This is a genomic window from Gimesia sp. (assembly GCF_048260065.1).
Lineage (GTDB): Bacteria > Planctomycetota > Planctomycetia > Planctomycetales > Planctomycetaceae > Gimesia.
On the sequence record NZ_JBLXHC010000001.1, the window covers coordinates 818,489 to 876,159 of the forward strand.

Annotated in this window: 40 protein-coding genes and 1 pseudogene (2 of these 41 running past the window's edge); 21 read left to right on the forward strand and 20 right to left on the reverse strand. The window is 49.4% G+C overall.

All coding sequences use genetic code 11. From position 1 onward, the window contains the following. Positions 1-3,600 carry the beginning of a LamG-like jellyroll fold domain-containing protein gene (locus tag ACN0YN_RS02820; protein ID WP_417383461.1) on the reverse strand. The gene continues 12,945 nt to the left of window position 1, outside the view, so 3,600 of the gene's 16,545 nt are visible here — the first part of the coding sequence; its start codon is at positions 3,598-3,600; its stop codon lies beyond the left edge, outside the window. Positions 3,601-4,516: 916 nt separating this feature from the next. Here ACN0YN_RS02820 and ACN0YN_RS02825 point away from each other — a divergent pair. Further along, a complete protein-coding gene (locus ACN0YN_RS02825; protein WP_417383462.1) occupies positions 4,517-5,380 on the forward strand; it encodes a hypothetical protein in 864 nt (287 codons plus the stop codon). A 7-nt stretch (positions 5,381-5,387) separates the two neighbouring features. Here ACN0YN_RS02825 and ACN0YN_RS02830 read toward each other — a convergent pair whose 3' ends face one another. After that, entirely contained in the window at positions 5,388-6,578 is a 1,191-nt protein-coding gene (locus ACN0YN_RS02830) for a mandelate racemase/muconate lactonizing enzyme family protein (protein WP_417383463.1), read from the reverse strand. Positions 6,579-6,716: 138 nt separating this feature from the next. On the opposite strand from ACN0YN_RS02830, the gene hpnH reads away from it, so the two are divergent. The 4 genes from hpnH to ACN0YN_RS02850 all read left to right on the forward strand — a co-directional run bounded on the left by hpnH (position 6,717) and on the right by ACN0YN_RS02850 (position 13,206). Then, positions 6,717-7,874 carry an adenosyl-hopene transferase HpnH gene (gene hpnH / locus ACN0YN_RS02835; RefSeq protein WP_417383464.1) on the forward strand — a complete coding sequence of 386 codons (1,158 nt, stop codon included), beginning with the start codon at positions 6,717-6,719 and terminating at the stop codon, positions 7,872-7,874. Between the two features lie 208 nt (positions 7,875-8,082). After that, positions 8,083-8,481, forward strand: coding sequence for a BlaI/MecI/CopY family transcriptional regulator (locus tag ACN0YN_RS02840; RefSeq protein WP_417383465.1), 399 nt, complete (start codon positions 8,083-8,085; stop codon positions 8,479-8,481). Then, positions 8,481-11,267 carry a M56 family metallopeptidase gene (locus ACN0YN_RS02845; protein WP_417383466.1) on the forward strand — a complete coding sequence of 929 codons (2,787 nt, stop codon included), beginning with the start codon at positions 8,481-8,483 and terminating at the stop codon, positions 11,265-11,267. The genes ACN0YN_RS02840 and ACN0YN_RS02845 overlap by 1 nt, the downstream gene beginning before the upstream one ends. Before the next feature lie 565 nt (positions 11,268-11,832). Next, positions 11,833-13,206: a DUF1501 domain-containing protein gene (locus tag ACN0YN_RS02850; RefSeq protein WP_417383467.1), complete on the forward strand. Its 1,374-nt coding sequence runs from the start codon at positions 11,833-11,835 to the stop codon at positions 13,204-13,206. 141 nt (positions 13,207-13,347) lie between these two features. On the opposite strand, the gene ACN0YN_RS02855 is transcribed toward ACN0YN_RS02850, so the two are convergent. The 13 genes and pseudogenes from ACN0YN_RS02855 to ACN0YN_RS02915 all read right to left on the reverse strand — a co-directional run bounded on the left by ACN0YN_RS02855 (position 13,348) and on the right by ACN0YN_RS02915 (position 23,457). After that, entirely contained in the window at positions 13,348-14,505 is a 1,158-nt protein-coding gene (locus tag ACN0YN_RS02855; protein WP_417383468.1) for a hypothetical protein, read from the reverse strand. A gap of 29 nt (positions 14,506-14,534) precedes the next feature. After that, a complete protein-coding gene (locus tag ACN0YN_RS02860; RefSeq protein WP_417383469.1) occupies positions 14,535-15,023 on the reverse strand; it encodes a hypothetical protein in 489 nt (162 codons plus the stop codon). A 180-nt stretch (positions 15,024-15,203) separates the two neighbouring features. Next, on the reverse strand, positions 15,204-15,404 hold the full coding sequence (locus ACN0YN_RS02865) for a hypothetical protein (RefSeq protein ID WP_417383470.1): 201 nt from the start codon (positions 15,402-15,404) through the stop codon (positions 15,204-15,206). A 108-nt stretch (positions 15,405-15,512) separates the two neighbouring features. Continuing rightward, the gene (locus tag ACN0YN_RS02870; protein WP_417383471.1) at positions 15,513-15,914 is read right to left on the reverse strand and encodes a FoF1 ATP synthase subunit delta/epsilon; all 402 of its coding nucleotides are present in this window, start codon (positions 15,912-15,914) and stop codon (positions 15,513-15,515) included. A 100-nt stretch (positions 15,915-16,014) separates the two neighbouring features. Continuing rightward, complete coding sequence (gene atpD / locus ACN0YN_RS02875) at positions 16,015-17,466, reverse strand: F0F1 ATP synthase subunit beta (protein WP_417383472.1); 1,452 nt, start codon at positions 17,464-17,466, stop codon at positions 16,015-16,017. Between the two features lie 75 nt (positions 17,467-17,541). Next, complete coding sequence (gene atpG / locus ACN0YN_RS02880) at positions 17,542-18,417, reverse strand: ATP synthase F1 subunit gamma (RefSeq protein ID WP_417383473.1); 876 nt, start codon at positions 18,415-18,417, stop codon at positions 17,542-17,544. A 54-nt stretch (positions 18,418-18,471) separates the two neighbouring features. Beyond that, positions 18,472-19,989: a F0F1 ATP synthase subunit alpha gene (atpA, locus tag ACN0YN_RS02885; protein WP_417383474.1), complete on the reverse strand. Its 1,518-nt coding sequence runs from the start codon at positions 19,987-19,989 to the stop codon at positions 18,472-18,474. Continuing rightward, a complete protein-coding gene (gene atpH, locus ACN0YN_RS02890) occupies positions 19,940-20,584 on the reverse strand; it encodes an ATP synthase F1 subunit delta (protein WP_417383475.1) in 645 nt (214 codons plus the stop codon). Before atpH ends, atpA begins: the two co-directional genes overlap by 50 nt. 79 nt (positions 20,585-20,663) lie before the next feature. Further along, on the reverse strand, positions 20,664-21,254 hold the full coding sequence (atpF, locus tag ACN0YN_RS02895; RefSeq protein ID WP_417383476.1) for a F0F1 ATP synthase subunit B: 591 nt from the start codon (positions 21,252-21,254) through the stop codon (positions 20,664-20,666). Positions 21,255-21,405: 151 nt separating this feature from the next. Beyond that, positions 21,406-21,612: pseudogene (locus tag ACN0YN_RS02900) on the reverse strand (ATP synthase F0 subunit C); the annotation flags it as partial. Positions 21,613-21,761: 149 nt separating this feature from the next. Next, a complete protein-coding gene (gene atpB / locus ACN0YN_RS02905; RefSeq protein ID WP_417383477.1) occupies positions 21,762-22,643 on the reverse strand; it encodes a F0F1 ATP synthase subunit A in 882 nt (293 codons plus the stop codon). A gap of 48 nt (positions 22,644-22,691) precedes the next feature. Continuing rightward, positions 22,692-23,087 (reverse strand): hypothetical protein, encoded by a 396-nt coding sequence (locus ACN0YN_RS02910; protein WP_417383478.1) that lies wholly within the window; start codon positions 23,085-23,087, stop codon positions 22,692-22,694. Positions 23,088-23,178: 91 nt separating this feature from the next. Continuing rightward, positions 23,179-23,457: an AtpZ/AtpI family protein gene (locus ACN0YN_RS02915; RefSeq protein WP_417383479.1), complete on the reverse strand. Its 279-nt coding sequence runs from the start codon at positions 23,455-23,457 to the stop codon at positions 23,179-23,181. A gap of 930 nt (positions 23,458-24,387) precedes the next feature. On the opposite strand from ACN0YN_RS02915, the gene ACN0YN_RS02920 reads away from it, so the two are divergent. Continuing rightward, entirely contained in the window at positions 24,388-25,497 is a 1,110-nt protein-coding gene (locus ACN0YN_RS02920; protein WP_417383480.1) for a DUF4912 domain-containing protein, read from the forward strand. Between the two features lie 48 nt (positions 25,498-25,545). Here the strand turns inward: ACN0YN_RS02920 and ACN0YN_RS02925 are convergent, their stop codons facing one another. The 3 genes from ACN0YN_RS02925 to ilvN form a co-directional block, all read right to left on the reverse strand. Then, complete coding sequence (locus ACN0YN_RS02925) at positions 25,546-26,415, reverse strand: radical SAM protein (protein WP_417383481.1); 870 nt, start codon at positions 26,413-26,415, stop codon at positions 25,546-25,548. 180 nt (positions 26,416-26,595) lie between these two features. After that, entirely contained in the window at positions 26,596-27,600 is a 1,005-nt protein-coding gene (ilvC, locus tag ACN0YN_RS02930; RefSeq protein WP_417383482.1) for a ketol-acid reductoisomerase, read from the reverse strand. Between the two features lie 176 nt (positions 27,601-27,776). Continuing rightward, positions 27,777-28,292, reverse strand: coding sequence for an acetolactate synthase small subunit (gene ilvN / locus ACN0YN_RS02935; protein ID WP_417383483.1), 516 nt, complete (start codon positions 28,290-28,292; stop codon positions 27,777-27,779). 341 nt (positions 28,293-28,633) lie between these two features. Between ilvN and recJ the strand changes: the two genes are divergently transcribed. Then, positions 28,634-30,397 carry a single-stranded-DNA-specific exonuclease RecJ gene (gene recJ, locus ACN0YN_RS02940; RefSeq protein WP_417383484.1) on the forward strand — a complete coding sequence of 588 codons (1,764 nt, stop codon included), beginning with the start codon at positions 28,634-28,636 and terminating at the stop codon, positions 30,395-30,397. A 14-nt stretch (positions 30,398-30,411) separates the two neighbouring features. On the opposite strand, the gene ACN0YN_RS02945 is transcribed toward recJ, so the two are convergent. Further along, positions 30,412-34,752 carry a PQQ-binding-like beta-propeller repeat protein gene (locus tag ACN0YN_RS02945; RefSeq protein ID WP_417383485.1) on the reverse strand — a complete coding sequence of 1,447 codons (4,341 nt, stop codon included), beginning with the start codon at positions 34,750-34,752 and terminating at the stop codon, positions 30,412-30,414. 73 nt (positions 34,753-34,825) lie between these two features. After that, positions 34,826-35,047 carry a hypothetical protein gene (locus ACN0YN_RS02950; protein WP_417383486.1) on the reverse strand — a complete coding sequence of 74 codons (222 nt, stop codon included), beginning with the start codon at positions 35,045-35,047 and terminating at the stop codon, positions 34,826-34,828. A gap of 398 nt (positions 35,048-35,445) precedes the next feature. Between ACN0YN_RS02950 and ACN0YN_RS02955 the strand changes: the two genes are divergently transcribed. The 14 genes in view from ACN0YN_RS02955 to ACN0YN_RS03020 are tightly spaced (at most 56 nt apart) and all read left to right on the forward strand, a layout consistent with a single transcriptional unit that may run on beyond the window. Continuing rightward, a complete protein-coding gene (locus tag ACN0YN_RS02955; protein ID WP_417383487.1) occupies positions 35,446-37,014 on the forward strand; it encodes a DUF1549 and DUF1553 domain-containing protein in 1,569 nt (522 codons plus the stop codon). 2 nt (positions 37,015-37,016) lie between these two features. Further along, positions 37,017-38,705: an EF-hand domain-containing protein gene (locus ACN0YN_RS02960; RefSeq protein WP_417383488.1), complete on the forward strand. Its 1,689-nt coding sequence runs from the start codon at positions 37,017-37,019 to the stop codon at positions 38,703-38,705. Between the two features lie 36 nt (positions 38,706-38,741). Beyond that, complete coding sequence (locus tag ACN0YN_RS02965; protein WP_417383489.1) at positions 38,742-40,364, forward strand: hypothetical protein; 1,623 nt, start codon at positions 38,742-38,744, stop codon at positions 40,362-40,364. Further along, positions 40,361-41,404 (forward strand): extracellular solute-binding protein, encoded by a 1,044-nt coding sequence (locus ACN0YN_RS02970; RefSeq protein ID WP_417383490.1) that lies wholly within the window; start codon positions 40,361-40,363, stop codon positions 41,402-41,404. Before ACN0YN_RS02965 ends, ACN0YN_RS02970 begins: the two co-directional genes overlap by 4 nt. Next, the gene (locus ACN0YN_RS02975; RefSeq protein WP_417383491.1) at positions 41,401-42,870 is read left to right on the forward strand and encodes a hypothetical protein; all 1,470 of its coding nucleotides are present in this window, start codon (positions 41,401-41,403) and stop codon (positions 42,868-42,870) included. Before ACN0YN_RS02970 ends, ACN0YN_RS02975 begins: the two co-directional genes overlap by 4 nt. 2 nt (positions 42,871-42,872) lie before the next feature. Beyond that, the gene (locus ACN0YN_RS02980; RefSeq protein ID WP_417383492.1) at positions 42,873-44,723 is read left to right on the forward strand and encodes an ATP-binding cassette domain-containing protein; all 1,851 of its coding nucleotides are present in this window, start codon (positions 42,873-42,875) and stop codon (positions 44,721-44,723) included. Then, a complete protein-coding gene (locus tag ACN0YN_RS02985; protein WP_417383493.1) occupies positions 44,720-47,770 on the forward strand; it encodes a VWA domain-containing protein in 3,051 nt (1,016 codons plus the stop codon). Before ACN0YN_RS02980 ends, ACN0YN_RS02985 begins: the two co-directional genes overlap by 4 nt. A 28-nt stretch (positions 47,771-47,798) precedes the next feature. Continuing rightward, positions 47,799-48,815: an AAA family ATPase gene (locus tag ACN0YN_RS02990; protein ID WP_417383494.1), complete on the forward strand. Its 1,017-nt coding sequence runs from the start codon at positions 47,799-47,801 to the stop codon at positions 48,813-48,815. 6 nt (positions 48,816-48,821) lie between these two features. Beyond that, a complete protein-coding gene (locus tag ACN0YN_RS02995) occupies positions 48,822-49,727 on the forward strand; it encodes a DUF58 domain-containing protein (RefSeq protein WP_417383495.1) in 906 nt (301 codons plus the stop codon). Beyond that, on the forward strand, positions 49,724-51,607 hold the full coding sequence (locus ACN0YN_RS03000; protein WP_417383496.1) for a vWA domain-containing protein: 1,884 nt from the start codon (positions 49,724-49,726) through the stop codon (positions 51,605-51,607). Before ACN0YN_RS02995 ends, ACN0YN_RS03000 begins: the two co-directional genes overlap by 4 nt. 30 nt (positions 51,608-51,637) lie before the next feature. Then, positions 51,638-53,815: a hypothetical protein gene (locus ACN0YN_RS03005; RefSeq protein ID WP_417383497.1), complete on the forward strand. Its 2,178-nt coding sequence runs from the start codon at positions 51,638-51,640 to the stop codon at positions 53,813-53,815. A gap of 39 nt (positions 53,816-53,854) precedes the next feature. After that, positions 53,855-54,802 (forward strand): ABC transporter ATP-binding protein, encoded by a 948-nt coding sequence (locus tag ACN0YN_RS03010; RefSeq protein WP_417383498.1) that lies wholly within the window; start codon positions 53,855-53,857, stop codon positions 54,800-54,802. After that, positions 54,799-56,688 (forward strand): ABC transporter permease, encoded by a 1,890-nt coding sequence (locus tag ACN0YN_RS03015; protein ID WP_417383499.1) that lies wholly within the window; start codon positions 54,799-54,801, stop codon positions 56,686-56,688. The genes ACN0YN_RS03010 and ACN0YN_RS03015 overlap by 4 nt, the downstream gene beginning before the upstream one ends. A gap of 56 nt (positions 56,689-56,744) precedes the next feature. Next, a protein-coding gene (locus tag ACN0YN_RS03020) for a hypothetical protein (protein WP_417383500.1) crosses the window boundary here: on the forward strand, positions 56,745-57,671 show its 5' portion. Its footprint extends 942 nt past the window's final position; 927 of the gene's 1,869 nt are visible here — the first part of the coding sequence; its start codon is at positions 56,745-56,747; its stop codon lies off the right edge, out of view.

A 57,671-nucleotide genomic window follows, 5' to 3' on the forward strand; every position in this document is an offset into this window, starting at 1 on the left:
TGAACCGGAGAACCCGTTAGAGGAACCCAATGCAGACAGAACCAGATCTAATGAGAACGAGGAACTCGAATAGTCGAGGATGTCATTTCCTGCCAGACCATCGATACTGCCGGTAATCTGTCCTGCTCCACTGAACTGGAACGTATCGACTCCGGCAGATCCCACCAGTTGACTGAACGCTTCAAACGCGATGCTCCCAACGCTCCCCTGGTTGACGCCATCAATCAGGAAGGTCGTTCCGGCGCTATAGCCGATAATTTTGTCGAGTGAACCATCGCCGATGCCTTTTTCGATTCCGGCCGCATGATTAATTCCGGTGGTGCTGCCATCAGTGAGGTTGACCGTCACCGCTGCTGTCACCGCTGAAAAATCGATGGTGTCAAAACCAATGCCACCAGCAATGGTTCCGTCGATCTGCCCGCCATCCAGCATGACGAACGTATCCGCGGCATTATTTCCCGTCAAGTTTTCCACATTAGAGAAGACAACGGATCCGGAAAGCAGACTGCCGGAATTTGTGCCGTCAATGACCCAGTCGTTATCCTGATTGGGGGCCACGATGGTATTCGTACCTGTGCCTCCATCAAAGATGATGCCACCAATGGAGGCGATATCGGCAGCACTCAATTCGATACGCAGAATGTTGTCATTACTGTTTCCGATAATCTGTATGTCGGTGATTTTATCGAAAGCGTGGGAGGGTACAATTTCGTTCGAAGTCCCGGTTTCCAGAATGCGAATCTGACTGCCATCTCTGACGATTGTGATATCATCGGCAGACCAGTCACCCGGATTAACGACCAGCGTTTCCGCCACATCGTTCAGGTTGATTGTAATCGTGGCTGTTGCCGTAGAGCCGGAATCACTAACGATCACATCCATTGTATAGGTGGGGTTGGTTTCGAAGTTCAACAGGCTCTGGTCTGCGACGATAATTTGACCGCTGGAAGTGATGTCAAATGCAGCTGATCCATTTAAACCGGATTCCGTAAATGTGAGTGTGTCACCGGGCAGGTCGTCGTCTGTCGCTACGATTACAGCGCCGACACTGGTGCCGTTGGCAGAATTTTCATCAATGCTGCGAGTCTGGTTGGCAATCACAGGAGTATTGTCGTTCAGCGGATTCAGATTGATGGTGATGGTTGCAGTATCGGTGGCACCCGCGCTGTCGGTGACCAGAATTTCTAGGTCGTATGAGGTCGCAGATTCGTAGTCAAGTTGTGTCTGATCCAGGACTGTGATCTCACCAGTAGCACTGACGTCAAAAGCGGTCAGGCCGCTTCCCCCCGTGAGAGTGAAAGTCAGACTGTCTGGTGGCAGATTCACATCGGAAGCGACAATCGTTCCGACGGATGTGGTATAACTGGTGTTTTCATCAACGGAGAATGACTGATCGTCGGCAACGGGTGGGCTGTTCACAATCAGAACCACGTCGTTTCCACCCCCCCCCTGGTAGGAGATATAGACCTGATTGCCGTTGAAAGTAAACAGGGTTCCTTCTGCACGATCGACAAACTCACCGACAACCGGATCGACGTCATCGTTTTCAATCAGCAGAAATTCGGTTCCGGCTGCAGCGGTGTATGCACTGGAGATATTAAGCTTCGCGCCGGTGAGGTTGACTTCGCCCGTAACCTGTACCTGATCGTATTCTGAACCGGCGGTGTCTCCATTGATTTCCACATTCAATGAAGCCCCTGGTTCCAGTGTCAGATAATTGGTACTGATGACACCAGGGCTCGATCCCGGGGTAAAACTTCCATCACTGTAAACAGTCACATCGGCGTTGATAACGCCAGAACCACCAAGGACTGCACCTGAATCCACAGTCACTTCCGAAGTGGTGAGGGAGCCATCAATGATTAAAGTTCCGCTTTGTACGTAAGTAGAACCCGTGTACGAATTGGTTCCGGACAGAATCAACTCACCGTCTTCCAGTTTGATCAGACTGCCGTCACCTGAAATATCTCCTGCATAGGTTGCAGAAGTGGATGTGGGTATGAAAATGTTGAGTAATCCTGCCGCTCCTCCCAGCAAAACCCTGCCAGTCCCCTCCAAAGAAATGATTGACAGTTGGACGCCATTCACATCAAGCACACTGGAAGCCGAGGTAAGGCTCACACTTGAAGTTTCGGGAATAACAAAAGACTGTGCCAGTTGCAGTGTCCCATCATTGATAATGGTCTGGCCTGTGTAAGTATTCACATAATCCAGAATCACAGTTCCGGGACCATTCTTAACCAGGTCTGTTCCATTCAACTGTGCGCTGACTGTGCCTGAGCGGAGATCGAGGTTTGACTGTGCCGTCAGGACACCACCGGAGGCGATGACTGTTCCTTCTTCGAGAATAAAGTTATTGACCGTTTCATCATAGTCGTCCAGATCCAGAGTCGCTCCACCAGCGAGTGTCAGGGAAACGGTATCGGCCAGCAGGTCACTGGCAGTCAACTGGAACGTATCGCCAGTGTTGCCGGAGAGAATCAGATTAGCAGGGGCAAAGTTTGTGTCAAAGGAATCCAGGGTGACGATTGAATTGCCACCGGATGTATTGATTGTCAGTGAACCAGAAGGGACTGCAAACGTAGTCAGTTCAAACTCAGACGATAAACTGCGGATCTGCATATGACCCGGAATGACTGAGTTTTCTAGAACAGCCTCAAATGTGCCGGCGGGGAGATTGATGACAATGTTGTCGGCGGTACTGTCTCCGCCAAAAACGGGTTCCAGTCCAGAGTAAGTGATTTCGGTAACCCCGTTCCCGCTGATATCAATGCTGCCGGAACCGACGCCGGTCAGATTGTGGGTCACTGTTTCAAAGGTTCCACCAATGAATTCCAGGGCGTCATTACCGCCTGATCCCCCTTCGAACATGATGGCGATATCGGTCAGTTCCTGGTTGCTGTAATCCAGTGTCAGCAGATCCGTTTCACCGTCAGCGCCAAAGAGATGGATGGAAGTGACTCCTGCTGCTGATGTCGAGAAGAGCAGGGGAGTTGTCTGGTCAGGATCGAGGATTTCCAGGTTCGAGCCATTAATCTGAACCACGAAAGCATCGACGGAATTCAACTGGTTCGGCAGGATCACATTTAACTGATCTCCGATCAGTTCAAATTGCCCCAGGTATGTTACCGTGGATTCCGTGCTGAACTGGGGTGGCGTACCGGGATCGACCTGCAGTTGGATCCCAATATTCACATCGCCGGTAAATCCGGTGAGATCGACCGAACCCGATAAGACCAGTGGCTCATCTCCCAGAAACTGAACCGTCTGGGATGAGTCTATCCCTGTCACCAGGATCGATGAGATCTGTGTCAGGTCAAACTGCAGAATACTGTCCGGCATTCCCTGGCCATCGTCGACCTGAAGAGTATCGCCCCCATTGACCACAGAGACGGTTGCCTCATCGTCTGTCTCTGTCAGATTCAGCTCAAGCACACCGGTAGAAACGTCAACTCCTGCAGTGACATTGAGCACAATTCGATCTTCAAGCCGGACCAGTTCCAGGTCCGCATTACGGTCCTGCCTTAGACTGTTAAACTCAAGGTTGGGAGTAGGGTGAGATTTGCCCAGGCATCGATTCAGCCATTTTAAAAATCGCACGTTTAAGATGCTCCTTTGAGTTTTTTGCCTGTGTCCAGGTTCGCTTCGTGTTTTCGGAAAAATGACCCTGCCGAGGGGCGATATGAAAACACGCTGGCTGTATGGATCGCGCTCTAAAATATTTTTATATAAAAAACATGGCAGCCTTTCAGAAAGGTACCATTTGAGTCTCTCAATTTAGAGGGGGATCAATATCACAGGGATGGAAATTGCAGGACCGGCCCTGATAATCCTGGCTTAACAGTGATCCCGCAGCGATCCTGGTGCACTCAGGAAGTTGCGGATGTCGTGGCAGAATATCTCCCCTATATTATCTTTACCCACTAAATGTTATGTCAACGATTTTTAACGGAGCAGATTCTTATGCTAAAAATCGAAAGCAGATGTCTGCACAAACGTTATATATAGTTTAATCAGTTTTGATGGAGTGGTAGCTCATCCTGCTATTATGCTTGTCTTCATAACCAGCCTAAGTGTTGTACGTATTGTAACTGATAAAGTACGAAACCTGTTCGCTGAGATTTCATGAATGCCACACAATTCTCTACAGAAATGGTCAAACACAGTGCGTGTGTGGAATTGTGTATACTTTTTATTGCTGAATTTACTACAAAAACGAGGGTGTATGGGTGGTTTGTGAAGACCTTGCCGCCCTCAGGTTTGGTGATGCTCCCGCCTAATACCCCAAGCCGATAATTGAAATGAGTACTCCCAGATTTCGAAATCAAGTTATTTACTGTTGTTTTCTGCCGAAAACAGCATTCTTTCATGTGGAGCGCCTGATTCAATGAGGTTGCTATCTATTCATCCAATTGCTTTGACATGCTTAAGCTGCCTGTTAATCAGTGGCTGTGCAATGAATCAGGGTGCTCATTTTTCGGTGGCACCGGAGTTTGATCACAGCAAGTACACTGCTATGGCTAAAGCATTGGAAGCCAGAAGTCAGGACTCACCACAAAAGACGATCAGCGACGTAAAATCTGACAGTTTCAGGGTTACGGGATTCAATAAATACACTCATTCACCGAACTGGACGATCAAAAATGCTTCAACGGAAGCGGTTCAGGCAGATAAACCAGTGATTCAGGATCTGGAATTTGACGAAACGTCTCAATTTCGTTCAATCGAGTTGGTTGATGCCCGGTTCGAAACGATAGAGGAACCCGTTGAAGCTCAGAAACCCGATCTGGAAGAACCGGAAATCCAGTTTGTTCTGGATCCCAAGCCAATGGCTTTACCTTCCGTCCCCCCCGCTCCCGAATCCGGGGCCACGTTGCCTGGAGCGAAACAAGAGAATCAGAAATCCGGGAAACCACACCTGGTTGAACTGGGTTTGAAACCCTTAACAGAGTTGACGTTAAATACGAAACCACCCACAGGTGATCTGCCGTCGAATATTGCAGGCGAGCAACTCGAGAAAATGCCCGTGGAGCAGGTTGTCATGGGAACAACGCGCGACTGGACGCTGACAACAAAAGAATGGGAAGCTCCAGCGATTCCTTATAACCCCCTGTATTTTGAAGAACCATATCTGGAACGCTACGGATACAATTACGGTCCCGCCATTCAGCCATTTATCTCGGCAGGCCGTTTCTTTGGTCGTGTCCCGGCTCTTCCATACATGATTGGCGCATATCCCATTCATGAATGCCAGTATAATCTCGGCTACGATCGACCCGGTAATTGTCCCCCCTATCAGGTGGAACGATTGCCCGTCAGTGCACGTGGTGCCGTGTTTGAGAGTCTGACTGTGACAGGTTTGATTTTCCTGATTCCCTGATCAAAACTCAGACCAGAATCAGCTCCCGCTCTTTCATCGCCAGTATGCGTTTCTCATCGACCGTGATCCCCAGTCCCGGTCCCGCTAATGCTGGGGCACGTCCTCCCCACTGAAACGAAATATTTTCCTGAATCAGACTCTGCTGCAGCAGAAAACGATCAAAACTCCCCTCCAGAAATTCGATTCCCTGCACGGAAGTCGCAAAATGTCGACCTGCTGCGGACAGGATACCTGTCTCACCGACCTGGCATCCCAGTTGATAACTGATCCCGGACTGCCGGGCCATTTGAGCCAGTTTTACTGTCGGAATTACCCCCCCCAGCTTCGAGATGCGAAGATTGAATGCATCACAATAGCCCTCTGAAATAGCCAGTTCAGCGTCCTGAATAGAACACAGCGATTCATCGAGCATGATCTGTGCTGTTAGATGTCCGCGTATTTGACGGAGCGTGTTGAGCTCCTTATGGGATACAGGCTGTTCAATGGATTGAATCGCCAAACTGGTGAATTCAGAAGCATGTTCTTCCAGAAACTCGCGTGTCCAGGCTTCATTGGCATCAATCCGCAGCCTCATCTTTGGGCCCGTAAGTCTTCTGATTTTTCGCAGCAGAGAGAAATCATCGATACCCGGCATTCCTACTTTGACCTTACAGTTTTGAAAACCGGTCAGGCGGTAGATTATGGCTAAGAGGGACTGTTTTACCGGTTTCATCGATGTCAGGACGGCACTGTATTGAACACTGTTTCTGTTTTCAAACAGATCCGTGGCTACCGGAATTGAGCGAATCAGCTTTGAAAGCGGAATATTCCAGCTCCGTGCTGTTGCATCCAGCAGGCTGAGTTCAATCGCACAACGGGCTGCGTTGCCGAAACAGCCTCGTTCCCAATACTCAGCTGGTGATTCAGGAAGTTCGGTTAATCTCAGCTCAGAACAGATCTGGAGAACTTCTTCGATCGTATCCAGGTTGCTCTCATTGAGAAAACGGAAATCAGTAGCAGTATAATGGTCAAAGACCGATTCGACGGATTCACCGGTGACATAAGGACGGGGAACCGACTCGCCCCAGCCGGTAGTTCCATCTTCCAGCACGCATTTCACGATGATCGAAGCCGATTCCGAGCGACTGAATGAAGCATGTTTGATTTTTCGGCGCAGGGGGACAGCAACCTGATATGCGGAAAGTCGGGCGATTCTCATGAGGTCAGCGTTAAACCTTCATTAACTCTATACTCTATTGAGACATAGGTGAAAATTGGGGGTGACAGGATTTTTAGAAAGTACTAGGATTGTCGTATTCTGAATGGATTTCGAATTATTCGCAACATGGAGGCGACCGTGGGTGTTCCCCTTTCTCAAATGTGGACTGTAGCTAAGTATGTACTGACACAGCGTATAAAAGGTGTCGAACGCTATCCTCTGGTCCTGATGCTGGAGCCTTTATTCCGTTGCAATCTGGCTTGTGCCGGCTGTGGAAAGATCCAGTTTCCTTCCCACATTCTGAAACAGAATCTGAGCCCCGAACAGTGTTTCAAAGCGGTTGACGAGTGTGGTGCCCCCATTGTTTCGATCCCCGGCGGAGAACCTCTGTTACACCCCCAGATGCCCGAAATCGTGGCGGGACTGGTTCAGCGGAAAAAATTCATTTATCTCTGTACCAACGCGATCTTACTGGAAAAACATTTAGAGAACTATCCCCCCTCAAAATATCTGACGTTTTCGATTCACCTGGATGGTATCCGCGAAGATCATGATGCCGCCGTCTGCCGGGAAGGGATCTATGATAAAGCGATCAGCGCGATCAAAGCCGCCGTCAAAGCCGGGCACCGTGTGACGACAAACTCAACGTTGTTCGAGCATGTGGAACCTGAGCGGGTCCGTCAGATGTTCGACGAACTCGCCGAACTGGGGATTGAGAGTATGATGCTCTCACCCGGGTATCAGTATGAAAAAGCCCCCGATCAGGAGCATTTCCTGAAGCGGAACCAGACCATTCAGAAGTTTCGCGAAATCCTATCTGCCCCGAAAAAAGCCTGGAAATTCAATCATTCTCCGCTGTTTCTGGAATTCCTGAAAGGGAACTGGGACCTGGAATGTACTCCCTGGGGCAATCCCACCTATAACATCTTCGGCTGGCAGAAACCCTGCTATCTGCTCGAAGAAGGTTATGCCGAAACCTTTGCAGAACTGATGTCATCCACCCGCTGGGAGCAGTATGGCAGAAAGAGTGGCAACCCGAAGTGCCGGGATTGTATGGTCCATTGTGGCCACGAACCAACGGCCGTCGACCAGACATTCTCATCCTGGAAAGGCTTCCTGAAAGTGGCTGCATTAACCCTGTTTGGCGCAAAAGAGACCAATCGGCCACTGGCTGCTCCTGCAACTCATGGCGTCGGTGCACCTCACTACACCGTCAGCGACAGAGAACTGTTTCAGTTGCCAATGCTTTCTGATGAAGAAGCTGAGGAAGAGGTAGAAGCGCTCATGGAACGTTAATTCCGGCTGAGATCACGCCAAAAAACTAAACAAACCAAATGTTAAAAGGTGTCCTCTAAAATAACTTAGGGGGACACCTTTTTGTCATTCTGTCGTTGTTCCCGATATTGCTCAGATTTTCTTTGACTCATAACACAGAGACGAATACTATAAAACCAAATCTAAATAACCAAATAATGATGGACTGCGATCGTTGAAGGAGCGGGGGATGGCCAGACCGAAAGCGAAAGAGCTCACGGCACGTGAATTAGAAATCATGCACGTCTTCTGGGAACGTAGTGGTACTGAAGCAACGACAGAATTAACTGTGGCGGAAGTGCGTGATGCTTTGGAACAGGCAGGCAGAGAATTGGCTTATACCACAGTCGCGACTCTGGTCCGTATTCTGGTCGAAAAGTCATTTCTGAAACAGACGAACGATGGACGGCCTTTTTTGTATTGCTCAATCCGCACCTTTGATGAGGTCTCCGGCAGCATGCTGGGGGACATGATCCAGAAAGTATTTGGGGGTTCACGCGAAAAACTGCTGTTACGTCTGTTGGAAGAACGTCAGCTGAGTCCCCGTGAACTGGAGAAAATCAAGGAAATTCTGAAGGAGAAATCCTGATGCATGCACTCGGAATCAGTCTGCTCTGGCTGGGACTGCAGGTGACAATCGTGGCATTGTCAGCATTGACTGTCTACTGGAGCACAAGACGTCTCGGTCCTCGCGCGCGATCCTTCATTCTCTCCTGTTCGCTAGGCATGACACTGTTGCTGGCCCTGCTCGCATTCAGCCCCTGGCCACGCTGGCAGACAAACTGGAATGCAAATCATGCCGCAGTAGACACGAAACAAGCAGAACAGAATTCGCCACTCCTTGCGAAAGCGACTCAGGAATTAAAAACACCACTTTTGGAAAAATCACCTCAGGAATCGGAGTGGGGCACCATCTGGGACGGTTTTCAGAAAGGATTACAGCAGGCACCTGCCCGCGAACAACCATATTTCGTTCCCACCCCGGCTGGTTTATTGGGTTGGGTATTCGCAGGTGGATTTCTGATGGCGATAGTCCGGCTCTTGATCGGTTTTGTGTCAGTAACTCGCCTGGTTCGTCAGGGGAATTCTCTGAATGGTTCCGCTGCTGAAGAAACTCTGGATATTCTGGCAGCGGAACAGCAGATATCTCGCCCCTTGAGATTACTGCAACATGATCGACTGACAACGGCAGCAGTCATTGGCTGGTGGCGACCGAAAATCCTGTTACCAACAGCGTGGCATCAATGGAGTCAGAAACAACTTCGCGCGGTGCTGGCGCATGAACTGGCCCATATTCAACAACACGATTATCTGACGATACTGGGAGCAGAACTCAGTCGGTCACTCTATTTCTATCACCCGCTGGTTCACTGGCTCGCCTCGCGCTTGCGCCTGGAACAGGAATTGACGGCTGATGAGGCTGCAGCGGATATCAGCGGTGGTGCCGACTCCTATATGACTGTCCTGGCAGAAATGGCTGTTTCGCAGACACCCCACCGGCTCAGAGGTCCGGCGCGTGCCTTTTTTCCCACACATTCCACATTTCTGAGGAGGATTGAGATGCTTAAACAGAAGCGATCGCTCAAAACAGTCATCTCTCGGCCTGTGCGTGCGGTCATAATTTGTTTCCTGCTGGCTGTCAGTCTCCTGGCGGCAGGATTTCGAGGGCATCAGACCAGCCTGGCACAGCAGTCTGCAGAAACGTCAAATCCACAACCAGCCGAAGGCCCCATCGACACCAATAAAAGTGTACGAGATCAGCATGAAGCCTTCAAAATCAATTCCGTTCCTGCTGATGCGTTAGGTATTCTGTCGCTCCGGCCTGCCGAACTGTTGAAACAGAATTCACTGTTATATGCAAAGATGTTGATGGAGCAGGCAGAAAATAAACATGCTCGGCTCTATCCACTGGGCATCCCCTTCACGGAAATCAAAACATTGACACTCATCTTTCTGGCCCCGAAGCCAGGAGATCCATGCAGTCAGCTTTTGAATTATGCGACTGTCATAGAGACAACAAAGGATATTGACCTGAAACAGATGGCCGTCACTTTCAATGGCGGAAAGCTGTTTACTCGTGATGGGATCCTTCACCTGCAAGATAAAAAGCACACCGGGGTTCCACTGGCAATCGCAGGTAGCCGCGAGATGATCTATGCTCGAGACCCTGGATCACTTCGCCAGATTCTGGAAGTGCGCAAAACTGATCAACCGGGACGCTGGGCTGAACACTGGAAGCTGGTCGAGAAAGATTCGATTGCAGCACTGTTTAACTTGCGACACTTGCGCGAAATGGTCTGGAAGAACCAGTGTAAACTCGACATTGATGATTCAGTCTGGAAAGCTTCGCTTTCCCCCGTCTGGGAACATACCGATCTGATCACTCTGGGCGTCAATCTCAGCAACAAGGCTACACTGCAAGCGACTCTTTATCAGCAGCAGAATAACGAACAGATCTACAAAACTCTGACCGCCTCACAAATCCTCTGTAACAATATGCTGCAACAGTATGAACAGCAGATCTTGATCGATAAACAGAGAGAGCAGCTTATTAAGCTCCCGCTGTATAAACTGGCTCATCAACTGGTCAATGCACTCCAGTTCGAGCAGCAGGGTAGCAATGTCTGCCTGACAGCTTCCCTGTCTGACTTGACTGAGATGATCGACAGTACGGCAGTGTTGGTGCCCGCCCTGGTCGAAGCGCGTCTGGTTTCCTTACGAATGGAATCTTTTAGCAATATCAAACATCTGGTTTATGCAATGCATCTTTATTTAGGGGAGCATAAACACTTTCCCCCCGCTGTCGTGATGGGGCCGGATGGTAAAACTCCTCATAGCTGGCGTGTGGCGCTGCTGCCGTTCCTGGATGAGATTGAACTTTATAAGGAATACCGACTCAACGAGCCCTGGGACAGCGAACACAACAAAAAGGTGTTAGAGAAAATGCCGGCGGTGTTTCATAACATACAGGACAACCGCTCCGGTTTTTACACTTCCTATCTGGCTGTCGTGGGCCCTGATACTGCCTTCGGTAAATCGACCCGTCCCGCTGGTTTAATGGCTGGAGCAGGCGGAGCTGACAGCACTCCTCCAGCGAAACAGGAACCACCTGCAGGTATCAGGTTAATGGATATCACCGATGGTACATCGAATACCATCGCAATCGTCGAAGCCAGACGCGAAATCCCCTGGACGAAGCCAGAAGACATCCCCTTCGATGGAGAAAAACTACCTGATCTTGGTGGGTTTGTTGAAGGGGGCTTCAATGTTGGATTCTGTGACGGTGCAGCACGGTATTTTACCGATCAGCTCGACCCGAAGACATTGAAAAACCTACTGCTGATCAATGACGGTAATGTCATTGTATTTCCCTGACTTCGACTGAGTTACTACTGAAGAGAATGGACTATCGTTTCAGACTGATCCGAATAAGCTGTCAAATTCCCACTGTCTGCTTTTCATGTGAGTTGATATTGAGACAGAAATACAATGGCTTCTCCCGCTCTATGGTATGCCAGTATTGGTCCAAATTTGTCGCGATCTTGCGCACTGAGAGCAAAAAAACGACGGTTTTGTTAACCCATAAGTGTCTGAAAAGCCCTGTTACGCATAGGAAAGTGGTGAACGAAAAGCAGTTGATGACGTGTAGCAGAAAGCATTTACTTGAAATTCAAGGGACATTTATGGGGTTTCAATCAGCAGTAATGACGATTTGACAGTAGCGGGAAAAATCAGTCACGCGCGCGACGCGTAAGCGGCAGGATAAGTAATGGCTTCAACGCGACAAGCTGAAAATCGGGAACCGGGTGTGGTAAATAGCCAAGTGGCTGAAAAGGCAGGTTTTCGGTTTGCTTCGCTCGGATAAACTCGCTATCATATCAACGATAGTTTATGTTGATTCGATGGTGCTGCGGATCAGAGTTCCCAGGGAAGTGATTCTATGCTGACGATTCTTGGCAAACCGACCCGTAAAAACGGACAATTTTGTGATGGTGTCTCCCGCCGCAGCTTCTTGAAAATTGGTGGTATGGCGTTGGGCGGAATTTCGCTGCCCGATGTGCTCAGAGCGGAGACCGAGAGCCAGTCGGGCAGTAACCACAAAGCCATCATCAATATTTATCTGCCCGGCGGTCCCTCGCATATCGACTTGTGGGATCCTAAACCGGATGCTCCCAGGGAAATTCGAGGCGAGTTCAGCCCGATCAAAACCAATGTTCCCGGCATTGAAATCTGTGAGCTGTTCCCGCGAATGGCTCAGATGATGGATAAGTTCATCCCCGTCCGGACGATTTCTGATGCGGACGGCAGGCATGATGCTTATCAGTGTATGACGGGACGCAAATTTGGCAGTCGTCAGCCCCCTGGCGGCTGGCCCGCGGCTGGTGCTTTTGTTTCCAAACTGCAGGGACCTGTCAATTCCGCTGTCCCGGCTAATGTCGCTTTGATGTATAAGACGGGAAACGGGACTTGGGGTGAACCGGGTACCGGAGGCTTTCTGGGAGTTCAGTATTCGCCATTCAATCTGGTGGGGCGTAAGGCCCGCAGTTCACCAGAGAATATGATTCTGCAGGGGATCACTCTGGAGCGTCTCCGTGACCGCGTCAAATTGCAACAGGCGTTTGATACGTTTCGACGCGAAGCCGATTCATCAGGTCTGATGGAGAGTATGGACGTCTATTCTGAACAGGCCATGAATATTCTGACCACCTCAAAACTGGCCGATGCTCTGGATCTTTCCAAAGAAGATCCTCAGATCCTGGCCCGCTATGGCAAGAGTGTCGAGACATTTCAGCGTGATGGTGCGCCTCCCATGATTGAAAACTTCTGCCTGGCCCGCCGTCTGGTCGAAGCGGGAGCACGATTTGTCTCGCTGAATTACAGTCGCTGGGACTGGCATGGTCCGGATGGAATGAACTTTCCCAAATCGCGCGAGGAGTTTCCCCTGCTTGACCAGGGGCTTTCTGCTCTGGTTACCGACCTGCACGAACGGGGACTCGATAAAGACGTCTCTGTGGTGGTCTGGGGCGAGTTCGGACGTACCCCCAAGATCAATCAGAATAACAGCCGAGACCATTGGCCCAAAGTCTCCTGTGCCATGCTGGCGGGCGGAGGAATGCAGTCCGGTCAGGTCATTGGTAAAACCAATTGTAAAGGTGAATACGCCAGCGATCGCCCCGTCAAATTTCAGGAAGTCTTCGCCACGCTATACCAGAAGGCAGGCCTGGACCTGAATGGAACGCGAATCTTCGACACCAGTGGTACGCCCCAATATCTGGTGGACCAGGGAATCGAACCGATGCGGGAACTGCTTTAATCTTAGACGTTTTCTATTATTGTAACGTCACCAGGTTCCTCTGCACCGAGTGTTCCAGTACGAGAAATACTCGATTGAAAATGGTGGGCTCACTTCGAAACGAACGACGCTCCTGTCTGAAACAGGCTTTTATCGTTTAGATCAAAGCTTCACACGCCCTGGTGCTTCCTCTGGTTCTTCATCAAAAGAACTGGGTGGGCGGAAGGGATTCTGATCGGGCAGGGGAGTCGAGTCGTTTGCAGGAAATGTTTCTGCATCTTCGAATCCGATATTTGCCGGCTTCCATTGCGGCACCGATTCTTCTGGCATAGACCAGTTGGGTTCGGCCCGTTCTGCAACGCGTGATTCAATTCGCATGGGACGGATCTGCTGAGTTGATGCCTGCTGCGATGGCAGATGTGCTCCCAGATCGAGAACCGGGTAGCCTGGATATTGTGGCACTTCCCAGACTTCACCTGGGACATTGGCAGGATTAACTTCGATATTGCCCATCGTCATTGTCAGTACGATTCCGGTTTGAGGCCAGTCGAGTTTGATGACGTGAGGGAGGACGGCTGTTGTATTGCTGCAATTGCGGTATTCGCCGAAGGTGGCAGTGGCAATACGCTGTCCCTGACTGTCATACAGGGACTGTTCGATGATGAAACCAGTACAGAGATTGACGACGAGGATCTTTTGAACCAGTTTTCCGTTGGGTAACAGACGATCCGAAATCAGTTTGACATTCGGTGAATTCTGCCCCTCTTTCTGGATAGAAAGTTCTTTTTCATTCAGTGGCACGACACGTAATGCTTCCATCAGCCAGTCGGGCTCGAAGGGAATGTTCAACTGAGATCCCATGGACTCATAGTGATCGTGCCTGAGGGTGAAGACCTGCTTTGGTTCATTGCGTTTCACCCAGAACCAGAAACGGTCATTGTTTGAACCAAAATCGACCTCCGCCCCGAGGGGAGAACTGGCACGTAACCGGAAGCGTTTCGGCTGCTCGACGATCAGCATGGCATTTAATGCCGGCATCGGCAAGCCGCCTTTTTGACGCGCTTTGATTTTGACAGTGGAAGACTGCCAGCCATAAACGCCAGCTGTCTGTGAGTTCAAATGATTGACGATTTGAGTATAAGTTGCATTGGGAGGCAGCACACAAACGGGAGCCTGTTGAGGCAGGAAGGTTCGCACGGAGGCACAAGAGGAAACGAGCAGAAATGTGCAAAGCAGCAGCGATAACTTTGCGGTCTGCAGGAGCGTACGCATCGGTTGCGACGATCTGCCGATTTCTGTTCTTCCTTGAACATGTGACATATGCTTAATCCATCAGGGGGCTGTCCCCCTTATTCCCACTCTTCGAGAAATTGTGTATTCAGTTGCTGCTGTAATGCTTCGATCTCAGCCTCTTCGAGGTTTTGATCCCGGATATCAAAGTTTCCTTCCCCATGGGTCCCGGAGAGCTGCAGATACGATGTCTGATCTTCAGTTCGGGAGCCTTCCAGTTTTAATCGTCGTTTCTGTACTAGAAATAGAGCGAGTACGTAAAGAAATTTTTCCTGTACCTGATTCGGAGTTTCATAAAGTTGCTCGAAATACTGCATTAAAGCATCCGGGTCAATCTTTTTGGGGCCGGTCGCTACCGCTTCGGGTACCTGAAGCTTCCATTCACCGACCGCTCCCTCTGGTGGACCCGTCCAGGCTTCTTCAGAAAAATCCATTCTGATCAATTGTCCATTTTTTTCAATAATCACAGAGTGGACCAGTTCACCAGGAACAAAGTCTTTGCCTGTTGAAGAGCAGGATTTTCCTAATGGTTTTAAATGATAGTCCATTTAAAATGCTTATCTTGTAGATTCAGAACATGTTCGATATTCAAGCCGAATGATTTTGTACACACGGCGAATCCTAGAGCAATCGCGAAATTACCTCAAGACGATTCTGAGGTGTTTGGCAGTTTTCAAGCTGTGATTTTTAAAATAATATTGAATGATAAAGGTATGAGAGATAGAGGTTTAGGAATCAGTGAAGAATCTGCTTGAAGAGCCCCCTTTTTCGACAATGGGGATTTCAATGGGAGTCGCACAACGGGGGCAATGGCCCGTATAAGCCGTCCCCGCCTGGTTCTGATAAATATTGATGTAGACATTACAGCATTTGAAGTGGACCCCGACAGAAGGGCGAGGCTGATGAGGCGTGGGGCTTTGATCCGTCATCCCGTGACTCCAGATACAAAAAAGAAGCTGAAACGCGCGAGGCAGTTTCAGCTTCTTTATGAGATTCAATGATGTAGATCAAGGTGAGTTTTTAAGATCTCAAATCGATTACTTCTGATGTGCCAGAGCCAGCATGGCGCGAGCCCGGGACTGATCTTTTTCACGTGCATTACATTGATCGTCGCCCACAGCGGTGCGGTTCAATGCTTCATCGAGCAGTTTTTGGGCCGCGGCAACATCCAACTGACTGACGGGAACGGCCTGTTCTGTCAGTACCGAGATGACAGTACCTTGTACTTGCAGGAAGCCGCCATCGACAAAGTATCTGCTTTCAGAACCATCAATGGATTCAAAGGAAAGTTCACCATAACCCAACCGGCCCACCATAGGCATGCGACCGGGAAGAATTCCGATTTGTCCGTCGAACAGGGTACAGCGCAAGCTCTTGATCGGCTGATCCAGCAGTGTCGTTTCCGGAGTGACTAACAACAGTCGAAAATCTTGAGCCATTGGTGCTCTAACCACATTAAAAACAGGATTTCAGATGAAATCTGTGACTGGAAGAAGTCTTCTCAGTCACAGAGAAGTCGAATAACTATATGGTCGAAAACTATTCAGCCATTTTCTTGGCTTGTTCTTCGGCTTCTTCCACAGAACCGACATACATGAATGCCGATTCAGGAAGATGGTCCCATTTACCAGCACAGATTTCTTCAAAGCTGCGAATGGTGTCTTCCAGCGGTGTAATTTTACCCGCTTTACCAGTGAAGACTTCCGCAACGAGGAACGGCTGTGACAGGAAGCGTTCAATACGACGGGCACGATGCACGATCAGTTTGTCTTCTTCGCTCAATTCATCAACACCGAGAATCGCGATGATGTCCTGCAGTTCGCGGTATCGCTGTAATGTCTGCTGAACTTCGCGAGCCACCCGGTAGTGACGCTCACCCACATACTGCGGGTCGAGAATACGACTGGAAGATGCCAGTGGATCGATAGCCGGATAAATCCCTTTTTCTGAAATCTTTCGTTCCAGATAAATGAACGCGTCCAGGTGGGAGAATGCGGTAGCTGGAGCAGGGTCGGTCGGGTCGTCTGCAGGTACATAAACAGCCTGCACACTGGTGATCGCCCCGTTCTTGGTTGAAGTAATACGTTCCTGCAATTCACCCAGTTCGGTACCCAGTGTAGGCTGATAACCCACAGCGGAAGGCATACGACCCAGCAGAGCGGATACCTCAGAACCAGCCTGTGAGAACCGGAAGATGTTGTCTACGAAGAGCAGGGTGTCAGTACCGGTGGTGTCACGGAACCATTCCGCCATTGTCAGAGCGGACAGAGCGACACGCAGACGAGCTCCAGGTGGCTCGTTCATCTGACCGAACACCATACAGGTCTGCTCAATCACGGAGCGGTCAGTCTGACCAATCTTGGTTTCCTGCATTTCGAGCCAGAGGTCGTTTCCTTCACGGGTTCGCTCACCCACACCAGCGAATACCGAATAACCACCGTGGGCACTGGCGATACGGGCGATCAACTCAGTCAGAATCACGGTCTTACCCAGACCGGCTCCACCGAACAGACCAGCTTTACCACCACGAACGAAGGGGGTCAACAGGTCGACCACTTTGATCCCGGTTTCGAAGAGCTCGGTTTTGGCACTCAGGTTTTCCAGAGCAGGGGCTTTACGGTGAATCGGCCAGCGTTCTTCAGTCGCAACTTCACCGCGACCATCGACGGGATCACCCAGCAGATTGAAAACGCGGCCCAGAGTACCTTTTCCCACGGGAACCGATACAGGAGCTCCGGTATCCGTAACATCCATGCCTCGCACCATGCCGTCCGTAGAACCCAGAGCGACGCAGCGGACGCGTCCTCCACCCAGGTGCTGCTGAACTTCCCCGGTAACATTGATCTCAACACCTTTGTTGTTTTCTTTCACAGTCAAAGCATTGTAGATTTCCGGCATCTGAGTCTCAGGAAATTCAGCATCAAATGTAGAGCCAATAATCTGAGTAATTTTACCAACTGCTTTTGTTGTGCTGGCTTCGGTTGTCGCCATTGATATGTCTCTGCTTTCTGATATTGATCAATCTGTAAAAAAACAATAAGTGCCCGGGTAAGGCATTGACGGAAATTACTCCAGGGCAGCGGCACCACCGATGATTTCGAGGATTTCCGAGGTGATCTGTGTCTGTCTTGCCCGGTTGTATTGAGCGGAGAGTGTACCAACCATTTCGTTGGCGTTCTCTGTTGCTCCTTTCATCGCCACCATTCGGGCAATCTGTTCGCTGACAGCTGCATCCAGAAAACACTTAAATAAACGGGCTTTAAATGCTGTCGGGACAATCTCTTCCAGGATTTCCTGGGCAGACGGCAGAAATTCATAGTCATATTTATTAGCTGCGGGAGCCTCTTCCGCAGTATCCAGCCCCCCAATTGGAAGCAGAGAATGTACTGCAGGAATCTGCCGTGAAGACGAAATGAATTCCGTATAAGCAACATCCAGGCGGTCAATTTTGCCTGCGATATATTCAGTAATATAGCGGCTGGCAAGTTCATCCACTTCTTCGAATGTAGGACGATCTTCAAAATGGGTATAAGAGTGGGAAGACTCAATCCCCTGGAATTTCAGGAAGCTGATTCCACGTTTACCGGAAATTTCCAGTCTCACGTTCTGATCGCTGGCAGTCAGTTCTTTATGACGCTTTAAAGCGGCCTTCAAAACGCCTGAGTTATAACCGCCACACAAACCACGATTGGAAGTTAAAACAAGCAGGACAGAGTTTTTCTCTGTCTCATGTTTCTCCAGCAGTGGATGGTGGAATTCCAGGTTTGCCTGTGACAGATCCGAAACAAGTTCAGAAATCTTTTTGGTGTAAGCAGCAGCCTCCGATGCACGGTCCATGGCTTTCTTGAATCGCGCGGTGGCGATCAATTCCATGGTCCGTGTGATTTTACGGATGTTTTTTACCGCTTTTAATCGTTTAACGATGGCACGTGCTTTGGCCATTAGATCCTGAACCCGTTTTAGATTATCTGTTCAAACAATGAATTCAAAAGTTGATTACGCATTCTTTCGCAGATACTGATCTACGAATGTTTTCAATACCGTTTTCAACTGTTCGATTGTGTCATCTTCCAGTTTACCCGTTTCAGTAATCTTGTCGGTAATTTCCGGATACTGATCGTGGATAAACTGCAGCATTTCTGATTCTGCATCCTGAACCTGATTGATCGGAACAGAATCGAAGAATCCTTTGGTTCCAGCATACAGACTGACAACCTGATCGGCCATCGGCATGGGATTGAACTGTGGCTGTTTCAGCAGTTCTACCATACGATAACCACGATCCAGCTGTGCCTGAGTCGCTTTATCCAGTTCGGTTCCCATCTGGGCGAAGGCTTCCAGTTCGCGGAATGCAGCCAGGTCCAGACGAAGACTACCGGAGACGCTCTTGGTCGCTTTGGTCTGAGCGTTACCACCTACACGGGAAACACTGATACCCACGTTAATCGCGGGACGAATCCCGGCGAAGAACAGGTCTGGTTCCAGGTAAATCTGACCATCGGTAATTGAAATCACGTTGGTGGGGATGTAAGCCGAAACTTCCCCTTCCAGTGTTTCAATGATGGGCAGGGCAGTCATGGAACCGCCACCCAGTTCATCACTGAGGCGGGCAGATCGTTCCAGCAGACGGCTGTGGCAGTAGAACACGTCACCAGGATATGCTTCACGTCCGGGAGGACGACGCATCAACAGTGACAGCTGACGATATGCCTGAGCCTGCTTGGAAAGGTCATCGTAAACGACCAGAGTGTGTTTACCCTGATACATATAGTGTTCTGCAATCGCGGCACCAGCATAGGGAGCGATATACTGCAACGGAGCGGGGTCACTGGCAGAGGCACTCACGACAACGGTGTAATCCATTGCGCCGTGTTCTTCAAGCTGATTGACGATACCGGCGATTGTTGCTGCACGCTGACCACAGCCGACGTAAACGCAGATCACATCTTTACCCTTCTGGTTCAGAATGGTATCGATGGCAATCGCTGTTTTACCGGTCTTACGGTCACCAATAATTAACTCACGTTGACCACGACCGACGGGGGTCATGGCGTCAATCGCCTTGATTCCGGTTGCCAGTGGCTGTTTCACGGGCTGTCTGGCAGCTACACCGGGTGCAGCAACTTCCAGAGGCCTTGATTCGGTTGCCACAATCGGGCCTTTCCCGTCCAGGGGAACCCCCAGAGGGTCAACAACCCGGCCCAGCAGTTCATCACCAACGGGGATGGAAAGCAGGGTGCCTGTACTACGAACCTCATCTCCTTCAGCGATGGAAAGATAATCGCCGAAGATGATGATACCGACAGAATTTTCTTCGAGGTTGAAGACCTGTCCACGCACCCCGTTTGAAAACTCCACCATTTCACCAGACATCGCAGAAGAAAGTCCGTAAACGCGGGCGATACCATCACCCACTTCCAGGACCCGTCCTACTTCACTGGTCTCAATTTCGCCGCGAAAGTCTTCAATTTCCTTCTGGATAACTGAAGCGATCTCGTCCGCTTTGAATTTCATGAATGCTCCTATTGCTCAACCGCCCGCGTAACTGTTTGAGACGCGTACGAAGAGAACCATCATATACTGTGTCATCAACCTGAATAACCAGACCGCCAATCACTGACTGGTCTATGGATGTTTGTAGTACTGGAGAAAAGCCCAGTGTTTCACTCAAACGTTGTTTAATGCTTGCCAGTGTTTCATCCGAGAGTTCAAAAGCAGAGCGTACAAGCACTGATTTTTTACCGGATTCGATGTCGCGTAATTTGATTACCTGAGACAGAATCTGTTCCAGTAAATCAAGCCGGTCATGCCGGGCCAGGACTCTGATAAAGTTTGTCAGCAGTTCTGAAGCATGTGGGGCGATCACGCGATCAATCAGACTGAGCCGTTCATCTCGATTCAGCGAATGAGATGTCAGAATCTGTCCGAAGTCCGGAAACTGAGTGGTCACCGCGTTCAGAAATTCAGAAACCTCTTCGATCGCTGAATCTTTATCAGACTCCTGAATCGTTCCCAGAAATGCTTTGGCATACACCTTGGCAATTGAAATTGCACTGGGGTCTTCCATTACACTGGGAATATGAGCTTTTACTTTTTCCTGATCGTTCACGCGGATCATAACTCACAACTAAAGGATAAATTAATTCAAACAATACAACCGCGTTTGAATAAGTCGTTTCTACTGCAAATCAGTTTGAACTGCCTGAAATCTGAGACAGAGCCTCGTTAATCAGCCGGTCACGATCTGATTCATTCAGAGCACGTCCGAGGACATGCTCCGTGGCATCAATCACGCGTCCATTCATCTGGTCGAACAGATCTTTCAGAGCCAGTTCACGTGCCCGTTCAATTTCGCCAACAGCATGAGCCTTAATGGACTCCGCTTCCTGACGAGCCTGTTCGAGGATGTCCTGTCTGATGCGATCTGCGTCTGATCGAGCTTCGACCATCATTGCCTGGATCTCATCCTGAGCTGCTTCGATTTTACGTGCATGCTCTTTAACTAATTCTTCCGACTCTTTCTGTTTGGATTCTGCCGTATTGATGGCAGTAATCACTCGTAATTCGCGTTCATCAAGTGCCTGAATCAGAGGTCCCCAGGCAAATGCCCTGAGAACAACAATAAAGACGACAAATACGACGAGTGACCACAGTGCCAAGTCTGTTTTCCAGTGCAGTGGTGGTCCTGATGGATGTTCAGCCCCGTCAGCAGCATACAATGCTGCATCGAAGCCAAGCAGTCCACTGCCCAGGATCACGCCACTGACAATCATCAGCATGATAAGACACCGGCTTGTAAAAAGACTTTTTAACATGATCAGAATTTCTCACATGGAAGTCGAAAGTGACAGTTGGGAACTCGCACTTTTACGATGAGTGCAGCCTGCCCTGTCAGTTTGTAATACTGTTTTAGTACAATTAAGACATGCAGATGATCAGCGCGAAGAATGTAGCACCTTCGATCAACGCTGCAGCGATAATCATTGCGGTCTGGATTTTACCACCAGCTTCAGGCTGACGGGCAATCGCTTCAACAGCAGAAGCACCAATTTTACCAATACCTAAGGCGGCACCGATAATTGTGATTCCTGCTCCGACAGCTCCCAGTGAAATTCCGCCACCAGCTTCTTGTGCCATTGCAGGAACAGCTGTGGCCAATACAACAACGCATGTCATGTACATAATCCGTAAAGCCTGGATCATTGTTTTTATCCCCTGACCTTTCTCAACGAGGAACACTCAAACGAAATATACTAAGCAAGTCTGCGGACCGGACTGCAAATTCTCTAGTGAGGATTAACAGCAGCACCAATAAACAGAGTTGCAAGAAACGCAAAAACATATGCCTGCAGGAACGCTACAAACAGCTCCAGCAGACCAACTAGAATCTGGGCAATAATACTGGAAGGCATGACAATCGCCCACATTCCAGAATCTGCAGTCATGGCAATAAAGCCCAGAAAGACGGCAATCACAGTGTGACCGGCCATGATATTTGCAAAAAGTCGAATTGCCAGAACGGCATGTTTGATCAAAAACCCGCCCAGTTCAATCACCCAGATCATCGGCACTAAAATCACTTTTAAGCCGATCGGTAATTCCATGGAAGGAGCCAGAGACAACCAGAACCGAACCGGCCCCTGTTCTCGAGACCCATAAAAGATAACCGCACAGAACGTGGTGAATGCCAATGCCATTGTCACGTTCAATTCTCCGGTTGCTGATCCCATCCAGGGGAATACCCCGAGCAGGTTACAGATCAGCACATAAAAGAAACAGGAGAGAACGAAAGGCAGATATTTATCGGCGGGATGTCCGACCTTGGGACCATGGTGATGACCATGTCCGTGATCATCATCGTGATGGTGTCCTTCACCGATGGTGGGACGAACGACTTCATCCCGCATGTAGATAACGATTGATTCCCAGAAGTTCCACCAGCGTCCCGTAACAACCTGTCCCCCTGCAGCCCGTTTTGCCAGACCACGAAATACGAAGAACAGAAAGGCTACAGCCACCAGCTGCAGAAGCATGAATTTTGTGAGCTGCAATCCAAAAATCTGGGGCAAATCAATATGCATGTCCCAGGGGAGTTCGAAGTGCGATATGTCGCGAACGTGATGGAATTTGTCATCGTGACCGGCGGCCATTGTATGAGCTCGATTCAAAATTATTTTTTGATCATAACATCGTTAATCATATACAGCTTCGGCAGATTACCGAATGATCAACAAGGTTTCAACCAATAGAGAAGCAAAGTAACAAATCAATAACCAAATCAGAAAATTCATAAATTGGGCGGAACCAAAATCAGTTCGCAGTTTGATGATTACCAGCGTACCGATCCCGACAAACATCAATCGGACCAGAGTGGAAACCCCCATAACAGCAACTGGTGCAGCATCGCGATAGAGAAAACCGGAGACGAGAAATACCACGATTCCGGGAACCAGACACAATACTACTGCGTAAGTCAGGCCTTCAACAGCACGTGTTCCCACAAGCGTATAAGCGGGCACACTCAGAAGAGCGTATAAACCCAGCAGGCTGACAGCGAGTATGCTGCACTGCTTGAGCGGGTTCTTCGTTGATGTGTCTGGCGGTGATTGCATTGGACGAAATAAATATCGTTGCGATTTAGTGATGATCAATAAGAACTGTGATATGGTGGAGTTGGTCGTTCACAGTTATCGACATCAGTTATTATTTGACCGATTCATCGGACTCACCGTTTGATCGATCTTTAATCTTTCGTTCTTTACGCTCTGCTTCTTTAGCCATATGCAGTAAATGTGTCATGCCGGTAATAAAACCGAGCAGGGCACCCACTGCTGTCAGCCATGGGGAAGTATCCCATTTACTGTCGAGCCAATGTCCCAGGAAAGCAGGTAAAGCCATCTCCAGACTCACTGATGTCAATTTACTCACCCACTGATGGGCTTCCGCTAATGACGAGCGAGTCTGCCGATCTGGTCGCGGCATGGTAGCTGCTTTCGGAATGGAAGCATTAACGCGAAAAACGTTTGAGAGCAGTCTGTCAGCACAAATCAAATTAAGTAGACAGATTTAGAACAGACTCTAAAGTCAATCAACCGGATAGTCAAAGAACTCACCAGTGGAAATATTCGAAAACCATTATTCTCAATATTGAAATTGCCGCCGGGCAGAGCCTATTAGTCGTAAGAATCAAAATCAGACTTAAAGGTCAAAGTCTGTATTTCAGTTTGAGGCTTCTGCCTCAATACTCGCTTCCAGGGATGAACGGTCCCCGCCGTTTATGGTTTTTGCACATTATGCATGATGGTGTGTCAGCGTGAGAGGTGAGACGTTGATTAGAAGTGAAGTTGATGAAATTTTGATGAGACTAAATTTATAACTGCAATGATAGCAGTGTGATACAGTGCCTGCCTGGAGTAATCTTAATAAATCAGAATACTCCGATAGTTGCTTTTTATGCGGTCTCGTGTTAAAAGTAGACCCATGTTTCAATAATGATTCATACGCCAGCCTGTCGTAGTTGGCGGTGAATTTGTGACAGACATTCATCTGATAAATTGGTTTGCAGATTGTTTAAACTGAATTATCAACCTGTTTAGACGTCCATTGTTGTGGCTCCAGGATTTCTTTAACAGCTATTGTATAACTGGTTACAGTTCCTGAAATTGAGAATAACTACCTAGTGGCTTTCTGTTCTGAGGAGAGTAGCGTCCTGGTCGAAATTTAGATTTGACGTTTACATATTGTTCATCGCATTACGGTCGTTAGAAATAAAGGATTTTTCATCTCAGACGGCTTGCTGAATGTGCTGAAACGGGGCAGATGGGCTAAAACTTGAACCTGAGTGTCATGGAAGACTGAAGCAAAATTAAGGCACCGACCAGTGTTTTGATTGATATTTGGGAGTCATTCCTAATGTCCCCAACGATTCTAAAGTCCCTCGAGAGTCAAACTCGTCGTGATTTAGCTGCCACTGCAAAGTCTCATGGTATCGCCGGTTGGCATGGCATGCGAAAGCAGGAACTAGTCAAGGCCATCGCCAAGATTAAGACAGCAAAATCGAAACCGAAGCCCAAATCAACAACCACAACACAAAAGTCCCCTCCTTCAGAGGTTCAAAGCCCCGCTGCTGTACCTGCTTTCCCTTCTCAAAGTTCATCGAGCCAGACTCCTACAGAGCATCAGGCCCGCATTCAAAAACTGCTCAAATCCAACGGGCACACCTCTCATAGCGAAAAAATGCATCCGACTTCTGAGTCGGTTGAAACCAAGCTCAACGCTCAGGTAAAAGATTCACACTGGTTACTGGCCAACTGGACGATTACCCAGGGAAGTCTGGACCGGGCAAAAGCAGCTTTGGGAGCCTACTGGTATCAGGCAGTTCCTGTGATTCGGGTTTACGATATCACTACGAATGAAAACAGCCGCACCAGCAAAGCGTATGTCAAAGATGTCGAGATTAAAATCGATTCTGGTTTGTGGTATGTGCAGATCGACCAGCCGGCTCGTTCTTACAAACTGCAACTGGGTTTCGTGACTCCTCAGAATAAATTCTTCGGGCTGGTTTACTCACATAAACTGACTCCACCCATGCCTGAAGTCTGCGAGAAAGGCAGTAAAACCAAGCGGGCGCTCGACAGTAATTATTCTGCGACTCGTTCCCGCCGGTATACTTCCCGTAACGAGAATAACGGGACTCCGATTTCCAGACTGTCTCTGCCGTTATCACTGGATTCCAACGGCGATTCAAATGGATCAAAAAGTAAGAAGGCCAAAAAAGAGTTCCATGTTGAAACGGAACTTTTGATTCATGGTACTTCGGACCCACAGGCAGAAGTTACTTTGCTGGGCGAAAAGATCCCGGTCAGCAAAGAAGGTCGCTTCGCACTGCGGTTGAGCCTGCCTAACGGCAGACAAGTGATTCCGGCAGTGAATACTTCGTCCAATAAGCGTCGTCAGCAGACGATTGTGCTGGCAATTGAACGGAACACGAAAGATCTCGAGCCAGTTCAACTGGACGAGTAACGAATTTGCGCTCGCATCGCCAGATGACTGACAGAGGGCGCTTCTCTGTCAGTCGGCGTTTCCGTAGTAGACTTCTACCGGCAGCTTCGTCTGCGCAGTGACTTTGCGGGCGATTTCATCTACTTGCGCGGTGCTGAGTGAGGCAACATATTCTTCCGCCGTACGCCTTGCGATTGTATAGACCTGTACCAGCTTGATTTGCCCACCGGCTGCTACGATCTCATTTAGACGTGAACAATAGGCGTCAATTTCTTTGTCCGAGGGGGGCTGCTGATCGACGAGCATAAACAGGCTCTGAATGACAATGGGCCGCTGTTCTGCTGCCAGTAAGAGGTTGTCCAGCACCTGGGAGAAGCGGATTTTCGTTCGATCGATGGTTTTGAAATAATCTTCCGTACCCGCATCCAGTTTGGCCCAGATCTCTCCCTGATTGACATCGAAAACAGCCAGCGCCGCCTGGGTACTCGCGCGATGAAACATACTGGCGTTGCTGATCAGCACCATTTTGACATCAGATGCGGAATGTTTGCGTTTCAGCGCGGCAACATCTTTGACGATCTGATCAAAATTACGATACGTTGTCGGTTCTCCATCTCCGGAAAATGCAATGTCATTCAATCGTCGCAATTCCGCCGGGACTTCTGAAAATTTGGGGTCCTGATAGATCTCACCACTGAGCACAAATTTCAGCATGTGATCCAGTTCCTGTATCAGCTGTTCGGTGCCGACAAAGCGGGTTTCTGATTCTTCGCGGCGATCCACCTGGCAATAGATACAGTCAAAGTTGCAGATTTTATCGGGATTCAGATTGATTCCGATTGAAATCCCCTTACTTCGACGGGAAAGCACCGGGTACACAAACTTATTGTCATGATAAGTTCGTTGATGCTGCGAGTGCAGAGGCAAAGATGAAGACATGTTCTGTTTCCCAGTGATTGAAAAGACAACTCTCTTTTTTATATGACCGATCATCTCTAAAGACAAGTCGCGCTGGAAATGTTATCACACTCGAATGCATGAATCAGTTCATAAAAAAACGTGGTAGAAACTTCATAAGCTTCTACCACGTTTCCGGTTATGAGTTATCCGCGAAGTGGATTAAACTTCTTTGGAATCTATCCAGCTCATCATGCGACGGAGTTCTTTTCCGACGGCTTCAATGGGATGCTGGCGATTCAGGCGGCGAATGGCTTTGAAGGAAGCCTGGTTCGCTTTGTTTTCCAGCAACCAGTTTCTCGCGAATTCACCAGTCTGAATTTCCGACAGAATTTTCTTCATTTCCTGGCGGGTTTCGTCAGTGATGATCCGGGGACCACTGGAGTAATCGCCGTACTCTGCTGTGTTGGAAACGCTGTATCGCATGTAGTTCAAACCGCCTTCGTAGAACAGGTCCACGATCAGTTTCAGCTCATGCATACATTCGAAGTAAGCCATTTCAGGCTGATATCCTGCTTCTACCAGGGTATCAAAACCGGCTTTCACCAGTTCACTGACACCGCCACAGAGTACAACCTGCTCACCAAAGAGGTCGGTTTCTGTTTCTTCAGCGAAGGAAGTTTCAATCACGCCACCTCGTGTACCACCAATCCCTTTCGCATAAGCTAAAGCAAGTTGACGTGTGCTTTCAGCAGCACCGTCAACCAGAGCGATCAGAGAAGGAACACCGCCCCCTTTGACGTATTCGCTACGGACGAGATGTCCGGGGCCTTTCGGAGCGACCAGAGCTGCATCAACACCAGCGGGTGGAACAACCTGGTTAAAGTGGATGTTGAATCCATGAGAGCAGAGCAGCAGGTTTCCTTTGCTGAGGTTCGGCAGGATCTCTGTTTTGTAGAGATCGCCTTGAACTTCGTCTGGCAGCAGAATGTTAACCAGATCACCCTGTTTGGTTGCTTCTGCGATGGAAACCGGTTCAAAACCATGGCTGACGGCCAGATCGTAGTTTTCGCTTCCTTTGCGCTGTCCAATAATGACATTGCAGCCGCTGTCGCGAAGGTTTTGTGCCTGTGCATGTCCCTGGCTTCCGTAGCCAAGAATGGCAATGGTCTTGTCTTTCAACAAAGACAAATCTGCATCGTCATCGTAATAAATTGTTACTGCCATAATCCTGATCTCTTGTATGTTTCATGTAAGACTGAGAGAAGCAGAACCGGATCTACTTCTATGGGAATTTGGACAGTCAGTCGTTGTCAAATCGGTGAGGATAAGAAACAACATTCTGCCCGGAGAGAACAAAGCAACCGTGATTTACAGCTTGCGATGTTAATTCTGGTGGATCTTTAAACCGTTTCCACGGCCTCTGAATCCACATCTGCTTTCACTGTTTCTGAACGTAACAGGGCAATTCTTCCTGTACGGACGATCTCCAGTATTCCAAATGGACGCATTACATCGATGAATGCGTTGATTTTAGATTCCTGACCGGAGATTTCGATCATCACGTTTTCAGTGCTCACGTCAACGATTTTCGCACGGAAAATTTCGACTAATTCACGAATTTCTGAACGTGTTTTACCAGGCGCTGAGACTTTCATCAGCATCAGGTCGCGTTCTACAAAATCCTGACCGGAAAAGTCGACCACTTTTACGACGGTTACCAGTTTTTCCAGCTGTTTTCTGACCTGATCGAGTTTGTTGTAATCGCCTACGACGAAAGTGATTCGGGAAAATTCAGGTTCTTCAGTCTCACCGACGGCCAGGCTCTCGATATTGAAGGCGCGCGAGGCGAGCATCCCTGAAATATGGGCCAGTACACCCGGTTGGTTCATCACAAGAGCAGAAAGAACGTGTTTCATCCCAAAACCTTAATTCGTAATTCAATCATTTACAGAAGTATCGTGAAATCGATAGCAGCCCACAGTTTAGTCAGGAAGCAGGGCGCCGACAAGTCAGGTCGCAGTTATCTCCCATTTCTACCTTAATGATCAGTTCGATTGGGCCGATTATGCTGCTATCCTGCTTTCTGCACAGACAAAGTCCAGGTACATCAGGTTCGATCTCTCAGAATTCAGCCGACAGTCTCACTTTTTGTACATTTAGAGAAACCAGCTGTTTTGACAGCCGGACACGACTCTGTTTTAATTGATAAGCGCCGTACTTCTGATTTTGAACTTTAAGCAGGGAATCGAGAGCAGGGATGACTCAAAACTGGCGTTTTGCCCCCCACGATGAATCACAAGTGCGTCGTCTCAGTTCCGAAATGCGAATTTCACCTCTGCTGGCACAGGTGCTTATTGCCCGGGGACTTCAGGACGCTGCCGCCGCTCGAAGCTTTATCGATGCCCGCATGACGGAACTGCTGGAACCCTGTTCCATGCCCGGCGTTGAATCCGCCTCCGATCGGATTGTTGCCGCTCTGAATGAGAAACGGCGTATCACTATTTACGGTGACTACGATGTGGACGGAATGACGGCCACCAGCATTCTGTTGCAATGCATTACGCTGGCCAACGGGCAGTGTGACTATTTCATTCCCAATCGTCTGGATGATGGGTACGGATTAAACTGCGATGCCATTCGGCAGTTGCACGAAGAAGACCCGCAGCGCTTGCTCATTACGGTCGACTGCGGAATCACCAGTGTCAACGAAGCGGCCCTGGCCCGAGAACTGGGGCTGGAATTAATTATCACCGATCATCACCAGATGGCCGAGGAACTACCGGATGCCGACTGTCTGGTGCATCCGCGTCTGCCGGACAGTGAGTATGAATTTCCCCATCTCTGTGGAGCGGGTGTTGCCTTGAAGCTGGCCTGGGCGGTCTGTCAGAAACTGGGAGACGGTCAGAAGGCATCGCCACAGATGCGCGAATATCTCAAGTGTGCCGTGGGACTGGCGGCGATCGGGACGATCGCAGATGTCGTTCCGCTGGTGGGCGAGAACCGGATTCTGGTTCGTTACGGCTTGAGCGCACTGGCTGAGCGGGCACCACTGGGATTGCAGGAACTGATGAAGGTCGCTGAGATCAAAGCCGGTCAGATGCTGGATACCGAGGACATTGGCTTTGCCATCGCCCCCCGTCTGAATGCGGCTGGTCGACTGGGACAGGCCCGCCTGGCTGTCGAACTGCTGACAACCGGGAATCAAGATCGTGCTTCGCAGTTGGCAGCCTATCTGGACGAGCTCAATAAAAATCGCCGAACGGTCGAACGCCGCATTTTCAAGCAAGCCAAAGAAATGGTTGAAGAACACGCGGCGTGGGACGAGCATCAGACTCTGGTACTGGCGCATGCAGACTGGCATCCCGGAGTAATCGGGATTGTTGCCAATCGTGTTTCGGAACATTTTGAAAAGCCGACAGTGCTGATCGCGCTGGATGCCACCACGCGTACCGGGCAGGGGTCTGCACGATCCTTTGCCGGATTCGACCTTCACGCCGGTTTTTCAGCCTGTGCCTCTCATCTGGTGCGGTTCGGAGGGCATCAGGCCGCAGCCGGACTCAAAATTGAAGAAGACAATATCGAATCCTTTCGGCAGGCGTTTGCAGAGTATGCTGCCGAAGCGCCCAGGCCTTCGGATGACGAACTGCTCGTCCGCATTGATGCTGAAGTCTGTCTGAATGAGATCACCAAGCAGTCTGTAAAAGAACTGGATTGTCTGGGCCCCTTTGGTCAGGAAAATCCACGACCTCAGTTTGTGGCAACACGCGTGCAACTGGCTGAACCCCCTCGCACGATGGGGGAAGGGGGACGTCACCTGTCACTGGTTTTCCAGCAGCATAATACAAAAATACGCGCCATCGCATTTGGGAAAGGAGAATGGGCCACTCAAATGGATGAAGATGGCGGCCCGTTTTCGATCAGTTTCGCCCCCGGGATCAATCGTTTTCGCGGGTTTGAAAGTGTGCAGCTGCATTTGAAAGACTGGGTTTCGGAAAAATCAGAAGCTCCGGTCACTTCGTGAGCTATTGTCTGGTTTCATTTTTCGCTGATCAGCTCGATTCCGGAGATTACCGGTAAATATTTTGAGTTTTCAGCCGGCAGCAGTTCCAGTTCGATCCGATCCTGGACCGGAACATGTTCGAACTGCAAAACCAGGCTCTGCATGGCCTGACTTGTTTGTTTTCTGAGATCCAGAGACTGCTGGACCAGTTCCCCCTGCAGTTTGATGTCGAACAATCTCTGGCCGACTTCGACTTTTTCATCTGGCTCGGTGAAAGTCAGTTTGACCGTGTAAAGATTTGTGTCAGCTGTCGGGGACTGGTTTGTTGCCTGATCAGTTTTCCCGGATGAATCCGTTTTCATCTTTAACACAAGACGTGCAGAACCTGATGAAGCCCCTTTATAGGACCGGGCAATGCGAGTCCCCGTTCCTGTGATCAGAAAACAGAGGGAGCTCCCCCTGGACCAGCCCGGCTGAGCCAGCACTTCCTGAAGCAGCCCCTTCAGATCGGGTGTTGCCTGGTCTGCTGCATGGGCATCCACTTTCGTCCAGGCAGGGGGAGTCCATGTGACATTTGCTTTAGTGCGCTTGCGGGATGAGAGATTCTGTTTCGATTCGACAAACGGTTCTGGGTTCGCGGACGCTTCGGCTTCGATTTTCAATTTTGACGGTGATTTTCCCGTCTCATCCACCGTAAACTGAATCCATACGGACTCAAGTTGATCGCTCGTGGCGAGGGGGATGTTCGAGAAACGCAGCCCGACAACTTGTGGATCGCCTGCATCCAGCCCCAGTTCCAGATCGCTACTGTGAAGCTTGACTTCCCCCCTGGAATCTTCTTCTGCATCATCTTCCACGCCGGCAATCGGAATTCCGGGAAGTGGGGTGGCGTTAGTCTGCTGTTGAATTGCGATCGTGATTTTCTGTGGATCGATCATGCCTGACGCAGCGACCCAGTTCATCCCCTCGTTTTTCGATGAATTCCGGACCTTCAAAGCGTGATGACGGAACAGTTCATATTTTTTATTGGAAACAGAGACTTTCAAGTCTGGTGACCGCCCTCCGACACTGGGATAGTCCAGCCAGAGAGTACCGTTTTCTGAACTTCGATCACCAGGAGCGCCAAAGTTAATGCCTGCCTGTTTTACGGTTCCTGCAGACTTTGCATCACTGCCTAACTCGCTGTTCGTCCAGAATTCAATTTCCGGCATGTGAATCAAAGCCAGCGAGGTCTGGTTCTGATAGGAGCAACTGCAGGTACGCGTGTAGTCTGGTGCATTCAGCACGCCGTTCGCCACAACCAGGTTTGAAGTACAGCTTGATTTAAAGCCACCAAAGTTTCCGGTGCCACTCTGAGATTGCAGGTCATAAAAGCCGGCAGCGCCAGAGCGAAATGTCAGCAGGTTTTCACTGGCAATGACATAGTTGCAGCCATACGTGCGTGAGAATTTCAGAGGCTCCTGCTGCTGCGTGATTGGATTGGTAATCGTATAAGGAGTGCCATCCAGGAGATTGAATGCGCCTCCAGAGACTTCATAGGAGTTGGCTGAAGTGATGATGAGATCGTTATGCAGAACACAGGGGCCTGTATATTTCCGCTTCTGATTCTGCCAGCGGATCGAGCCATCCTCCGCGTTGTAGGCGATCATTCCCTGGCCGATCTCATCGCTGAGCCGGTCTTTTGCCCGTGCGCCTGCCTGCAACAGGAGATCGTATTCTTCAGAATAACCCAGCCACGATCCAAAAATATGGTCCCGGGTCGACCAGAGTTCTTTACCAGTCAGAATATCGAAACAGACGATGCGATATTTTGAAGGGTCAACGAGGCCACGCCGGGAGAGTTTTTTCTCGGCACTGGCAGGCAGTTTATCCAGACAATAGATCCGGTTTTTGCCCGCAACAATCGCGTTGTGCAGGAAAGAATGAATCGCGTCGACCTGCCAGAGAATCTCACCCGAATGCCGGTCATAAGCAATTAAGCCCTGGCTAGCAGAAAGATCGGTTGCAGCCGGACCATCTTTACCCGGCTGTTCATCCACCTGTTTTCCGAAATGACCAAACCCGTTTCCAGCCAGCAGAATATCATTGTAAACTGCAATGAAGGCCCATTCTTTCCTTGAATCGGGCAGCTTGATGATGCGTTTTGTGGCGCCGTCTTTCACGTCTAATACATGACATTCGTGCTGCATGGCCAGGTAGACTTCATCGGCTGTCGCGATGTAATTGGTGCCACGCGCATTTGCTCCCGGAATATGTCGCTGGTTGTATTGTGTGCTGAGGGGGGTGTCTTCGTACGTTGAGTTGAAGTAAATTCCGAAGGTTCCGAGATCCTCGAATTCTCTACGCCAGAGAACCTGCCCGGTGTAGACATCGCGGGCGCTGAGGCTGTTCATTCCTTCCAGAAAGGTACGTCCGCCAATCACCTGTTCTGGGGGACCGTGACCGTGGCGGGGCAGAATGTCTTCGTGCGTGTTTCCGCCAAACCAGAGAACTCCCAATGGCAGTTTTACCCGTTTATCGTTCGATTTGACGGTGTTGGCGATATCACCATATTGATGAGTCCAGTCTGCGGAATCGGGCAGCGCCCCTTCACGGGAAATCAGATGACCATTTGACGTTGTTTTCAATTGTGCCTGGGCCAGATCGGATTCCTGCACAAGGCGATTTAGCTTTTCAGACAGACTCTGACCGACTGCGGGAATCCAGATCGCACCGCCATAAGGGCGGACTGAACGATAAATCTGCTCTAACTGTTTTGCATTCAGTGATTGCGCAAACGCGTTACTGAGCAGAGTCAAACGTGCGATATGTTGCGGAGCCTGGTAGGAATCGGGAGTTCCCTGATGGGCTGAGATTCGGGAGCCGTACAAACCCAGTGCATCATAGCGGGCTCTCAAACGGGCAATCTTGTCGCGGCTCTCTTCGATCACAATCAGTTGTAATTTTGAATTCAACAGCAGTGCATCAAACAACGCTTCATTTTCGGCTCCATAACAGATCACGTATCCTCGATCCGATTGCGCTTCAGCGAGCAGTGCATTAGCCAGCTTCACCGTCTGTGAATCCGGAGCAGACAGAACCTGGGATTCGGATGGTTCTGGCTTGATGGTCTTGCCAGCAGCGCCCAACGCCAGAATGTCTCCCGTCAGAGTGACAGCAAACAATTTGTTATCAGCCGCCAGCAAACGCTGAATTCCCTGTGGCGCCGGTTGCTCCCAGGCAACCTTTGGTTTTTGGTCAGAAGCAGCAGGTAACTGGATGGCAGATAATTGCGTTTCACCGGCAGCATAAAGGCGTTGACCGGCTCGGATGAGATCGCCGCGACCATCGGCGGCGATGGTCCACTGCGGCTGGTGTGTGGTTCGACTGGCCTGAATCAGAGTCTGCTTGTCTTTTTCTATCGCAGAGTAGATCTGACCTTCATGGAGTACCGGTTCATTGTAGACAAACAGGTTGGGCAACCCCGTTTCCAAATTATACGCGCGCACGCCCCGATAGCGGGTATGCACAAAGAACTCTTTCTCACCGGCGATGACAAAGGAACCACCATTGCCTTTCCCTCCCAGATGAAAATATTTGAGTTTCCCCGTTTTGCGGTCCAGCGCAGCGGGCACGGATCGACCGCCGGGGACCAGCAGCAGATCCTCTGTCGCGACCAGCGTTCCCTGCGGAGCGACACCAGCAAATGACGGCGCACTGTGAGGCTGTTTGATATAATCAGCGCTGGTCGAATCATTAACCCAGTTTACGTTTCCGGTTTCTGCATCCAGCGCGTAGATAAATGTGCCCATGAAAGGCCAGATACTCGCCGCAAAATAAACCGTGTTATCATAGAGCACAGGACCGCCCCGCGCGGGCCAGGCTGAAATGACTCGTTTGTTGCCAAGTGTTTTCTGTGCGCCCGGAGCACCGCGGAATTTCCAGACCAGTTCACCGTTCGTAGAATCCAGGCAGTATAAAAAGCCATCATCACTGACCAGGTAGACACGCAACTCTGTTGCCACCGGACTAAAGCGGACGGGGCCATCCGCGTAGAACGTCCAGAGCGTCTTGCCGGTCTCAGTATCCAACGCTAGCAGTTTGTCCGCGTCATTAAAACCGACATACATCCGTTTGCCGAATACCACCGGCTCCAGAATCTTATCATACGTCATCAGGTCGTTATTGAGCGTATCATCCCAGACCTGTTCGCGTGCACCAAAAGATCTGGTCCAGAGGGGAGCCAGTTGCGCGGGGAGGTCATCAGGTGAGGATGCGGTGTGGCCGGCATCATAGCGCCACATCGGCCAGTCGCCCGCGATGAGAGCCCCCGGGAAGAAAGCGAGTAGACAGAGCAGACACAACAGGTATCGAATGAACAATTGATTTAAAGACATAAGCGTTTCTATGAGTCGGCGGGCTGGAAGGCTAACAGGGGATTGTGCAAACTTCGCAGCTGATTTTAGTGTATTACGTGTCCGCGTTGCTACCATTTTGTTTCCGGTTTTCTCCGGAACGTAAATTCACAAATAAGGTTGCGATTCCCCAGATCAGAATAACAAAACCGGCGGAATTCCAGAACCAGCCCAGTTCCCGATCAAGTGTCGCGAAGTAAAGCATGCCTGCTCCGGCGGCGATGACAAAGAGATCATCCTTATACCTTTTGATGAACAGTTTCAGATAAGTCAGCATTCCAGGATTTGATTTCTTTTAGAAATGAGGCGGCAATGGAGAATTAGTTACGCAAAAAACAGAATTGAAACCGTCTTACTGGTGAATCAGACCGTCAAAATGGCCGTTGAACATCATGTAAGTTGAAAATAACAAGTTCCAGTCGATTTTAACGGCCTTTTATAGCAATCGGACAGGGCAAATCGACCTTGTATTCAAGTTCTGGCATTGTACAATTGACTATATAATACAGTGGTTCCATTTCAAAGGCCCGTCTGGGATAAAGCATACCTGAATCAGGTAAAATCAACGCGATTGAGGACAGTCGAGCAGTGTTGAGAAAACTCATAATACGATTCAATCCCTTGCATAAGACAGCAGGTCTGTCTGGGGTACTCGTTTTACTGCTTACCCAGACTATGATCTCACTTTATCCTGAAGTAGCACGCTCAGAAGATTCGCAAAAAGCCGCGCCCTTATCCACTCAAATTGATCAATTGATTCAGGCAGCACAAAAACGAGAAGGGGTCATTTCTGCGCCTCGCTCGACCGATGCTGAATTCATGCGTCGTGTTTCCCTCGATTTGACCGGGAAAATTCCTCCCGTCTCGGAACTGCGAACTTTTATTGCGGACCCGTCTCCGCAAAAACGGGAACAGCTGGTAGATCGTCTGCTGGCGAGCCCTGGTTTTGTGGTGCATTTCACGAATGTCTGGCGCGACATGTTGTTGCCCGAACTGACGACCAGTCTTCAAGCCAGAGGGCAGATTCCGGAATTTGAAGCCTGGCTGCGATTACAATTCCAGGCAAATGTTCCCTATGATGAATTGGCGCGCCAGGTCATCAGCACATCACAGGGTGCCAACTCACAAAGACAACCTGGTGAAGTCGCGCAAGAACTGACTCCCCGTGCCTATTATCTGGTCAAGCAGTTAAAACCGGAGAGTCTGGCAGCAGGAACCTCGCGGGCTTTTCTGGGGGTCCGAATTGAATGTGCTCAATGTCATGATCATCCCTTTGACAGTTGGAAACAGCAGCAGTTCTGGGAATACGCCGCTTTCTTTTCGAACATCGTTCAGGCCGGTTCAAATCAGGTTGCCGCTGAATTACCCCTGATGGATCTGGGGCGTCATCCCCAGATCAAAATTCCCGATACAAATCGGCTGGTGGATGCCACATTTCTGGATGGAAAGAAACCGGACTGGGAACCGGGAGCTACCAGTCCCCGGATCAGGCTGGCGGAATGGATCACAGCGAAGGACAATCCCTATTTTGCTAAAGCTACCGCAAATCGTGTCTGGAGTCTCTTCTTCGGACGGGGAATCGTTGATCCGGTTGATGATTTTTCGTCTACAAATCCAGCCACGCATCCGCAATCGCTGGAGCTGATGGCAAATTCACTCAGTGCGCATGATTACGACCTGAAATACCTGATTCGCGAAATCGTAAACAGCCAGACTTACCAGCTCACCAGCCGTCAGACCGACCCCAGTCAATCCCGGGTGGAGTGGTATGGAAAAATGCCAACACGGGGACTGACGGCGGAACAGATTTTTGCCAATCTGGTACAGGCAACGGGATTTTTCCGGCAAACAACAGACGCCGATCCCTTTTTATTCTCACAGACGACGAACAGCCCCGAAGCAGAAATCGGAGACCTGTTTCAGAAAGATGCCGAGAACCAACTGGATCCACGAGCGACGATTTTGCAGGCATTGGCTCTGATGAACGGCGAATTTATGGTAAATGCCACCAGCCTTGAACAGTCGGATGTCTTTACGGCAATCGTTGAATTTCCCCAACTGACGATCGCAGACAAAATTGAGGCGTTTTATCTGTGTACTTTATCCCGATTCCCTGTGGAATCTGAAACAAAGAGACTTTCAGAGTATATTTCCTCAGCCGAGTCGGAGGAGGAGAGAACTCATGCGTATTCCAATCTGTTCTGGGCTCTGCTGAATAGCAGCGAATTTTTATTGAATCATTAGTGATGTCACCTGTACTCAAAGTGGTCATATTGTTTCTGGTAACGGGAATGGGGGGCAGTTATTTGACGTCTCCTGTTCAGGCGGGAGAGGTACCGCCTGTTACTGCGAAACAGCCGACCGGCCAGCGTATCATCCTGCTGGCGCCTTCGGCACCGATCATTCTGGAAATCAATCTGCTGGTGGATCAGTCAGATTTCCGATCGATCAGCAACGATTACATCGACAGAATGTTTGCCTCTCTCGACCGTGACGAAGATGGTTTCCTCGATCTGAAAGAATTGAAATATCTGCCTGCCTTTGGCATTCAGCGTTATGATAAAGGAAACCTGCAGGCACGCCTCAAACAGCTTGATACAGATCTCGATCAGCGACTCAGTCTGAAGGAATTTGCGGTCTATCTTCACAGCGGACAGGGTTCCGCATTTCGGGTTGCCGGCGTTCCATCAAGAAGCTCTCAGGTGATTGAACTGTTTCGTAAACTGGATCAGAATCAGAATGGAACACTCAGCGATTCGGAGCTGGAAGCCAGCCCGCAGACACTGTTTCAGTTTGACCGGGATGAAGATGACGTGCTGAATCTGACAGAATTACGTCCGTTCAATTCAAGTCAGACTAACAACGCGGCTCAAAGCCCCTTCCGCCAGACAGAAATAGAAACGGCTTTTCTCCGGCTGGACCACGATCGTTCGGTCAACAAAGCCATTGATGAAATCCTGAAGAAGTACGTTGAATATACCAATCCTGAAAAAGATGCGATCTCTGTTGGTTGCTTTCAGCAGGATCGACAGGATTCCGAGCAAGTCCACGATTCCGATCAGAACGCGGATGGATTCTTAAATCGGGAAGAACTGTTTGCGTACCTGCAAAATCCTCTGGTGGATGTGCAGTTACAGGTCAGCATTCCGCGTGAGGAAACATTTCGGCCACACCTTAAATTTCTCAATAAAACCACAAACCGGGTCACTGAAGTCCAGGTTGTTTCGAGTTCGAAAATCGAATTTCACATCGATGGTCTCCTGCTGGAACTGCGGGTTAAAAGTAGCCGGCATCTGCTGGCGAATAATGTGCGATTTTACCAGTCTCGGTTTCGTGTAGTCGACAGCGATAAAAACGGGTATTTGACGGAAGCAGAATTTATGCAACTGAATTTGCCGGGTGGTGACTATAAAAAAGTCGATAAAAACAAGGACGAGATGCTGTTCGTCGAGGAATTAACCGAATTTTTGATCAAAGATACTTCCGAAGTGCAGAATCAGGTTGTCATGACAGTTGCCAATGATGGTAGATCATTGTTTGAAATATTGGATACGGACCAGGATCGTCGGTTAAGTCCACGAGAATTGCGAAACAGTGTGCAACGTGTTAAAGAATACGATGGAAATCGTGACCAGGCACTCGATCACAGCGAATTGAAAGGTCACTTTAAAATTACGTTTGAGCTGGGAAAACCGGAACTGTTTGTTTTTGCACCGCGTACGGACGCGATGTCGATGCAACAGAATATGACGATTCCCAGAACAATGAATGGTCCACGCTGGTTTCAGCGTATGGATCGCAACCGGGATGGAGACCTGTCGCCACGGGAATTCCTGTTTGAGCAGTCTCTGTTTAAAAAATATGATACCAACCAGGACCAGCTGATCAGCCCTGCAGAAGCAGAAGCGGTCGGCGTATCTGGGAATAATAACTGATATCGCCTGACTCCTCCCTTTTTTGAGGTGAGACCAATGGAACAGATTACAAAATCCACTCGACTGATCAATCGCGTTCAACAGCGGCTGGCTCTGGCTGTGTGGGGGCAAAAGTTTTTTCTATCCTTTTGTATTTCACTCGGCGTTTATCTGGTTGCGATGCTATTTAGTCGCTTCACAGGATATCTGACAGAATGGTTTACTCTGCCTTCCCTGGCAGTGGTTGCGATTGGGACCGTTGTCCTGTCGATTTTCCTGTTCCGTAAACCGGACAATGAGCAGGCGGCACGGCTGATTGATCAGAAACAGAAAACCAAGGATCTGTTTCTCACAGTCACTTTGCTGGAAGAGGCCATGGGAAATTATAAACCGCTGGTACTTCAGGATGCCGAACAGCAGGCGTCGATAATTCAACCAGCCCAGGTGGTTCCCTTCGAATGGGCCAAGCGGTTCACCATCTGCTGCTCTGCCGGACTGCTGCTGTTTCTGCTGCTGGAATACACGCCGCAGTTTGATCCTTTTGGCAAAGTGCAGGCAGCTGAAGTCGAGCAGGAGAAAGTGAAAGAATTCCAGAAAACGAAAAAGGCAACGCAGGCGCGGCTTGCGGAATTAAAAAATAAGGATAACGGCGACAATGATGAAGAATCGAAAGAAGTCAAACTGGCTGTCGAAAACCTGAAATCTGATTTTCGCAAGATGGAACCTGGCAAAAAGCAGAAAAACGCAGAGACTCTCGCAGCACATCAGAAATCCCTCGGCAGCCAATGGCGCAAACGGGCTGAAGAGAATATGAAAAACATGATGATGAAGACAGACCAGGCGCAAAAGTTTGGTGAGATGTCAAAAGAAGAAGGGATGCAGAAGTGGAGTAAGGAACTGCAGGAAGGTTCAACCCAGTCTCTCATGAAAGAAATGGAAGAACTGAAAGAGCAACTGCAGAGACTGCAGAAAGAGACCGACCCGGTCAAACGGGAGCAACTGAAAAATGAGATTCAGAAAAAAATGAAAGAGATGGAATCGTTTGCCCGTGAGCAGACGAATTCCAAAGCGATGGCCGCCGCACTTAAACGGGCGATGCAGCAGATGCAGATGGCGCAATCGAAGGGAATTTCACAGGAAGAGGCACTTCGCGAAGCGATGCAGTCAATGGATCTGGCGAAAATGGAATTGAAAGAAATTTCACAGTCGGCGAAGGATCTTAAAAAACTGGAAGAAGCGTTAAGCACTTTATCGAAAGCGAAGAAAGCAAATGATAAATCAGGCCTGGATGGCGAAATGTGCGAAAACTGCCTGACACTGGAAGACTATGAAGACCTGTATGCCAAGTTGATGGGAGACGCTCAGGGAGAAGGGACCGGCGGAGAAGGACAGGGCGGTGGTGGCAAAGTTGATGAAGAGGATACCGGAGACAAAGGATTTAAAACAGAAAAATCCAAGTCTGCCATTACCGCTGGTAAAGTACTGCTCTCCTTCAAGACAAAAGGGCTCAGTGACCGGGGAGAAGCCCGGAAGGACTACAAAAAACTGTTCACTGAACTGAAGCAGGGCATGAGTGAAGCCATTATGCAGGAACAGATCCCTCCCGGATATCACGATGGCATCAAAAAGTATTTCAATTCGCTTGAGAAAAAAACTGAAGAGAACGCAACCGGCAAATGAATGAACCCCGAGGACGCAGGACCAGGTCCGGATGGTTGATGCTGGCATTTGTTGAAATTGCTGTCGTCATCATGATCGGATTGGTCTTTTACTACCAGAATCAGGATGAGGCTCTCGTTGTCTACTGCGCGCATGATGCCGTTTTCTCAGAGAAGATCCTCAAACAGTTCGAGCAAAAGACAGGCATCAAAGTTGAGCCACGTTTTGACACGGAAGCCACTAAATCGCTGGGCCTGACGAATTTGATCATTCGGGAAAAAGACCATCCCCGGTGTGACGTGTTCTGGAACAACCAGGCACTGGGCACAGCAGCGTTAAAAGAGCAGGGGTTACTGGCTTCCTACCAGGGACCTGGTTTCCAGAGAATTCCAGCTGAGTTCAAAGATCCTGAGGGGTACTGGACCGGATTTGCAGCACGTTTGCGAGTTTACATCGCCAATACTGATTCCTATGAACTTTCCTATGAGAACGTGGCGGAGACACTGACAGGCCCGTTGGAGCGGGTTGCCATTGCCAAGCCTCTTTACGGAACGACGCTCTCGCATTTTACAATTCTCTGTGATGCCTGGGGATTAGAGAAATTGCAGGAGTGGTATCAGTCGCTTCTGGATCGGGGTATTCAGGTCACATCCGGTAATTCCAGTGTGAAAAACCTGGTTGCCACTGATGCCTGTCTGCTCGGGTATACTGACACCGATGATTATTTTGTCGCCGTCGATGCGGGGCAACCCGTGACTGCATTACCGGTTCTAGTGGAAGAAAAAGCCCTGCTGATTCCCAATAGTGTTGCCATCATCAAAGGGACTAAACGACAGAAACAGGCGGAAGCACTGGTCGATTATCTGCTGTCAGCGGAGGTGGAGCTGGAATTATCACAATCGCAGTCTCGCCAGATTCCGCTGGGCGAAGTCGACTGGGATCAGGTGCCTGAAGATGTTCAGAAGTTTCACCCTTATGTGAAACAGGCATATCCTCTGTCTGATCTCGTCAAACAGAGAACATTGACGCTGGACTGGCTCAAGTCGGAGTACTTGAAATGAGCCTGTCCACAATCTGTGGTGTGACGGTGTTACGCAGTCTCATCATTTCACTGATCGGAGTTTTCCTCTGTCAGCGACTGTCAACTCTGATTGATCGGTCGGAAACTCGCTACACATTTTTTTTATGGTTTCTGATACTCGCTCCGATTTTGGTTCCGGAACTGATTGTCGGTTATGCCTGGTCGCTGTTGACAACACAACTGATTCATTATCCGGTTCTGGCGGAAGTGGTGTATTCCACTCTGGTTTTATCGAGAGTCGTTCCAGTGGGACTCATCTGTTATCACATGGCTGCGCAACCACAAATTTCGGGAGAAGCAGATTTCATTCGTAAATCCGCTTCCAAAACGGGCTTTGAAATTGGACGCTTTCCTGCTCGGTGGAGTTTCTTTCTCAGAAAAACGTTAGTACGTATTCTCCCTGTCTGGTGCCTGCTCTTTCTTCTGGCTTTTCAGGAATTTGAAATCGCCTCGCTACTTTATATGAATTCCTGGACGGTCTGGATCTTTGATGCTCAGGCAGGAGGAGTGCCTGTCCGAGAAACACTGGCTTATCTGATTGGCCCGTTGATGATTGAAGTTCTGCTGCTGGCGGGAGTCCTGTATCTCTTAAGAAGCCTCGAACAGCAACCGAACTATCTGCAACAGCATCGCTACTCAAAAGTGAATCGATGGCGACAGATTCTGGCTGTCTGCTATCTGGCAGTCGCCACGTGCTGCGTGGTCCTGGTTCCTCTGGTCATGCTGGGGTGGGGCGGTTTGATATCCCTGAAAAGTGTGCTGCAAAATCGATTACAGATTATGGGAACGCTACAGGAATGTTCCTGGGGGCTGTTATATGCGACGACATCCGGCATTGCCGCATGGGGGCTGGCAACATGCTTTTTTAACCGAAGACAGTCTCACCTCGTCAAACTAATGGGTTTGATTTGTTGTATTCCCGGTTTACTGGGCTCGTTAACCCTGGCACTGGTGATTGCATCTTTTTTTCTGACACAGGCAGGCAGTTGGCTTTATGGAACTCCGGTTCCGGTTTTACTGGGCTTTGTGCTGTATCTGTTTCCCAGGGCTGTTTTCATCAAACTGGTATTCCAGAAACAGGAAAACACGGACTCCCTGTTTCTGGCACAATTATTAAATCGATCGGTTTGTCCACAGCAGACAGAGAACGGGGGTCGGCTGCTGTGGGTGAGCAGGGGACGAATGCAATACTGGGCCGTCGCGGTCCTGGCCTTCTGGGTTTACTGGGATGTGACGATCAGTTCGATTCTCGCTCCTAACAGCGGTATGACTTCAGCAGTCCGTCTGTATGGGCTGATGCATTATGGCCAAACATCCGTTTTATCAGCAATTAGTTTGATCAGTTGCTGTATTCCTGTTTTACTGGCACTCATACTGTTTCCTGTCGTCCGAAATGTCTGGATCCGATACAGCAACCAGGCTGAACTCAATCAGTTCGTCTCATAAATATGACCACACACAGTTCACAATCAGAATCGCTGCTATGGTCGCTGACTGATGTCAGTCTGAACTGGGCCAGCGGTACGCGGCTGACAGAGGTGAATCTGGAAATACCCGCTGGCGTGACTGCCGTCATGGGCTATTCCGGTGCAGGTAAAACGTCACTATTGAATTTACTGGTCAAGTTCGAACGCCCTGATCGAGGGACTGTGTTAAGAACGGGATCAGCAGACGATGGTCTGGACCTGTTCTGGGTGCCTCATACACTGGGGCTCTGGCCGCAATACTCAGTATTAGAGCATTTGACCCTGGTCTGTCCTCAAGCTGAGTTACATCAGTTTTCACCAGAATCCCTGCTGGACCAATTCAATTTGAAACCACTGGCTGCAAAATACCCGGGTCAACTCTCGCAGGGAGAAGCGTCCCGGTTGGCAGTCGCCCGTGCATTGGCGAGTCATGCGCGGGTCATTGTCATGGATGAGCCTCTGGTGCACGTGGATCAGGCACACTGGCCTGCATACTGGAAGGTGATTCGCGAGTTTTGTCAGGAGCGGCAGATCTCACTCGTTTTTTCGAGTCATTCTCCCGAACTCGTTTTGCGAGAGGCAACACACGTCGTCTGCCTGGAACAGGGGCGCATCGTTTACGCAGGCGACGTAAATGAACTGTACCATGATCCCCCTGATTGTCAGATCGCCGGCTACCTGGGGCCGGTCAATGACCTGAGTAAGGTTGATCGTCAAGCAATGACCGACAACGAGAAGTCTCCCCGTTTTACCCGTCCTGAGCAACTATCGATTGTCAGCGACGATCAGGGGTTCTATGAAGTACAGGATGTGAAATTCAGCGGTTCGGTTGAGGAAGTCACCCTGATCGGTGATGGAAATCCGCAAACCAGTCCGACACTATTTCATCGACCCGCACGTTCCCGTTTGCGGAAAGGGGAGCGTGTTTCCATTCGACTGCTGCTGCTTTTCTTATGCGTCCTTTTTCAAACTGGCTGTATTGATGATGCGCCGCAGTTGACGTTTTCCGAGACAGTCCAATGGCCTGTCCCCGCGGAAGGTCTAAAAGTTCCTGCGCCGCGCAGTTTGAATGTGGGGCCCGGTGATGAACTCTATGTACTGGATAATGCGGGGCGCGTCCTCGTCTATAATTCGGATAATGATCTGGTTCGACAATGGGAGATGCCTGATTTTGAAATTGGCAAACCTGAGGGGATCTGTCTGCTGAGGAATGGCCAGATCGCTGTTGCCGATACACACTACCACCGGGTTGTCTTCTTTGATCAGCACGGGAAAGTTCTAAAATACCTGGGTGAATTGGGAGAAGGCCCCGGTCAGTTCATTTATCCTGTCTCTGTCGTTCAGGACCCTGCCGGCAATATCTATGTCAGCGAATATGGAGATAATGATCGCGTGCAGAAATTTTCCGAGCAGGGCGAATTTCTGCTGGAATTTGGTTCTGTGGGTACAGCTCCGGGGGAATTTCAGCGCGCCGCCGGGATAATCTGGCATGACGGGAAGATCTATGTTTCCGACGCAGTGAATAACCGGATTCAGGTTTTTTCTGATGAGGGACAATTTCTCGAAGTTCTGGGCACGAAAACCGGGGGGCTGTCGCTCTATTACCCGTACGACATTGCCATCGATCGCCATCACAATCAGCTCTACATCGTTGAATATGGTGCAGGACGCATCACCAAAACGGACCTGTCCGGCCGTGTTTTAGGGGTATATGGGAAGACCGGGATGAATCAAGGAGAATTTCTCACTCCCTGGGGACTTACAGTAAATTCCAAAGATCAGGTATATGTGGCTGACACGGGAAATCGATTGATCGTAAAATTGATACCATGAAAATCAAAGAACTTTATCGCCAGTTAGTTCCTCGACCACGCACCCCGGTGACGTGGATGCGGGCGGTTCCTTTGATTTCCTTTCTGGTTCTTTATGCGGCTTTGTGTATCGGTCTGGAGCAGTCCGGCGTTCTCCTGTTCGCCAGACCGTGGGCTTTTGCATTAATCCTGTTTTCCGTCTGGGTCTGGTGGCTGTCCATTGCCGGTTATGGTGGTTTAAGCAAGGGTCGCGCGCTGGCAGCCTTGATCTCGCGTCTGCTGATGCTGGGACTGTTTGTCATGCTGATTGCAGAACCCAGGTCGGTTCGCGTGCGCGATGTCGTCTCTGTCGTTTATGCTGTAGATCTTTCCGACTCGATTGGTGAGACTTCGGTCGATACTGCTCTGCAATTTGTAATTGATACTGTAAATAAAAAACCGCAAACCGACGAAGCCGGCCTGGTTGTATTTGGTAGAAACTCAGCCGTCGAACTTCCGCCCCGCGTCTCGTTTCCTTATGAGGCATTAAATTCGCGGATTGACAGAGATGCGACAAACCTGCAGCAGACTCTCTCACTGGCGGCGGCAATGCTGCCGGAAGAGAACAGAGGACGCATTGTTCTGATCAGTGACGGCACGGAAACCGAGGGATCGATTTCCCAGGTTCTAAGTGAGCTGAAATCGCGCGACATTGCCGTTGATGTGTTGCCGCTTCACTATGAATATGACAATGAAGTCTGGCTGGAGAACCTGGAACTGCCGCGGTTTGTCAAACTGGGAGAAAACTATGAAGCCGCGATCGTGCTCTCTTCACTGAAACCAGGCAAAGGCCAACTGGTTTTACGCGAAAACGGCCAGGTAGTTGGGACGCCCATAGAAGTCGCATTCAAAGCGGGTAAAAACCGCTATGTGATTCCGATCGAATTGAAATCTCCCGGTTACTATGAATATTCCGCCACGATCGAAACGGAAACTGGTGAAGACCATCTTCTTGAGAACAATACGGTTCTGAACTATATCTATGTCGAAGGGGAAGGCAAAGTTCTGATTGTCACTAACCCTGACTCGCCTGGCAACGAAGCCGACTGGCTCTCGCTGGAGAAAGCCATCCGGGATGGGGAGCGAAATGTGGAGACAATCTCTGCCTACGAATTTCCCAGCGATTCCCTTTCACTGATGCCTTATGATGCGATTGTATTTGTCAATGTTCCCGCCGATGCGTTCAATGTCATTCAACTGAAAGCCGTTCACGATGCCGTTTTCAATCAGGGAATCGGCTTCATGATGGTGGGAGGGGAAAACAGTTTCGGACCGGGGGGCTATCATCGTACTGTGATCGAGGACGCGCTCCCGGTGACGATGGACATTACGAAAAAGAAAATCCTGCCTAAAGGGGCGCTGGCGATCATTCTGCATACCTGTGAATTTCCGGAAGGGAATACCTGGGGAAAACGAATTACGAAACAGGCCATCAAAGTCCTGGGGGCGCAGGATGAAGTGGGAGTGCTGGTCTATGACTATATGGAAGGGGAAAAGTGGCTGTTTAAACTGATGCCCGCGGGCGATTATGAAAAAATGGTTCCCAAGATCAATGGCGCCCAGATAGGTGACATGCCCAGTTTCGCCAACACCATGCAGTTGGGGCTGAACGGCTTGATTAAAAGTGATGCTTCCACCAAGCATATGATTATTATTTCAGACGGCGATCCGCAGCCCCCCACTCCGCAGTTGATCGGTCAGTTTATAAAAAACAATGTCAGCGTCTCCATGGTGGCGATCTTTCCACATGGAGGAGAAGACATTTCCAAAATGAATGATATCGCTGCAGTGACAAAGGGAAAGTACTACTTTCCTACTGATCCCAATCAGCTGCCTTCCATTTTTATCAAAGAGGCAAAAACGCTGAAGCGGAGTATGATTCAAAATGAAACCATTACCCCGGAAGTGGGCATGATCTCACCCGTCCTGAAAGGGATCCCCACGATTCCGAAATTACGCGGGTATGTACTGACAACGATCAAACCGCGGGCAGAAGGGGTCCTGAATGCTCCCGAAAAGGAAGAGGCAGAAGGTGAGATTGATCCCATCCTGTCTTTCTGGCGATACGGATTGGGGACAACAGCCGCTTTCACATCGGATCTCTCTCCCAACTGGGGAGCCGACTGGGTCAACTGGGATCATTATCAGGCTTTCATCAAGCAACTGATGATTAAAATCTCGCGAGTTGAAAAGCAGGATCACCTGAAGATGTGGAGCCATACAGCGGGGAATAAAGCCACAATCATGGTCGAAGACTTTCATCCGGAAGAGTCATTCCTGAATGTCGCTGCCCGGATTTCAGGCCCGCATGATCGTCAGGAAACTGTAGTACTCAAGCAGGTCAGCCCCCGTCGCTATCAGGCGACTGTTCCGCTATGGGGTAAAGGTCGGTATCAGGTCATGGCAGTTGGCAAATCCGGTGATCGGGAAGATCACGCTAACGGGGGATTCATTGTTTCTTATTCTCCCGAGTTTCTGCGGTTCCGCTCAAATCCAATCGTACTTGATCAGATCGCAGAGCGGACAGGAGGACAGAGACTGCCAATGGAAGAGAATGCATCAGAAATCATTTACGGCCGCCGGGATCCCAAAATGAGTTCGAACCCGATCTTTGACTGGTTCCTGATTGCATTGGTGATTCTGGTACCTCTGGATGTGGGAATCCGACGGATTCAACTGGACTGGTACGTCATTAAAGGCTGGTTCCGGTTTAGAAAAGATGATCAAAGCAGTACTGCCACCATGGGGGCGTTGTTGCAGCGGAAGCAGGATATCACTGAGGAAATGGATTCACGCAAAGGTCAACCCGACCAGCAGACTCAGCAGTCAACGATTGCAAAGCTACAGGAGCAGCGCGAGCAGACAACCAGAAGACCCGAATCTGGTAAAACAGAAACCAGGCCACCCGACAGTAAAACAACCGATAAACCAGAACCACCGGCGAGTGGTTCCCAGGATAACCAGACGACAACCGGCCGACTGCTCGATTTGAAACGCCGCAGGAATACCGATGACGATAAAGATAAATAAGCCAGTTTAACATCGTGGAGATATGAAGATGAATCAGCCAGAAACCACCGAGGAACCCATTGTTCTGCAGGCGGAAGCCGACCATTTCAAAAAGGTTTTCAATGAAGCCCGATCCGAAATCGCGCGGATGATTGTCGGACAGGAGCGCGTGGTGGAATCAACTCTCTATGCCTTGTTTTGCGGCGGAAATGTTCTGCTGGAAGGAGTACCAGGACTGGGAAAGACCGAGTTAGTCAAAGCCTTATCACGCGTTCTGGATTTGAACTTTCAGCGGATTCAGTTCACTCCCGACCTGATGCCGGCGGACATCATCGGAACGAATATCATGAGTACTGACGAAACAGGCACTTATCGTTTTGAATTTCGTAAAGGCCCAATCTTCACGCAATTACTGCTGGCCGACGAGATCAACCGTGCCTCCCCCAAAACACAATCGGCGCTCCTGGAGACGATGCAGGAAGGGACGGTGACCGCAGGTGGTACTCACTTCCGACTTGACCAGCCATTTTTCGTGATGGCAACCCAAAACCCGATTGAGCAGGAAGGAACCTACCCGCTTCCCGAAGCACAGCTGGATCGTTTCATGTTCAAGATCAACGTTCCGTTTCCTAACCGGAGCGAACTGAACACCATCGTACAGCAGACGATTCTGAAGCAACCAATCGAACTGAAGAAGCTGTTGAACAGCGAGCAGATCATGGAACTGCGAAGCGTTCTGGATAAGGTCGTCGTTGTCGAACCAATCCGCGATTATGCGATCCGCCTGGTCCTTTCGACGCATCCTGGAACTGATTTTGCCATCGATGACGTTCGTCGTTTCGTGCACTGGGGCGCCAGCCCCCGCGCCGCCCAGTCATTGATCAAAGCAGCCCGCGTTCGGGCCCTCAGTGAAGGCCGGGCACATGTCGCTTATGAGGATGTACGCTACTTCGCTAACGAAGTGTTACAGCATCGAGTTCTGTTGAATTATGACGGGCAGGCGGAAAACGTCAGCGTCAAAGATCTGGTTGAACGAATCTGCCAGGAATTACCGGAAAAGGAATAATCACAGGTGTCGCAGGGATCTCCACTCACTCAGTTCACGACTTTATTTGATAACAAAACGTTATCGATGCTGGAACGGATGCGCTTAAATCCCACGCGCAGACTGACCAATCGCAGTCGTGGCGAACACCTTTCAGGCAAAGGGGGGACGAGTACGGAATTTTCCGATTACCGTAATTACGTTCCCGGCGATGATGTCCGCTATATTGACTGGAACATCTTCTCCCGTCTGAATCGTCCTTTCATGAAACAGTATCAGCACGAAGAAGAAATGCACGTCGTTTTAATTCTGGATGCATCATCATCCATGGATTACGAAGATAAATTTCTGCGTTGTCAACAACTGGCTGCTGCGTTTGGTGTGATGGGGCTGCTCAATTTTGAAAAAGTGAGTGCCTATGTCTGCCATAACAGGGGAGGACGTCCCCAGCAGTTTCTGCCGACAACCGGTCGTGGCAGTATGAAACGACTGTTTGATTTTCTGAGTCAGCTGGAACCAGGCGGCGATTCACCCATTGAGAGTGCTGTCGATGATGTGCTCAGGTCGCATCGCGGTCGCGGCATCGCCATTCTGCTGTCGGATTTTGAATCTTTTGGTGATTTGCAACGTCCGATGAATCTGCTTTACAGTTCCGGACTGGAAATATTTGGCGTGCAGATTCTGGCACCTTCTGAGGTAAATCCGGAAATCAACGGCGATCTGCGCCTCGTGGACAGTGAAAGTGGTCAGACCCTCGATATTTCTTCAGCCGGTGACCTGTTAGGTCTGTACCATGAACATCGCTGCATGCTGGAAGAGCATCTGGCAACCCTGTGCCGTCAGCGCTCTGGTAAGTTCCTGATGGTCAACAGTGGCGATAATCTGGAATATGTCATGTTTGATCAGTTGAGACGGAAAGGATGGGTCATATGAATTTCTGGCCTGGCTTTTACGCTCTCCAGGGGGCCTGGTTCCTGCTTTTGCTGATACCACTGATTATCTTTTATTTCCTCAAATTAAAACGACCACATCAGCGTGTGCCTTCGCTGGCCCTCTGGAGTCAGGTCATCAACGATCGCCGGGTGAATTCACCATTTCAGAAGTTCAAGCGCAGCATCCTGCTGCTGCTGCAGATCTTACTATTACTGTTTCTGGTTTTGTCATTAATGCAGCCTTACATTCAAAGCGGTGCAGAGCGTGCAGAATATCTGCCGATTTTAATCGACTGCTCGGCAAGTATGGCTGCGACAGATCCAGACACCGGAAAGACTCGGCTGGATCTGGCAAAAGAGCGTGTGACTGACCTGATCGACAATATGTTGCCTGACCAGCAGTTCTCACTGGTCGCGGTCAGCTCAACAGCCCGTCGTTTAACAGCTTTTACTGACAACCAGCGTGTTTTGAGGAAAGCCCTTGCTGACTTGACCGTCGATGACGTCCCGAGCCAACTGGAAGATGCACTGCGAATGACACAGGCTTTGTCGCGCACTGCCCCCATTAAAACGGTCCTGTTTTACTCCGACGGAAATTTTCCCCGTGAAGTGAATTTTGAACTCCCCTTTGAACTGAACTTTCAGTTGCTCCCGACAGCAGGGGCCAATATGGGAATCACGTCCTTCAATGCACGCAAAAATCAGGCAGGTAACTGGGATGTCTTTATTCGGATTGAGAATTCCAAACAGGCGGACAGTCCTGCTAAGGTCGAGCTGATTCAGGACGGAACCAGTGTCGCTGAGGAAGAGATCGTATTGGGGAGTGGTGATTCCCAGAGACTGGAATTTTCGATCGCAGCCGATAAAGAATCCAAACTGGAAGCGATTTTAAAACCAGGCTCAAAAGACAGTCTGACTTCAGACAATCGTGCATTTCTCACCATACCGCAATCCAGATCTTTACTGGTCTATATTGACCCCGAATTAGCCAGTTATCGTTATGCCCTGGCGGACAATCCGGAACTGATACTCTATCCACAGGACAAGAGCCCGACGGCTCCCCTGGAATATGACCTGATTATCGGTAGCTCGGAAAAAGATCTCAACAAACCCGCGCTGGTAAAACTGGGGGTTGGATTTGTCCCCGAGGATTTAACAAAACTGATTTCTCTGGAGAGTAATCTGACCGATGTGGTCGACTGGAATCGCAGTTCATCCTTATTACGCCACGTCGAACTGGCTGATGTGCAGATTTCGCAGCAACCGGTCTGGGTAGAGAAAGCCAGCGTTGAAGATCTGGAAGAGCTGGGGTACGAAGTCCTTATTCACGGGCGGCTCGGCCCCCTGTTATTACAGAAGCGAAATGCTGGCGAACTGGAATTCTATTTTCTGTTCAATACCGATCGTTCCACGCTGCCATATCGCGTTGGTTTTCCGATTATGGTTTCAAATTTAATACAGCTGACATTACAGGAAGCGGGGATTTCCGAGGCCCAGGCTCCGGCGACTCCCATTCTGCCTCCGCTGGAATTTCAGCCGGAAAAGCAGTACGAGATTCAAACACCAGCCGGGAATGAATTGCGTGCTGAAAGTGACCCGAATGGGCGAATCACTGGAGTTGCCGCGTTGCACACCGGCCAATATACCATCAACGGAGCGGGAGCAGATAATGCCAAAATCAGCGTAAGTCTTTTAAACCCTTTAGAGACTTCTCTCGTTTCCGTAGAAGAAATTCAATTCAGTGAAGTGCCTGTGACAGCAACTCAAACGCAGATCGACAGTGACAAGCCGCTCTGGGGGGAGTTCGCCTTTATTGCATTTCTGCTGCTGTTAGGTGAGTGGTGGTATTTCCAGAAACGACCTTCAGGAACCATGTCGTAAACAGGATTTATAGAAACAGGTTGGAAAAATATGAACTGGAAAGTCCTGCAAGTGGTCTGGTTATCCTGTGTTCTGACAACACACCTGGCCATCGCGCAGTCGAACCCGATCACAGTTGATATTCATCAGATAACACAGTTCCCTAAAGGGAATGGACCGCTTTCACTGGTCTGGCAATGCTCAGTCTCCACTCCCGGGCTGCTGGAAGGGCATTTTCTGATCACAGCCTATGATGGAAATGAACCGTTTGGACAATTTCGGTCTCATGATGTCGCATTGCATTCGGGATACCATGAAGTCCCCATGATGCTGCCTTCGATGAAGGTAGACAATCCCTTTTCCGAAGTGAAATTACGCCTCAGTTTTATCACATCAGACGCTCGTTATGATTTCAAAGATCCATATACTCTGAAAGTCGGGCGACTGTATCAGAGAACGCTGGCAGTGGGAGTCTGTGATCCCTTTGTCGGAAATATACCGCCAGCTCTGAAAACGTTTCTGGATCAATTGAAATTTGAAGCGATCAGCCCCAAAGAACCGGTAAAGTTCGATGTCAAAAAGTACAAAGTCCCGGCATACTTTGCAAATCAGCGTGAGTACTTTGCTCAACCTTTGAAACTGAATCTGAAAACCACTTCGATACACCTGCAGCCGGAGGATTATCCAAAACTTCCTGTCGACTGTCATCAGTATGACATTCTTGTGATCACGGCCCGCGGTCTGGAGGATATGGAATCGCGTCACATGAAAGCCATTTTGCAGTGGGTCCGTTCCGGTGGCAGCTTATGTGTGCTCACCGGAGAGTCAACGGGAAGCAATCAACTGGAATTTCTCAACAGCCTGAGGAAAGGCGATGACGGTTCTCCTCTGTTAATGAATTCTAAAGGTCAAATTGACTTTTCCGAAGAGAATCAGGTTCTATTAGTCCGCACGGGGTGGGGACGGACTGTTATCCTGCGCCAGCAGGCACTGGAAAATAATTCGCTCACTGCAGATGAACGTGCGCAGATTCCGTTTTTTTTATGGAAACTGAGACAGTCACAAAAGGACTTTTACGATCAAGAGCATCACTGGGATGAAGAAAAGCTGATCCAGGAATACTTCGAGCGGGAAAAGAAGGAGAACTATCGAAGCTACAGTGCGTATGCCATTTCAGACGTGCTCAGTATGACTTATCGGCCCATCTATACGGGAGGCATGTTAATCAGTGATCTGATGCCGGCGGAATTACAGATTGTCCCTACCTGGGTGATCGGTATCATATTGCTGGGATATGTACTGATGATTGGTCCTGGTGAGTATTTCCTGCTGGGATACTTTAAAATACGACGGTTCACCTGGATCACATTCCCTGTCATATCAATTTGCGTCGCCTTATTTGCTTTTGTCATCTCCGATTATTATATGCAGTCTTCGCATGAACGTAAAACGCTGTCGATTCTCGATCTGGACAGTCAAGGAATGCCTGTCAGGGAGAATGAGATTGAACTGCTCTTTACGAGTTCCTACCAGACAATTGAAACCAGCCTCAAGTCGGGGCTGTTCAGTCCGCTCAAGCAATCGGAACCAGGCAGAGGCTTTAACAGTTACAATACTCAGCAGAATGCCACTCCGGAACTGGTGGGGGCTCCCTTCTACCAAGGTTCCATTCCGACACAGTATTCGGTCTATCAAAACATGCCGCAATGGACGCCTCAGTTGAACCGGATTGTCAACAATTACCCGCAAAAAGAATTACCTGAATTCAACTGGTCCGCAATCACTGCTGATCAACTGAATTCGGAAGCCAGTCGTGGAAAGCTCATAAATCGGGTAAAAGCGGCATTCGGCGAAGATGCCGTCCTCCTGATTTATAAGGGTACATCCGACGGGAAACCAAAACGGTTTACTTACTATCTGAAACAGTCCCTGATGGCAAATCCGCTGCATGCCGGTGGGGTGACAGCATTGTTAACGATGATCCACCGACCTCATACCCAGTATCAGGTTCAATCCCAGGAACAAGTCTGTTTTATGGATGACCTGTGTGTCCGGCAGCAACAGGGGCTCTTTCAGATTGTCTCCCAAACGTCCCCGGCAGGCGGAACGAATTATGAAGACTTGAGTATTCTGGACTCGACCGATCCCCGTCAATGGCTGGTCATCGTTTATGTTCCGGGAAACGAGCAGGATACGATTTATCGGCAATTCATTGTGTCAGACTTTTAAGAGTATTACCCATTCTCCAGTTAGAACGTTACAAATTCTATGAGCACGCAACCTGCAATGGTGGAAGTCAAAAATCTCTGGGTCCGCTATGGAAACTATGAAGCCGTCAAAGGTATTTCTTTTTCCATACCGAAAGGAGAAGTCTTTGGTTTCATTGGTCCGAACGGGGCTGGGAAATCATCTACAATTAAAGTCCTGGCAACACTGCAACGGGAGTATGAATGCGATGCAGTCAAGATTAACGGAATCTCAGTCAAGAAAGCACCGCACCTGATTAGAGAAATGATCGGCTACATGCCGGACTTTTTTGGTGTTTATGAAGATCTGACTGCCCGGGAATACCTGCATTTTTTTGCCGCCGCTTATCGTATCAACCGTAATCGCAGAAAGGCGATTGTCAACGATGTGCTGGAACTGACCGATCTGACGGAAAAAATCGACGCACCGGTCGACTCACTTTCCCGCGGCATGAAACAACGCCTGGCGCTGGCGCGTGTCTTATTACACGATCCTGACCTCCTGTTACTGGATGAACCAGCCAGTGGGCTTGACCCGCGCGCCCGAATTGAGGTACGCGAACTGCTGGTCGCTCTCAAGGAAATGGGGAAAACCATCATCATTTCCAGCCACATTCTGCATGAGTTATCACAGCTGTGTACCAGCATCGGTATCATTGAAGCTGGTCAGTTCGTGACACAGGGATCTCTAAATCATATCTACAAACGTCTGGAACTCAGCCGCGTGATTCATGTGCAGATCGTTGGTGAAATGAATGGGATCTGTCAGAAAATAGAAGCATTCGAAGGAGTCAAATCTGTCACCGTGCAGGCAGACCGGATTGCGATTCAACTTCAGGAAGATCAGCTCGCGGTGGAAGATTTACATGCGAAACTGGCTGCGACCGGTGCCAAAATCCGCATGTTTCAGGCAGAAGCCATGGATATGGAAACGGTCTTTATGAAACTGACGGAAGGGAAGACGGCGTGAAACAGAAAATTCACCAACTCGGACTTCCACTGCTCTCCAAAGAGCTGATCGAGATGGCCAACCGCCGTCGCACCTACATTATCCGCACGATTTATGCGCTGCTGTTCCTGGGATTCGTGGGTTTTATTTATATCGATAATCTCGCGCCGCTCATGACGAATCCACTTTCGATGCTGGGGCGGGGACGCGATATCTTTCAGGCAATGGTCTATCTGCAATTTGTTGCCATCTATCTTCTGCTGCCGGCCATCACTTGCGGCGTGATTACACAGGAAAAAGAGCGGAACAGCCTGGGATTACTGCTGATTACTCGCTTAAGTCCTTCCACCATCATTCTGGAAAAGTATCTGGGACGACTGATCTCCATGCTCTCGTTTCTGATGCTGGGACTCCCGATTCTGGCGTTTGCTTATTCGCTGGGAGGCGTCTCTCCCGCGATGTTTATCAACGGCCTCTGGTTGCTGCTGCTGGCCATGTTCCAGATTGCGGCTCTGGGAGTCTTATGTTCCAGCTATTTCCGGACAACGGTTGCAGCCTTCATTGCAACGTATCTCCTTGGATTTTTATTGTTGTTTGGACTTCCCATCGCTCATGAATTGAATCTGCTGTTTTACCGGGATGCTCTCAATCTGGTCGTTGATGTGATGCAGCGTATACCGTACGTGGGAGAATTATTTCCTCGCGGAAATCGCTCAAGTGAGATTGTTAACTTTTTGTTTTTTGCGCCCTACTGGTTTGACCGATTCGCCTGGAGTTCAGGATGGACTTCTGTCTTGAGAACATTCGTCTTCACGATCCCCATCATAATGAGCACTTTTGTGTTTTTGATGTTTGCGCATTACTTTCTGGTACGCCGCGCTTTTTTACCTGCAAACAACATGCTCCTGAATGTTTTCAAAAAACTGGATGGTCTGTTTTCCTATATCAATAATAATCGAGTGACCCGTGGAATCGTGCTGGTAAACGACAATTCCAGTCTGCCGGAAAGTAAACCCATTGCCTGGCGCGAAACGTCGAAAAAATCCCTGGGAACATTCCGTTATCTGTTTCGCATCCTGGTTTTTCTGGAAGTCCCGATTCTGTTTTTATGCATGATTATTGCAACCAGTAATCCGGTGCCTGTCGTACCGGGAGCAGTCGTGCTCCTGTGGCTGATCTGGGGAATCGCAGTGCTGTTCCTGGCTGTCTCCGCCACCAGCCTGATCGCCGGTGAACGATCTCACGAAACGCTTGACGTTTTACTGACGACGCCCATATCGGGAAGTGAATTAATGGACCAGAAGATTTCCGGTGTCAAACGATTATGCCGGGTTTTAATGGTTCCACTGTTAACCATTATCCTGTTTGAAGGCTGGTGGAAATGGGAGAATGCCCAGATGGGTCGGGGAAGAGAATATGAATCGCAGTGGCTTCCCTATTTAGTCGGTTCGCTGCTGACCCTGGCAATTTATCTGCCTATGCTGGTCTACCTGTTCTGCTGGATTGGTATGAAAATCAAGTCACAGACCAAGGCCATTCTGACCGCACTGGCAAGTATTCTTGTCTGGTGCCTGCTGCCGTTTATCCTCGCTTTCCCTCTGTTTATTCTGATTCCCAATCTGAAGGAGGATTCTATTCTTTACGGTCTTTTTCTGGGGCCGGCTTCCTATCTCGTGATGAATGAAGTCGCTGAGTTTCATGACTTTGGAACGGCGTGGGCTCCCCTCATCGCCAATACTGTCATTTATGGTGGCTGCCTTTTATTGTTTCGAACACTCTGCCGTAATCATATTGATGAAAATCTGGGGCGCCTGGGTTATGATAACAGCAACTACTATCGTCCCGGTTATGATTCGATCGAGGGCATCTCCTTTGATCACTCATCACAATTGAGCTCTGAGACATGAAGCATTACACCAGAATGATCCCGTATAATCTTCTCCCATGGTTCACCCTGCGTTTCATGGCAGGCGCGTTTCTGATCATGTTTCTGCCTGGTTCAGTCTTTGCGATTGATATTGAGGAAGTTGTCTGGGGGTTTACGAATCAACAAACTGACGGTGAATGTATCCCCGTGTCGATTCTGCTTCGCAATAACACGCCTGACGCATTTGACGGACCAGTTGCGCTAAACCAGCTGCAATATGGTGGAAGTAAAGTCGGCGTGCCCCTGATCCGTAAAGTCTTTCTGGCGCCATTCAGTTCACAGTGGGTTCAGTACTATCCTTATATTATCGATTCCCATCAGGGTGAATGGTCTCTGAACTGGGGACCGCACTATGTCTATGGTCAGAAACTGACCAGGGCCGAGCAGAATATGGATTCCAACTCGGAGCTTAACGTTCCGCGATCACGAGTCATATTGAGCAGTTCTAATGCACTCACTCAGAAAGTCGGGCATTTCAAACAGTTTCCGGAAGAATTATTTCCGCCATACGTTACTGCAACAGACTCACTGGATGAAATGATCATCGCCCACGTTCCCCGTTGGGATGCGGCTCGTAAGACTTCTTTTATGGACTGGCTTTACCAGGGGGGAGTCGTTCATCTGTTGCCCGATGGCTCGACAGGCGAGAACCTTGTCTTCACAACCAGCATGGTTGAATTAAATTCACCGTTAGACTCTTTCCGAATTGGTGAGGGACTGGTGATTCGTCATTCATTGAAAATGTCGCAAATGACTGAGGGTGTACTCACCGTAGCCGTTAAAACAATTCATGATCAGGAAGCCAAAAACATTCATGAACTCACTCCTGAAGCCAATGAAAATGTAACCGTCGCCGATCAATACAGCCGTTATCGCTATGGCGATATCAACTACAAGCTATTACATGAACTGTCGGAACTGACACACCCGGATCATAACTGGCCTCTTATTTATCTGATGTCG

What these genes read in the sequence shown, in the direction of transcription:
- ACN0YN_RS02825 (WP_417383462.1), top strand. Translation starts at nt 4,517, where the DNA reads ATGGCTAAAGCATTGGAAGCCAGAAGTCAGGACTCACCACAAAAGACG.
- ACN0YN_RS02830 (WP_417383463.1), bottom strand. Translation starts at nt 6,578, where the DNA reads ATGAGAATCGCCCGACTTTCCGCATATCAGGTTGCTGTCCCCCTGCGC.
- ACN0YN_RS02840 (WP_417383465.1), top strand. Translation starts at nt 8,083, where the DNA reads ATGGCCAGACCGAAAGCGAAAGAGCTCACGGCACGTGAATTAGAAATC.
- ACN0YN_RS02845 (WP_417383466.1), top strand. Translation starts at nt 8,481, where the DNA reads ATGCATGCACTCGGAATCAGTCTGCTCTGGCTGGGACTGCAGGTGACA.
- ACN0YN_RS02850 (WP_417383467.1), top strand. Translation starts at nt 11,833, where the DNA reads ATGCTGACGATTCTTGGCAAACCGACCCGTAAAAACGGACAATTTTGT.
- ACN0YN_RS02855 (WP_417383468.1), bottom strand. Translation starts at nt 14,505, where the DNA reads ATGTCACATGTTCAAGGAAGAACAGAAATCGGCAGATCGTCGCAACCG.
- ACN0YN_RS02860 (WP_417383469.1), bottom strand. Translation starts at nt 15,023, where the DNA reads ATGGACTATCATTTAAAACCATTAGGAAAATCCTGCTCTTCAACAGGC.
- ACN0YN_RS02865 (WP_417383470.1), bottom strand. Translation starts at nt 15,404, where the DNA reads ATGACGGATCAAAGCCCCACGCCTCATCAGCCTCGCCCTTCTGTCGGG.
- ACN0YN_RS02870 (WP_417383471.1), bottom strand. Translation starts at nt 15,914, where the DNA reads ATGGCTCAAGATTTTCGACTGTTGTTAGTCACTCCGGAAACGACACTG.
- atpD (WP_417383472.1), bottom strand. Translation starts at nt 17,466, where the DNA reads ATGGCGACAACCGAAGCCAGCACAACAAAAGCAGTTGGTAAAATTACT.
- atpG (WP_417383473.1), bottom strand. Translation starts at nt 18,417, where the DNA reads ATGGCCAAAGCACGTGCCATCGTTAAACGATTAAAAGCGGTAAAAAAC.
- atpA (WP_417383474.1), bottom strand. Translation starts at nt 19,989, where the DNA reads ATGAAATTCAAAGCGGACGAGATCGCTTCAGTTATCCAGAAGGAAATT.
- atpF (WP_417383476.1), bottom strand. Translation starts at nt 21,254, where the DNA reads ATGCTGATGATTGTCAGTGGCGTGATCCTGGGCAGTGGACTGCTTGGC.
- ACN0YN_RS02910 (WP_417383478.1), bottom strand. Translation starts at nt 23,087, where the DNA reads ATGCAATCACCGCCAGACACATCAACGAAGAACCCGCTCAAGCAGTGC.
- ACN0YN_RS02915 (WP_417383479.1), bottom strand. Translation starts at nt 23,457, where the DNA reads ATGCCGCGACCAGATCGGCAGACTCGCTCGTCATTAGCGGAAGCCCAT.
- ACN0YN_RS02920 (WP_417383480.1), top strand. Translation starts at nt 24,388, where the DNA reads ATGTCCCCAACGATTCTAAAGTCCCTCGAGAGTCAAACTCGTCGTGAT.
- ACN0YN_RS02925 (WP_417383481.1), bottom strand. Translation starts at nt 26,415, where the DNA reads ATGTCTTCATCTTTGCCTCTGCACTCGCAGCATCAACGAACTTATCAT.
- ilvC (WP_417383482.1), bottom strand. Translation starts at nt 27,600, where the DNA reads ATGGCAGTAACAATTTATTACGATGACGATGCAGATTTGTCTTTGTTG.
- ilvN (WP_417383483.1), bottom strand. Translation starts at nt 28,292, where the DNA reads ATGAAACACGTTCTTTCTGCTCTTGTGATGAACCAACCGGGTGTACTG.
- recJ (WP_417383484.1), top strand. Translation starts at nt 28,634, where the DNA reads ATGACTCAAAACTGGCGTTTTGCCCCCCACGATGAATCACAAGTGCGT.
- ACN0YN_RS02945 (WP_417383485.1), bottom strand. Translation starts at nt 34,752, where the DNA reads ATGTCTTTAAATCAATTGTTCATTCGATACCTGTTGTGTCTGCTCTGT.
- ACN0YN_RS02950 (WP_417383486.1), bottom strand. Translation starts at nt 35,047, where the DNA reads ATGCTGACTTATCTGAAACTGTTCATCAAAAGGTATAAGGATGATCTC.
- ACN0YN_RS02955 (WP_417383487.1), top strand. Translation starts at nt 35,446, where the DNA reads ATGATCTCACTTTATCCTGAAGTAGCACGCTCAGAAGATTCGCAAAAA.
- ACN0YN_RS02960 (WP_417383488.1), top strand. Translation starts at nt 37,017, where the DNA reads ATGTCACCTGTACTCAAAGTGGTCATATTGTTTCTGGTAACGGGAATG.
- ACN0YN_RS02965 (WP_417383489.1), top strand. Translation starts at nt 38,742, where the DNA reads ATGGAACAGATTACAAAATCCACTCGACTGATCAATCGCGTTCAACAG.
- ACN0YN_RS02970 (WP_417383490.1), top strand. Translation starts at nt 40,361, where the DNA reads ATGAATGAACCCCGAGGACGCAGGACCAGGTCCGGATGGTTGATGCTG.
- ACN0YN_RS02975 (WP_417383491.1), top strand. Translation starts at nt 41,401, where the DNA reads ATGAGCCTGTCCACAATCTGTGGTGTGACGGTGTTACGCAGTCTCATC.
- ACN0YN_RS02980 (WP_417383492.1), top strand. Translation starts at nt 42,873, where the DNA reads ATGACCACACACAGTTCACAATCAGAATCGCTGCTATGGTCGCTGACT.
- ACN0YN_RS02985 (WP_417383493.1), top strand. Translation starts at nt 44,720, where the DNA reads ATGAAAATCAAAGAACTTTATCGCCAGTTAGTTCCTCGACCACGCACC.
- ACN0YN_RS02990 (WP_417383494.1), top strand. Translation starts at nt 47,799, where the DNA reads ATGAATCAGCCAGAAACCACCGAGGAACCCATTGTTCTGCAGGCGGAA.
- ACN0YN_RS03000 (WP_417383496.1), top strand. Translation starts at nt 49,724, where the DNA reads ATGAATTTCTGGCCTGGCTTTTACGCTCTCCAGGGGGCCTGGTTCCTG.
- ACN0YN_RS03005 (WP_417383497.1), top strand. Translation starts at nt 51,638, where the DNA reads ATGAACTGGAAAGTCCTGCAAGTGGTCTGGTTATCCTGTGTTCTGACA.
- ACN0YN_RS03010 (WP_417383498.1), top strand. Translation starts at nt 53,855, where the DNA reads ATGAGCACGCAACCTGCAATGGTGGAAGTCAAAAATCTCTGGGTCCGC.